Genomic DNA, 56,844 nt, shown 5'->3' with positions numbered 1-56,844 from the left:
GACTTCGGCGGGGTGTGGCTCAACACCACCACCGGCGGCTGGCGCAGGCACGGCTACCACGCGCTCAAGGCGGCGTACACCGGGCAGCCCTCGGCGAACACCCCTCCGGAGATCACCTCGATGACGGTCGGCTCGCAGACCGCCGTCCAGGCCGGGAAGACCTTCACCGTCGAGGTCGCCGCGACCGACCCGAACAGCGACCTGATCCGCTACAACCTGATGTTCAGCAACAAGCACGTCAACGGCAACCGCGGTTTCGACAACGTCAGGTTCGTCCAGACCGGCCCCGGCAGGTTCACGGTGACCGCACCGGAGCAGATGGGCGTGTGGAAGGTGTACGTGTACGCCTTCGACGGGCACGGCAACGCGGGCATCGAGCAGCGGTCGTTCCGCGTCGTCCCGCCGACGGTCGCCGGGACCAACGTGGCACTCGGCAAGCCGACCACCGCCTCCTCCTACCAGCCGACCGGCGACGGCGGCCCGTTCACCGCGAACCGGGCCACCGACGGCAGCTTCACCTCCCGGTGGGCGAGCGAGTGGGCCGACCCGCAGTGGATCCAGGTCGACCTCGGCGCGACCACCACGATCAGGCACGTCCAGCTCGGCTGGGAGGGCGCCTACGGCAAGGCGTACCAGATCCAGACCTCCGCCAACGGCTCGACCTGGACCACCGTCCACTCGACCACGACCGGCGACGGCGGGTTCGACTCCGTCGACCTAAACGCGTCGGCCAGGTACGTCCGGGTGAACCTCACCCAGCGCGGCACGGCGTACGGCTACTCGCTCTGGGAGTTCGGCGTCTACAGCTAGTTCCTCGTACGAATTCGATCGGCGGTTCCGCTCTCACCGCGTCCGGCCCGCGATGGAGCCGCACACGCGGGTGACGGCCCGTTCCGATGACACGCCGCCCAGGTCACTGACCGGGCGGCGTGTCATCGGCCTCCTCCCGGAAGCCCTTCGGAAGTTCCGCGGAGGCCCCGTGAGGCCTGGAGTCCCGGCCGTCAGGCAACGCGCGAGGAGGGCACCGTCCAGGTCTTGCAGGAGCCGGGGTCGCCGCTCCTGAAACCGCGGTCGAGCCAGTAGACGATGTTCTTGCCCTTGGCGAACCGGCGGTCCTTCTCGTAGTTGTAGTCGCCGTTCCCCTTCACGAGTTCCAGCAGCGCGGGGGTCTGAACATGAGAGAACACGTTAGGGCAGGACACCGACGGCGATGAGGTCCGGAGCCGTCATGGAGATCGTTCCGATGCCGGAGAGGTCGGGAAACGATCCGTCCGTTTCAGGACGGGCTCCGGGAATCCACGGCCACCAGCAGCCGCGCGGCGACGTCCGCGCCGTCGGTGCGTACCGCGCCGGCGAGGGATCGGGCGCGGGCCGCCACCTCCGGCCGGAGGGTGCGGCCGAGAGCCTCGGTCAGTGAGCCGGTGGTCGGCGCGCCGGGCGCGTGCGCGGTCCCGGCCCCGAGGTCGTCGACCCGCCGTGCCCAGTAGTGCTGGTCGAAGTGCTGGGGGATGACGACCTGGGGCGCCCCGGCCCGCGCGGCCGCGGTGGTGGTGCCCGCGCCGCCGTGGTGCACGACGGCGGCGACCCGCCGGAAGAGCGCCTGCTGGTTCACCTCCCCGATGGACAGGCAGTCGGGTTCGTCGTCCAGCGGTGCCAGGCCGGCCCAGCCCCGCAGCACGACCGCGCGGCGGCCGAGCGCGCGGGCCGTCTCGACCATCGTCCTGCCGAGGTCGTGCGGGGCGCGGATGCTGCCGAAGCCGAAATAGACGGGCGGTTCACCGGCGTCGAGGAAAGCCTCCAGCTCCGCGGACAGCGGACGCTCGTCCGGCAGGATCCAGGCGCCCGTCTGGACCACGTCCGGGTCCCCGGGCTCGGGCCAGGGCCCCAGCACCGGGTCGGCGGCGAGCCAGGGCCGGTCGGTGAACATGTGACCTCGCACGTCGCCGACCGGGGCCAGGCCGATCGAGGCCCGGTGGGAGTCGAGAGCGGCGCCGAAGGTGTCGTTCCAGCGTCGCGCGTCCTGCTCCCAGAGCGCGCGGTTGCCGGCCGTGCCGTCCACCGGCGCGTCCCCCCGCATCGGCAGGGGCGGCGGCGCGTGGTGCGGGGAGGGCAGGGCCACCGGGCAGTAGGCGGTGAAGACGTAGCGGATCCCCGTCCGCTCGGCCACCGAGCGGGCGGCCACCACCAGGTACCCGCCCGCCACGATGACGTCGCAGCCCTCGGCAGCCGCCGACAGCGTCTCGAACTGGTCGGCGATCGAGGTCTCCACCATCCGGCGCCGCCGCTCGGGCGAGGGCGGGGCCGCCGCCGGGTCGGCCTTCCCGGTCGAGCGCAGCTCGGGGCCGAGGGGCGTGAACGGGATCCCGAGACCACCGATCCAGTCGCGGAAGTCGGGGGGCGCGCACACCCGGACCTCCTCGCCGAGGTCCCTCAGCCGCACCGCCAGCGCCACCACCGGCTGGACGTCGCCACGCGACCCGATCGTCGACAGCAGAACACGCATCGAAACTCCCCTTCTCGCTCCTCGCGACAGCGACAACGACGGCCACGGTCGGCCGGGGCATGGCCGGCCGGGGCATGGTCGACGTGAGCCCGCACACGCGCCCGTCCCCGCTCGCCGGGTGCCGGTTCGGCTCACGGGCCCGAATTCTGGCCCGTCACCGGGGCCTTGCCGCAAGCCCCCCTGTCCGCTATACGTTGAAAGTGGCGAGGAGATCGGGGATTTCCAGGGGCCTGACGTGGAGATTCGCCTCACGAGCGCCGGGCGTGACCGCCGCGTCCATGACGTGGTGAACCGAGGTCCCCAGGACGCCGCGACGTACCGAACAGCGATTCCTAGAGCGCCTCGACATACACCCAGCCGCCCGCGTGCCGGGCGAAGCGGCTGTGCTCCTCCATGTGGCCCGGCTCGCCGCGCTCGACGTAGTGGGCGCGGAAGCGGACGGTGCCCTCGGTGTGGAAGGCGCTCCCGCCGGTCGTCTCCAGCACCTCCAGCCGCGTCCACCGGATCGAACCGTCGAGCTCGACGGCCGGTGGGCGCGTCGACGGATGCCAGGTGCGGAGAAGATACCCGGCGTCCCCGACGCTGAAGGCGCTGAACCTCGACCGCATCAGCGCCTCGGCCGTGGGCGCGGACGCCGTCCCGCGGTGCAGCCGTCCGCAGCAGTCCCCGTACGGCGCGGGCAGCCCGCACGGACACGAGGTGCCGGGCGCGGGCGCGGAACGGACTCGGGAGCGTGGATCACGTCGTGGCACGTCCCCAGTATGCCCGCGCGCTCCACCAGGCCCGTTCCCGGCGCCCGCCTCGGCCCGGCGGCACCCGCGACCCGCGGGACATGCCCCCGGCACTCGTTCCCGGTCTCGGTGGAGGCGTCGGCGCCTCCTCCCGTTCGGGACCGCCGCCCCGAAGGGCCTACGGCGTGCGGCGCCGGGCGGCGGGCGCCGACAGGCGGATCACCTCGACCGGGCCGTCCAGGCGGAGCGGACCCGCGGCGTACGGAACCAGCAGCGTGTCCCCCCGCCGGAGCGGCAGGTCGTCGTTCTCGCCGGTCAGCCTCCCCTCTCCGGCCACCACGACCAGGACGCCGAACCCCTGGTCCAGGCGGTCGCCGCCCCGCACGCGGCGGGCGGAGAAGAACTCGTCGGCGGCCTCGGGCAGCAGTCGCGCCGGAGTCCCCCGAAGCCCGTCGAGGCGCGCCGGCGTCCACCTGTCGCGGTCGACGCACCGCAGGGCCAGGTCGTAGCCGAGGCCGAGGTGGCCGCCGGGCAGGCCGAAGCCCTCGTACTCGAGCAGCACGGAGAAGTCGGTCGGCTCCTGGACCTCGACCAGCAGGATGCCGTCGCCGATCGCGTGCGGCAGTCCGGCCGGGCAGAGGATCGCGTCGCCGGCCGCGACCGGGACCTTGTTGGTGGCGGCGAGCATCTGCTCGATCCTCTGGCCGGCCACCCAGCCGGCCAGCTCGCCCGCCTCCACGTCACGGGCGAAACCCAGGTGGACGTACGCGCCGGGCCGCGCGGAGACGATCACCCAGGCCTCGGTCTTCCCGTACGGCGAGGCCAGGTGCGCGTTCGCGAAGCGGCGGTCCGGATGCACGTGCAACGGCAGCCGCTGCCCGGCGTCGAGCAGCTTCACCAGCACCCCGGTGTCAGCGCGCCCGGGACCGAGCCACCACTCCGGGTCGGCGGCGATCGCCTCGGCCAGCACGCGGCCGTCCCGCAGGGTGGTCAGCCCGGAAGGGGCGTGCCCGAACCGGCTGGTCACCGAGCCCACCCAGTCCTCGGGGCGATCGGGCAGCGCCGGTGCGCCGCGGAACCCCGCGATCCGGCCGGCGCCGCGGTAGAACGTCTCGGGCTGGTTGGCGGGCAACGCCTCGATGGTCATCGGTCTTCCTCAGGAGCTTCCTTGCGAGCTTCCCCACGGGCCAGCGCGGCGAGAAAGCCGCCGACGAACGTGTCGCCCAGCCCGACGGTCGTGGGGTTGCGGACGTCGAGCGAGAATCCGGGGACGCAGTGGACGGTGTCGCCCATCCGCTCGTGCAGCGCCCTCGCGAAGGCGACGGACTCAGGCCGTCGCGGGCGCCGGCGCAGCCGGTCGACGTCCTCGTCGGTGAAATCGTCGCCGTGGCAATAGCGGGTCGCGGCCATCACGGTTCCGGTGTCGAGGGCGTCGGCGTACTCCCCCGCGCGCGTCCCGGACGCCACCGCCCAGTACTTCGTGTGCAGCACCAGCGTCGGCACCGGGATGAGCTCGCGCAGCGCCGTGAGCGCGGCGGCGACGTCCTCCGCCGAGAGCAGGTCGACCTGGCGTCCGAGGTACGACTGCATCTCGTCCTCGTTCAGCCCGTACACGTCGATCTCGTCGAGCAGCGCGTCCCGGACCCGGTGGCTGAAGGCGGGCTCGTGGTAGGCCGCGTCCTCGAAGTAGGTCACCGCCCCGCGCGGCAGCCGCCGCATGTGCGAGCGCAGCTCGGCGAGCCGCCGGTCGAGTTCCTCCTCGTCCTGCATGGCGTTGAGGCCCGAGACGAGGAACACGTCCGCCGTGGCGAGCCGGTCGCCCAGGTCGCCGGTGAGCAGCATGTCGCCGTTGGCCGGGTCGTTGACGTAGATCAGCCGGTTCGGGAACGGCGCGGTGATGTCAAGGTCACCGGCCCGGACCCGCAGGCCCTGGTCGTACTGGACGATCAGGTGGGGGTAGAAGGTGTCCTCGACGCCGCTGGAGACGTGGTCGCCGTCCGGCGGCAGCAGCCGCCGGAAGGTGTCGTTCACGCTGACCAGGTGGAGCGTCGACGGCACGCCCAGCCGGCTCATCAGGATCCCGGCCCGCACCGAGGTGCCGCCCAGGGTCACCCGGTGCGGGAACCGGCCGGCGAAGGACTCCAGCGCCGGGGCGGAGGCGACGAAGTGCTCGCCACCACGGCCCCGGGCCACGTATCCGAGAATGGACACCACGAGGTCCCGCTCACCGGTCACGGTGGCCGGCGGCGAGGCCAGTTCCGCGGCGACGATGCCGTGGTCGGCGACCAAGCGCTCCAGGACACCTGCGGTGAGCGTCAGCTCGTAGTCGACGCAACCGCCGAGGCCGAGGACTACACGGGACGCGTCGGCCATGTCAGTAGAGCGAGCCCTTGCCCTCGGCGCCGAACAGGTCGATCTTGTGTGCGGCGACCACCTTCATGGCCTCGACGCACGCGGGCTGGATGCTGTTCGGCTCGCGCAGCTTCCCGTCGGCCAGCATCTCGCGCATCTTGTCGTGGTAGGCGACCTTGATGTCACTGGAGATGTTGATCTTGTTGATGCCGATCCGCGCGGCCTCGGCGATCTCCTCGTCCGGGTTGTTGGAGCCGCCGTGCAGCACGAGCGGAATCGTCACCCGGCTCTTGATCTCCTTGAGCAGGTCGAGCTTCAGCTCGGGCATCAGGTGCGCCGGGTAGATGCCGTGGTAGGTGCCGATCGCGATGGCGAGGCTGTCCACGCCGGTGACCTCGACGAACGTGACCGCGTCGTCCGGGTCGGTGTAGATGATCGTGTCGGCGCCCTCCTCGGCCTCGCCGTCGGTCGCGCCGATCGTGCCGAGCTCGCCCTCCACCGACACACCGAGAGCGTGCGCGGAGTCGGTGACCCTCTTCGAGATGGCGAGGTTCTCCTCGAACGGCTTCAGCGAACCGTCGATCATCACGGATGTGAAGCCGTACTGGATCGCCCGCAGGATCTGCTCGTAGGTGGCGCCGTGGTCCCAGTGGATCGCGATCGGGACGCTTGAGTTGTGCGAGCGCTCGATGATGCCGGTGATCATCTCGCGGCCGATGTGCCGTACCTCGTCGGGGTGGATCCCGACGATCAGGGGCGCGTTCTTCTCCTCGCTGATCTCCACGATGCCCTTGAACATCGCCCAGTCGCTGATGTTGAACGCGGGCACGGCGAAACTGTGCTCGTTGGCGACGTCCAGGATCGTCTTGCCGGTCGTCAGCATTTCGGTGTTTCTCCTTCTGATGGGGGTGTCTGGTCGCTGGGGTGTTCGAAGTGCCCGGGTGTGTCAGGCCTTGACGGCGCCGGCGGTGAGCCCGCCGATGAACCGCCGCTGGAAGAGGAGGAAGAGGACGAGGACGGGGATGGAGCCGAGGATGCTCATCGCCATCATCTGGTTCCACTCGTAGGAGTGCTGGCCCATGAGCAGCTGGATGCCGATCGGCACCGTGCGCATGTCGTTGGTGCGGGTCAGCGTGAGCGCGAACAGGTACTCGTTCCACGAGATCATGAACGTGTAGATCCCGACCGCGATCAGACCGGGCACCGAGATCGGCACCAGGATCCGCCACAGCGCGGTCCAGCCGGTGCCGCCGTCGACCTTGACCGACTCGTCCAGCTCCCGCGGCAGCGTGTTCAGGTACGCGGTGATCATGATGATCGCGTACGGGAGGGTGAACACCATGTGCGTGAGGATCAGGCCGGGATAGGTGTTGTACAGGCCGAGCCCGACGACGAGCCCGAAGTACGGGATGACGAGCGTGATCGGCGGCACCGCCTGGACGCTGACGATCACGGCGTTGATGGTCCGCTGGAACGGGAACCTGAAGCGGCTGAACGCGTACCCGGCCAGGATGGCCACCAGGAGCGTCAGGACGGTCACCGCGAAGGCGACGATGTAGCTGTTGAGGAAGAACCTCAGCTGCTCGCCGTTGCCCAGGATCGCGCGGTAGGCGTCCAGCGAGAAACCCTCGGTGATCAGCTGCGGCGGGCTCTGGAAGACCTCCCCGTTCTCCTTGAACGAGGTGGAGAGCATCCACAGGACCGGCAGGACGGCGAACAGCGCGCCGAGGACGAGTCCCGTGATCACCCCGGCCTTCGCGAGGGTGTGCCGCGTTTTGACGGTGGCCATCTCACCGCTCCCTTTGCTGGCGTACGTAGAAGAAGGCCAGAACCATCGTCAGCAGCAGCACGATCACGGCGGCGGCGGACGCGGTCGCGAACTCGTACTCGCTGAAGCCCAGCTTGTAGGTGTAGGTGCTGAGCATCTCGGTGGCGTTCAGCGGCCCGCCGCCGGTCATCATCCAGATCAGCGCGAACTGCTGGGAGGTCCAGATCAGGTCGAGCACCGCCATGCCGATGATCACCGGCCGCAGCTGCGGGAGCGTCACGTTCAGGAACCGCCGGAGCGGGCTCGCCCCGTCCACGGCGGCCGCTTCGTACAGGTCGCCGGGGATGCCCTGCAGCCCGGCGAGCAGGCTGATCATGAAGAACGGGTAGCCGGACCAGATGTTGACGAAGGTGATCGCCCAGAGCGCCGTGGCCGGGTCGCCGAGCCAGTTCACGCCCTCCTGGACGAGGCCGAGCGTCTGAAGTATGTAGTTGACCACTCCGGACGGGTCGAGCAGCAGCCGCCAGATGACGGCGATCACCGCGATCGTGAACAACCAGGGCAGGATGTAGACGATCCGGAAGACGGCCTTCGCGACCCCGCCCAGCAGCCGCGTGTTGAGCATCATCGCGAAGGCGAGACCGAGGACCAGGTGGGCCACGGTGCTGACCGAGATGAAGATGGCGGTGTTCTTCAGCGCGGCCAGGAAGTCCAGGTCGGTGAGCACCTCGGCGTAGTTGGCGAACCCGGCGAACACCGAGTTCTCCTGGATGATCACGTTGTCCCGGAACGAGTAGCCGACGACCATGACGATGGGAACCACCATCAGGACCACGACCAGCAGGATCGTGGGGGACAGATAGCCGTACGGGACCAGGCGCCGGGCCGGGGTGGAGCGGTTCCGGCCGGGGGCGGCCCGCCCTGGCGGCGGCGCGCTCTCCGGCGCGGTCATGGGTTCGACTTGCGCCGATGTCATCGCTGTCTCCTTGATCAGGCGCCGCGCCGGCGGAGCGGCGCGGCGCCCGGGCGGACTACTCGATCACCGAGGACCAGGACTCCTGCGACTTCTGGAGGGCCTCGTCGACGCTCGTCTTGCCGGTCAGCACGAGCTGGAGCTGATCGTCGAAGTCGCGCATCAGCTCCTCCGCCTTGGGCAGGCCGACGAACTCGTTGGCCGGGTAGCCCTGCTGGTAGATGTCGAAGGCGGTCTTGAACATCGGGTCACTGTCGCTGAAGTCGGGCTCCGCGTTCTTGTTGCCGGGGAAGCCGTTCGCGATCGTGCTGAGCTTCGCGTTCGCCTCCTGGCTCATCAGGTAGGACACGAACTTGAACGCCTCGGCCTTGTGCTCGGTGGAGTCGGAGATGCCGATGCCCCACGACGCGTACGGGATGCCGCGCTTGCCGGTGTAGCCGTCCTCGGCGGGCAGGGCCGCGATCTCGACCTTCAGGTCCGGCTTGTTCTTCTTGATCAGGTTGATGTGCGCGAGCGAGTCGATCATCATGCCGACCTGGCCGTTGGTGAACTTCTCGACCTTGTCCTGCTCTTTCATGGTGAGCGAGCCGGGCGCGATGACATCGGCGTCGTTCAGGCTCTTCACGTACTCGACCGTGCTCTTGACCTGAGGACTGGTCAGGTTCGGCTTGCCGTCCTTCAGCATGCTGCCGCCCGAGGCCCACAGCCAGGACATGACGTCGTTCTGGATGCCGTTGGGGACGGCGGTGTCGAGCGGGAGCGCCCAGCCCTTGACGTTGTCGCCGGTCGCGCTGATCTTCTTGGCCGCGTCCAGGAACTCGGAGCGCGTGCCGGGCACGTCCGCGACGCCCGCCTTGGTGAGCAGGTCCTTGTTGACGAAGAGCGGGTAGACGAAGTTGACCACCGGGATCATGTACGTCTTGCCGTCGAGCTGCACCTGACTGGCGAGCTGGCCGGCGTCGTAGCCCGCCTCGGTCATCAGCTTGGACATGTCGGTGATCGCGCCCTGCTTGGCGAAGTCGTTCACCCAGGCGCCGTCGAGACCGACCACGTCGGGCAGGGTCTTGGACGCCGCGCCGGTGAGCAGTTGCTGCTTGGTCGAGGCGTACGGCGCGCTCAGCAGCTTGATCTTGATGTTCGGGTTCTTGGCCGTGAAGTCATCGATGATCTTGTTGAAATCCTCGGCCGGGAGCTCGGCCCCCCACCACTGGGCGAACTCCAGCGTCACGGCGCCGTCCGCGCCGGCGTCAGCCGAGTCGCTCGCACCGCCCGAACCGCACGCCGCGACGAACGCGACCATCGCGGCCGCTGTCACCGCCCCTGTAAGTCGCTTCAGCCGGGCTGCGCGAATCGTCATGGCCAGCTCCTTCCGCATCTAGATCTTTCTGTTTTCTGCTGTGTGGCGGTCACGTTAGCAGCGCGTTACGAACGAAAACAAGAGAAGAACAGCAGAAAGCTGCGAAGTATGGCAAAGTGGCGCGTCAGGAGGTTGAGCCCGCGACCTGGGCCCCTCCCCTGACCTGGAGGTACACGGACAGAGGCACGCTTCAAGGTACCCGCCCGCTGTTGCCGTTCTGCCTTGTTCTATGCTGCAATGCGCGCGAGCGGGCTGCATTTGTGGCATACTGCCGCACTGTTGAAGGGAGATCAGTGAGCGGTGACAGAGACGATCGGCAGCGCCACCTGCCTGCGGGCCGCAAGGCTCAGCTGGCCGCGTACGTCTCCGACGCCGGTCAGGTCACGGTGGGCGAGCTGGCCGAGCGCTTCGGCGTCTCCATCGACACCGTGCGACGCGACCTGGACCAGCTGAGCGCCGAGGGCATCCTCGTGCGGACATACGGCGGTGCCGTCAGCCTGTCCACGATCTCCCGCACCGACCGCGCCGTCGACCAGCGACTCAACGAGCAGGAGAAGGAGAAGGAGAAGATCGCGGCGCTGGCCGCGGCACTTGTCCAGGACGGCTCGACCATCATGATCAACGGCGGGACGACCACCCTCGCGTTCGCCCGCAGCCTGCGCCAGCACCGCGACCTCACGGTGGCGACGAACAACCTGCTGGTGCCGGGCGCGCTGCCGCCGACGGCGATCCGCGACATCTACATCTTCGGCGGCGCGGTGCGCTCGCTCACGCTGGCCACGATCGGCCCGGTCAGCTTCCGCGCCAACACCGGCACGGAGCTGGACGTCAGCTGCGACCTGGCGCTGATCGGCGTCGGCGCGATCTCCGCCGACGCCGGCTACACGACGAGCAACCTCGCCGAGGCCGCGATGATGCAGGAGATGCTCTCGCGCGCGGCCCGCGTGGCGATCCTCGCCGACTCCTCCAAGTTCGGCCGCCGGCTGTTCGCCCAGGTGTCGGAGCTCGGCGCCGCCGACTACCTGATCACCGACACCATGCCGCCGCCCGACCTGCGGGACGCCCTCGCCGCGAGCGAGGTGGAGCTGATCACCCCGGCGGCCCCGCCCCGGCCGCGAGAGGCCAGGAGCTAGCCCCGGCGCGGTCGTGACCGGTCGTTCCATCACCGGACGCCGGGCACATGGCCGCCGGCGAGCGCCCGCTCCGGCCCCGTGACCTCGCCCACGGGCCGGGCACGGAACAGCGATCTTTCATCGCCGGGATCGGAAGACGGCGAACCCCGCCCCCAGAAGGCAGAGGCGGGGTTCATGTGCTTCGAGGGTTACTTCAGGAGCTGACGGGCCATCACCATGCGCTGGATCTGGTTGGTGCCCTCGTAGATCTGGGTGATCTTCGCGTCGCGCATCATGCGCTCGACCGGGTAGTCGCTGGTGTAGCCGTACCCGCCCAGGAGCTGGACGGCGTCGGTGGTGATCTCCATGGCGGCGTCGGAGGCGGCGCACTTGGCGGCACTGGAGAGGAAGGTGAGGTCCTTCTGCGGCTCGCCGTGCATGGCCAGCTCGGACCTCGCCGCGGCGGCGTAGGTGAGCTGGCGGGCGGCCTCCAGCTTCATGGCCATGTCGGCGACCATGAACTGGACGCCCTGGAAGTCGGCGACGGCCTTGCCGAACTGCCTGCGCTCCTTGACGTAGCCGATCGCGTAGTCCAGCGCGCCCTGGGCGATGCCGAGTGCCTGGGCGGCGATGGTGATGCGGGTGTGGTCCAGGGTGGCGAGGGCGGTCTTGAAGCCGGTGCCGGGCTCGCCGATCATCCGGGACGCGGGGATCCGCACGTTCTCCAGGATGACCTGCCGGGTCGGAGAGCCCTTGATGCCGAGCTTGCGCTCCTTGGCCCCGAAGCTGACGCCCTCGTCGCCCTTCTCCACGACGAACGCGGAGATGCCCCTCGCCCCGGCGCCCGGCTCGGTGACGGCCATCACCGTGTAGTACTCCGACACCCCGGCGTTGGTGATCCACATCTTGGCGCCGTTGAGCACGTAGTGGTCGCCGTCGAGGACCGCGCGGGTCTTCATCGCGGCGGCGTCGCTGCCCGCCTCGGCCTCCGAGAGGGCGTACGAGAACATCGCGTCGCCCCGCGCGACCGGCGTGAGATAGCTCCGCTTGAGCTCCTCGGAGGCCGAGAGCAGCAGCGGGACGGTGCCGAGCTTGTTGACGGCGGGGATCAGCGAGGACGAGGCGCAGGCGCGCGCCACCTCCTCGATGACGATCACCGTCGCGAGGGCGTCGGCACCGGCACCCCCGTACTCCTCGGGGACGTGCACGGCGTGCAGGTCCGCCGCGACGAGCGCCTTGTAGCTGTCCGCCGGGAACTCCGCGGTCTCGTCGGCCTCGGCGGCGCGGGGGGCGATCTTCTCGTCGGCGAGGGCGCGGACCGTCTCGCGGAGCATCTCGTGCTCCTCGGGCAGTGCGTAGAGAGGGTAGCTCATGGGCAAATAGTAGGACGTCCAACAAAACCTGGAGCGCTCCACCCCATCTGATATGTACTCCGGCGTTTGCGCAGGTGGCAAAGTAGAAGCGCCAGATGCCGGTACCCTGTCGGCAAAGAATTGGGCAGAACCGAAGGGAGCACCAGTGGCCTACCGCCTGACGATGGTGGGAACCGGATATCTCGGTGCGACGACGTCCGCATGCATGGCCGAGCTGGGCTTCGAGGTCCTCGGTGTCGACGTGGACGCGGAGAAGATCGACCGTCTGCGGGCCGGCGATCTGCCCATCTACGAACCGGGGCTGCAGGAGATCCTGCGCCGCAACCTGGCCAACGGCCGGTTGCGCTTCACCACCTCGTACGAGGAGGCCGCGGCCTTCGGTGACGTGCACTTCCTGTGCCTGGGCACCCCCCAGAAGCCGGGAGAGTACGCGGCCGACGTGTCCTACCTGGACTCCGCGATCGAGTCGCTCGCCCCCCACCTGGACCGCGAATGCCTCGTCGTCGGCAAGTCGACCGTGCCGGTCGGCACCGCGCAGCGCCTCGCCGGCAAGCTGGCCCGGCTCGCCCCCATCGGCGCGGGTGCCGAGCTGGCCTGGAACCCCGAGTTCCTCCGTGAGGGCTTCGCGGTGAAGGACACCCTGCACCCCGACCGGATCGTGCTCGGCGTCGCCTCCGACAGGGCCGAGAAGGTCATGCGGGAGGTGTACGCCTCCATGCTGGCGATGGGCACCCCGATGGTGATCACCGACTACCCCACGGCCGAGCTGGTCAAGGTGGCCGCCAACGCCTTCCTCGCCACGAAGATCTCCTTCATCAACGCGATGGCCGAGGTCTGCGAGGCCGCCCACGCCGACGTCAAGCAGCTGTCGCTGGCACTGTCCTTCGACGACCGCATCGGCGGCAAGTTCCTCAACCCCGGTCTCGGCTTCGGTGGCGGCTGCCTGCCCAAGGACATCCGCGCCTTCATGGCCCGGGCCGGGGAGCTCGGCGCCGACCAGGCGCTCACCTTCCTGCGGGAGGTCGACGCGATCAACATGCGCCGCCGCGCCCGCATGGTCGACCTCGCCCGCGAGCTGGCCGGGGGTTCCTTCCGGGGCTGCACGGTCGCGGTGCTCGGCGCCGCGTTCAAGCCCAACTCCGACGACATCCGCGACTCGCCCGCCCTCGACGTCGCCGTCAAGATCAGCGAGCAGGGGGGCCGGGTCACCGTCTACGACCCCGTCGCCCAGGAGAACGCCCGCAAGGCCCATCCCGGGCTCTCCTACGGAGCCTCCGCCCTCGACGCGGCCAGGAACGCCCATGTCGTGCTGCTGCTGACCGAGTGGCAGGAGTTCATCGCGATGGATCCCGAGGAGCTGGGTTCCGTGGTGGCCTCCCGCAAGATCGTCGATGGCCGCAACGCCCTCGACGCCGAGACCTGGCGGGCCTCCGGCTGGCACTACCGCGCCCTGGGCCGCCCCTGAGCCCGTTGCGCCCGTTGAGTTCGGTTGAGTCCGTTAGCCCGTTGAAGCCCGGCCCGTCCCCGCGGCGCCGCGTCTCTCACGTACGCCTCCTGACATGACGACGGGTTCCCGGTCGAGACCGGGAACCCGTCAGGTAAGCATCGACTTCTCAGAGACCACATCGGTCACCCTGACCTTCTCGCGTCACCGGTCCCGGACCTCACCAGTAGTACCAGCGACGCCAGTGGCGACGACGATGACGACGACGACGGTGGCGCCAGTAGGGATCGTGGGCAGGCCAGCCCCCTCCCGGGAACATCGTGTTACCCATGAGGAAGCCCCCTTTCGCAGTAATCTCTCGGACATGACAATTACTACGATATAGGACATATCGCCGCAAAACAGGCCAAACCGCTTCCAGATTGGCTATAGAACGTTTTTGATGGTTATTACGGTGAGAGCATTGCCATTTCGGTGAATGCGAGCCCCTCGCGAAACCAGCTCTTCCTGCGCGTTCGACAAAAGGACTTTTACCCTGGCGAGAAACCGGCGGCCGGGCGGGTGAGCCCCGCCGGCGCCGCGTCTTTCACCGGTCCGACCAGGTACGAGGCCCGGCCGCGCCCATCGGGGAAAGCCCCGGGAGACGCGCGGCGAGAAGGCCGCCGTCCCCGACGGGGGCCTTCCGTCCGTCCTGGTGCCGCCCGGTCAGTTGTCGAACTCGCCGAGCTTCACGCCCCCGACGAAGGCGTCCCACTCCGAGCGGGTGAAGAACAGCTTCGGCCCGTCAGGATTCCTGGAATCGCGCAATACGTAAAGAGGACCCGAACCGGCCTTGTGCCCCTCCGCGGGGGCGTCGACCACGGCCACCTCGACGCAGTTGCCGCCGTCGTCCCCCTCCGGAGCCGCCCTGCGCCAGACGGCCTTGCTGAGGTCTGCTTCCACGTCGTCTCACCTTCGCTGTGTCGGCGGCCCGCCCAACGGGCGGAGTCTTCGAGCGGATCATCCCGCGAGACCGGCACGCCTCCGCCACGTCCGGGAGTGACCCGTGACGTGCCCTCCGGCGACGGCTCACGAAAGCGCCTGGTCCCATGGACGGCAGCGGTTCCAAGGACGGCGGCGGGCTCCACGAAGACAGTATCCGGACCGCCCGCGGCGTCCGCAACGACAACCGCCCGCGACGCCCGCGAGGACAACCGTCCACGGTGTCCGCGACCACGACCGCTCACGACGTCCGCGACGACGAAGGCGCCGGGCGGGCGACCTGTCCGGACCAGGCCACGCGGCGCTTGCCGCGCTACCACGACGGCCGTACGAGACCGGGAGGCACGCCCTCCGACCGGCCCTTACGCGCCTGAGGATCGGTGACGCCTCCCCGGGGACTCCGGGGCTCCGGGGCGAGGCCGGCGGGGGCTAGCGCGCCGACACGGAACTCCCGGCGGAGTCGACGGGCTTCTGGCTCTCGCCGGCACCCAGGCTTCCGAACACCGCCAGCACGGCCATCGTGAGTCCGAGGATGGCGCGGATAGCGTTCCTCATGGTTCTCGACCTCCAAGATATTCGAAGATCCTCCCCTTCCCTCCGCGCCCTCATCTATCCGCGATGCTGTCAAGCTATCGGTCAAAAGTGGTGATATCAGGCGCCGAGCTGGGCGGCTTCGGCCCGGAGTTTCTCGCCCTTGGCGTGAGCCTGATCCTTGAGAGCGAGCTGGAACGCCTCCATCCTCGCCCGCAGCCTCTCGTCGGCGGCGGCGAGGATCCGCACGGCCAGCAGGCCCGCGTTGCGGGCACCGCCGACGGCGACGGTCGCGACGGGGACCCCCGCGGGCATCTGGACGATCGAGAGGAGGGAGTCGAGGCCGTCGAGATACTTCAGCGGGACGGGAACCCCGATCACCGGCAGCGGGGTCACCGACGCGAGCATGCCCGGCAGGTGGGCGGCTCCCCCGGCCCCCGCGATGATCACCTTCAGTCCGCGCCCGGCCGCCTCCGCGCCGTACGCGATCATCTCCTCGGGCATGCGGTGCGCGGAGACCACGTCGGCCTCGAACGCCACCCCGAACTCGGCCAGCGCCTCGGCGGCGAGTCTCATCACCGGCCAGTCGGAGTCGCTGCCCATGACGATGCCGACGGTGGTCATTGCGTCTCCTTGCCTCGCGGCCCGCGGGCCGCGCGCGTTCGCGGTGGTGCCGTGGTCCACGCCGGTACGGCGCGTCCGGCGGTGCGGGGGTTCCGGACGTCCCGGCGCCCCTCCCGGGGCTCCGGACGGTCCCGGCGTCCTTCAGGTACTACCAGGTGCTGCCAGGTATTACGGGAACTCCCGGCGGCCCCGGGGGCCGGGGAGGTGGGCCGGAAGGGCGAACCGGCCGGCCCACCGGCTCAGGTGTATCTTCCCTCGGTGAGGTAGACGGCGGCGTGCCGCGCACGCCCGCGGACCTCGTCCAGGTCGGTGCCCATCGCGGTGACATGGCCGATCTTGCGCCCCGGCCGCACTTCCTTGCCGTAGAAGTGGACCTTGATTCCCGGGTCGTGGGCCATCACGTGCTCGTACCGGGAGAAGATGTCGGGGTCGTCGCCGCCCAGGAGGTTGGCCATCACCACGACGGGGGCGGTCGGCGCGGGCGACCCGAGAGGGAGGTCGAGGACCGCGCGCAGGTGCTGCTCGTACTGGGAGGTGCGGGCCCCGTCGATCGTCCAGTGGCCGCTGTTGTGCGGGCGCATGGCCAGCTCGTTCACCACCAGCCCCGATGGGGTGGCGAACATCTCCACGGCGAGCAGCCCGGTCACGCCCAGCTCCTTGGCGATGGTCAGGGCGATCCGCTGGGCCACCGCGGCCCACTCGGGGTCGAGGCCGGGGGCGGGGGCGATCACCTCGACGCAGATGCCGTCGCGCTGGACGGTCTCCACCACCGGGTAGCTGACCCCCTGCCCGTGCGGCGACCTGGCGACCAGCACGGCGAGCTCCCGCTCGAACGACACGAACCCCTCGGCCATCAGCGGCACGCCGGAGGCGAGGACCTCGGTCGCGTCGTCCGCGGAGCGGCAGACCCAGACGCCGCGCCCGTCGTAGCCGCCCCGGACCGCCTTGAGCACGACCGGCCAGCCGTTCGCCGCGGCGAACTCCTCGACGTCGGCGGCCGTCTCGACCCGCCGCCAGGGCGGGCAGGGAACGCCGATCGCGGTCAGCCGCTCACGCATCACCGCCTTGTCCTGGGCGTGGACGAGCGCGTCGGCCCCGGGGCGCACGGCGAAACCGTCCTCGATCAGGGCCCGGACGTGCTCGGTGGGCACGTGCTCGTGGTCGAAGGTGACCGCGTCGCATCCCTTGGCGAGGTCGCGCAGGTCGGCCAGGGACCGGTAGTCGCCCAGGCGCACGTCGGCGATCACGCGGGCCGCGCTCTCGTCTGGCGAGTTGGCCAGAACCCGCAGCTCGACGCCGAGGGCGATGGCCGCCTGCTGTGTCATCCGGGCCAGCTGGCCCGCTCCGATCACGCCGACGACGGGTCCGATGGGACTGGCCAAAGAAGGGCTGCTCACAGCGGTTAAGTTTACTGTCACGCGGTACCCGGCCAGGCGGCGGGCAGGTGACAGGCGGCCGGTGGGCGAGCGGAGGGGGCCGCCGGGGACCCGCCGGGAGAGGCCGGGGACCGGGAACGGCCGTACGGAGGCGTTCGGCCCGCCGGGTCAGCCCGCCGTGAGGGTGGCGAGGCCGCGGCGCATGCCGATCGTGGCGAGCTTGGAACCGTTGCCGACGATCTCGGTGGCGACGAGCACGACCTCGGTCCCGGTCAGTTTCGCGGTTCTGGTCCTGCCGGTGAAGCCGCGCAGGTCGGCCCTGCCGTAGATGGGGCGGGCCAGCGCGGAACGGCCCTGGCGGGCTCTCTGCCGGTATTCGATCTCCAGGGCGTGGATGACCAGGGCGCCGCCGGTGGGCAGCAGCAGCGCGCGCTGGGGGCCGACGAGCAGGCGGACGTCGGTGGTGAGGCGGTCGGGCCGCGCGCGCGGCGGGCGTCCGACCAGATCGTCGAAGAGATCCCGGATCGGGTCGCCCTTGGGGAAGGTCACCCCGCTCACCCCCGCCGGGTCGGTCAGGTAGGCCAGGTAGCGCTGCGGCACGAGACGGGCCTTGACCCCCGCGTCGGGGTCGTCGGCGGGGACCGCGCCCTCGGTCGGCTCGCGGACCTCGCCCTGGATCGGGATGGGGCCCGCGCCGAGCCGCCACTCGCCGTCCTCCTGGAGGAACAGGAAGTAGGCCGGGTCGGGCTCGCGGGCCAGGGCGACGAACCATCGGTCCTGGTCGTCAACGCCGGGCAGGTACAGCTCCACGTCGCTGTAGGACTTCCTGGCGGGGGCTGGGCGGCCGTTCCGGGTCGCCTCACAGGCACGACCGCCCAGCGCTCTCTCCGCCCAGGTGGTGAGTCTCTCGACGGTCGCGCAGTCCCGGTCGTGCCAGGCGTCGTCGAGCCTTTTCAGCTGCGCGAAGGCCTTGGACGCCTCGTCGAGCCGCACCCCGGCGGACGCCTCGCGCGACGGGCCGGTCTCGGGGGCGATCTCCGGCGTGCCGCTCCGCGCTCCGCAGCCTGCCGTCATCGACAGGCCGAGGATCAGGGCGAGGAGTCGGCGGCGCAAGGGTTGATCCCCGGGGTAGTAGCCGTCGCGTACGGCAGTCCGTCTGGACCGATCACGGGAGGTGAAAGTTTCAGGGACTTCCCGTGGTCAGAGGGATCAGCGTAACGCCAGTTTCCCTATTTATCCGGTGCTATGCGACATTCATGGAAAAAGTCCCTGCTGACGGCTATGGACATCAACGGGTCAACCTCGCGCGGATCATGCTCCCTCACCGGTAGCCTGGCCCGAAGAGTGTTCGAGGTCCTCCGACGCGGCGGATCAGCAGCCGACCCCGAAAGGACCGTGCAGGAAACGTGGAGTTTCTCCGACGCGCCTACCGGCGGCTCGCCGAGCTGGCGAGAGAGCTGGCGAAGTTCGGGACGATCGGCGCGGTCGCCTTCGTGATCGACACCGGTGGCACCAACCTGCTCAGGTTCGGCGTCGGCTGGGGGCCGCTCACCTCCAAGGTCATCGCCACGATCGTCGCGGCCACCTTCGCCTATCTCGGCAACCGCTACTGGACGTTCCGGCACCGCGAGCAGAGCGGCCTGGCCCGCGAATACTTCCTGTTCTTCGTCCTCAACGGCATCGGCCTGCTGATCTCGCTGCTGGTGATCGGTTTCGTGACCTACACCCTGGGCCTGCAGGACGCGCTGAGCTACAACATCGCCCTGTTGACCGGCACCGCCCTCGGGACCCTGTTCAGGTTCTGGTCGTACAAGAAGTGGGTCTTCCTGCCCGGCACGCCGCCGGTCGACGCCGTCCCCGGCACGCCACCCACCCGGCCGGCGACACCGAACAGCCAGGTCAACGGCCACATGTATCTGCTGAACAAGACCTCGGAAGAGAGCGCGCCGCCCCCCGGCCCACGCCAGTAACCGCGCCGGTACGCCCGCCGGCGGTCAGTCGGGGTCCAGCAGCCGGGCACCCGGAGCGCTCAGGCGGGCCCGCGTACGACGCGGTTCCTGCCCGGCTCGCCCACCTGGCGCAGGAAGAACGCGAACGCCGCCGGACGCGCCCGTACGAGCTCCAGGCGCCCCCCGTCGGCGGCGGCCAGCGCCCTGGCGAGGGGCAGGCCGAGACCCGTGCTGCCGCGCCCGCTCACGTTCCGTTCGAAGACCCTGGGGGCGAGCTCGTCGGGGATGCCGCTCCCCTGGTCCGCGACCTCGATCACGATGGACCTGTCCCTGGCACTGGTGGTCACCGTCACCGTGCCGCCGCCGTGTTCCAGCGAGTTCTCCAGCAGGGTGGAGATCACCTGACTGATGCCGCCGCCGGTGCCCAGCGCCTGGAGGCCGCGCGTGCCGACCAGGCTCAGCCGCCGCCCGGCCCTGCGGAACGCCGGGCCCCACTCGATGAACTGCTGATCGAGCAGCACGTCGAGCTCGACGATCTCGGACTGCGCCTGACGCTGCCGTCTGGCGGTGGCCAGCAGCTCGTCGATCACGGCGGTGAGCCGCTCGGCCTGCACGATGGCGGCCTCGCCCTCCTCCTTGACGATCCCCGGCTCGTCGGCGGCGGCGACGATCTCCTCAAGTCTCATGGTCAGGCCGGTGAGCGGGGTGCGAAGCTGATGGGAGGCGTCGGTCGCGAACTCCCGCTCCCTGGCCAGGAGGTCGGAGATGCGGGTCGCGCTGCGGTCGAGCACCTCGGCCACCCGATCGAGCTCCTGGATGCCGTAACGGTGCTTGCTCGGTCTGGCGTCACCGGAACCGAGCCGCTCAGCGATCATCGCAAGGTCGCTGAGCGGTAACGTCAGGCGGCGCGACTGCACTATGGCGAGCCCGACCGCGACCGCGAGGGCAGCGGCGGCGAGTCCCAGGATGAGGAACAACCACGCGCGAACCTCACGCTCCACTCCCGTCTTGTCCCGGCTGACCGCGACGTACACGCCGTTCTCCGACTGCGCGTCCTCGGTCATCTTCTGGCTCTCGGGGGGCTCGGTGCCCACCGTTATCACCTGGGGAGGCGTCCCCTTCGCGTAGATCTGGATGTAGAGATCGGAATACTTGCGTTCGAGCTGTTGCTCGTCAACGGGCTGATCCTGGATCCGGGCGTACTCGACCTCCCCGAGCAGGCTTTTGGCATGGGAGGACAGTTCCTGGGTCGCCTCCTCCTCGATGAGCCGGTTGACCGCCACACCGAGGGGAATGCCAAGCAGCAACACCCCGATGACCGCGACGAGGAGAGTTGAGGAGAGAAGACGGCGGCGCATCTCCTACTCGCGCTCGAACCTGAAGCCGACTCCTCGAACGGTTGTGATGTATCGGGGCTTGGCGGCGTCGTCACCGAGTTTCCGGCGTAGCCACGAGATGTGCATGTCCAGGGTCTTGGTCGAACCCCACCAGTTGGTGTCCCACACCTCGCGCATGATCTGCTCTCGGGTAACCACCTTTCCGGCGTCGCGGACCAGGACCCTCAGCAGGTCGAACTCCTTCGTGGTCAGATGCAGCTCCTTGTCTCCCATCCACGCGCGACGGGAGTCGGCGTCGATGCGCACACCCTGGACCACGGGCGTCTCGGACGTGCCGCGCCGCAGCAGCGCGCGGACGCGCGCCAGCAGCTCGGCGAGGCGGAACGGCTTGGTGACGTAGTCGTCGGCCCCGGCGTCGAGGCCGACCACCGTGTCGACCTCGTCGACACGGGCGGTGAGGATCAGCACGGGAGTTCCGTGACCCTCGGCACGGATGCGCCGGGCCACCTCCAGGCCGTCCATCTCGGGCAGGCCCAGGTCGAGAACGATCAGGTCGATGCCACCTGACAGCGCCCGCTCCAAAGCCTGCGGGCCGTCAGGGCTCACCTCCACTTGATAACCCTCGCGGCGCAGGGCTCGAGCCAGCGGCTCGGAAATCGAGGTGTCATCCTCGGCGAGTAGTACACAGGTCATGTTGCGATCGTAGGACCTTAGGGGATCGTTTCCCGGGTACAGCGCGCGGTTTGACTCGTCGTTGACCTATCCATTGACCTGGGCAAACACTGATAAATCCCGGATAGTCATCCCGCAACGGCCGGGGGCCACGGAGTAGGTCTCCCGCATTGGAAGTCCCTCGAAAGCACAGGCCCGCCAAAGAGGCGACCGACAAAGCAGAACACGCCCTACCAGAAGGGATCTGGCGGGCGTGTTCTGCTCGATTCACCTCAAGATGCCGACGGTCACCTCAAGACGCCGACGGCGGCTCGGCGTAGCGAGCGAGGTAGAGCTGCTCCCCGAGGCTTCCGATGAGACCCAGCTCGGTCTCCAGGTAGTCGATGTGGCGCTCCTCGTCCTCGAGGATCTCCTCGAACAGGCGGGCCGAGGTGGCGTCGCCCTTCTCGCGCATCAGGATGATCGCCGGCTTCAGGCGGGTGACCACCTCGAGCTCGACGTCCAGGTCGGCGCGGAGCTGCTCGGCCACGGTCTGGCCGATGTGCAGGGTGCCCAGCTTCTGGTAGTTGGGCAGGCCTTCAAGGAAGAGGATGCGGTCGGTCAGCTTCTCCGCGTGGCGCATCTCGTCGATGGACTCTTCGCGGGTGTATTTGGCCAGCCTGGTATATCCCCAGTTTTCCTGCATCTTGGCGTGCAGGAAGTACTGGTTGATCGCGGTCAGCTCCGCGGTCAGCTGCTCGTTGAGCAGTTCGATGATTTTCTTGTCGCCCTGCATGGCGGGCTCCTCGTGCTATGCGGTCGGCATCAAATCTTCGGACCGCTTTAGGATCGCACAGATTTTTCGCACGCAAGAAGCGCAGTCGCCACCGGCACCCGTGGCATCGCGGATCTGGCGCGCGCTCCTGGCACCTGCCGAGATGCAGTCGTGCACCTCGTTCTCGGTGACCGCGCGGCAGAGACATACGTACACGGGAGTGCGACCTCTCTGGAGACTACCATAGGTTAGGCACACCTAAGCTAACTCATTTGGTAAGGCTTGCCTATGTGAGGTGAGACACACGGCCTTAAACTCGCCGTCACGAGCACGAATTTCCCGCCGGAAACGCGAAACGCGCCCCGGCGAAAGCCGGGGCGCGTGATCGGGCCGAACGTCCGAAAGCCGAACGTGGTGCAAGCCGAACGTGCCGAAAGCCGAACGTGGTGAAAAGCGGCCCGGCGGTGAACGCCGGTCAGCCGCGGAACACGGTGTGGCGGCGAGAGGCGGGTCGGCGGCAGGACGTGGATCAGTGGCCTCTGGCCAGCCATTCCTCCAGGTGTCCCGCCTCCGCGCCGATGGAGGTGGAGGCGCCGTGACCGGTGTGCACGGCCGTCGCCGGCGGCAGGGTGAGCAGCCGCCCCTTGATCGACTCGATGATCGTGTCGAAGGAGGAGAAGGACCTCCCCGTCGCGCCGGGACCGCCGTTGAACAGGGTGTCGCCGGTGAAGACCGCGCCGATGTCGGCCCCGTACAGGCAGATCGCGCCCGGAGCGTGGCCCGGCGTGTGCAGCACGGTCAGCTCGATCCCTCCGGCCGAGAGCACCTGACCGTCCTCGACCGGGGTGTACGGCAGGTCGGTGTAGACCATCTCCCACAGCACCTGGTCGGCCGGGTGGAGCAGGACCGGCGCGCCCGTCCGCGCGGCGAGGTCGGCCGCCGCGTCGATGTGGTCGTTGTGCGCGTGGGTGCAGACGATGGCCTTGACCTCGCGGTCACCCACCCGCTCGGCGATCGCGGCGGCGTCGTGCGCGGCGTCGACGACGATGACCTCGCTGGCCGAGCCGACGATCCAGACGTTGTTGTCGACGTCCCACGTCCCGCCGTCCAGCGAGAACGTGCCGGAGGTGACGACCCTGTCGATCACAGGACCACCACCGAGCGCAGGACCTCGCCGCGGTGCATCTTGGCGAAGGCGTCCTCGACGTCGCCGATGCCGATCGTCTCGGAGACGAAGCGGTCGAGGTCGAGACGTCCCTGGCGGTAGAGGTCGATGAGCATGGGGAAGTCGCGGCTGGGCAGGCAGTCGCCGTACCAGGAGGACTTCAGCGCGCCGCCCCGGCCGAAGACGTCCAGCAGCGGCAGCTCCAGCGTCATGTCCGGGGTGGGCACCCCGACCAGGACCACGGTCCCGGCGAGGTCGCGGGCGTAGAAGGCCTGCTTGTAGGTCTCGGGGCGGCCGACCGCCTCGATGACCACGTCGGCGCCGTTGCCGCCGGTGAGCTCCCTGACCGTCTCGACCACGTCGGCGGTGCGGGAGTTGACCGTGTGGGTGGCGCCGAAGTCCTTGGCCCAGCCGAGCTTGCGGTCGTCCACGTCCACCGCGATGATCTTCGAGGCGCCCGCGAGCCGGGCCCCCAGGATGGCCGCGTCGCCGACGCCGCCGCACCCGATGACCGCCACGCTGTCGCCGCGGGTAACCCCTCCGGTGTTGATCGCGGCGCCGATGCCGGCCATCACGCCGCAGCCCAGCAGCCCGGCCACCCGCGCCGGTGCCAGCGGGTCGACCTTGGTGCACTGCCCGGCCGCGACCAGGGTCTTCTCGATGAAGGCGCCGATGCCCAGGGCCGGGCTGAGCGGTGTGCCGTCCTCCAGGGTCATCTTCTGGGTGGCGTTGTGGGTGTTGAAGCAGTACCAGGGACGGCCCCGCAGGCACGCCCGGCAGTCGCCGCACACGGCCCGCCAGTTCAGGATCACGAAGTCGCCGGGGGCCACCTCGGTGACGCCCTCGCCGACGGCCTCGACCACCCCGGCCGCCTCGTGGCCGAGCAGGAACGGGAACTCGTCGTTGATGCCGCCCTCGCGGTAGTGCAGGTCCGTGTGGCAGACGCCACAGGCCTGGACCGTCACCACGGCCTCGCCGGGGCCCGGATCGGGCACGATGACGGTCTCCAGCGAGACGGGCTCGCCCTTGCCACGCGCGACCACGCCTTGCACGGTGTACGGCATGTCCTGCACCTCATCTGTCATGGTTTCGGCCCTCGCGGGCCCGCTTACCGGTCGGACGACCCTGGGGCTCCGGCCTCAATGATTACCAGCCCTGCGTAACACGTACGGCTGCACCACCCCGAGGCCGCGGGCCGGCCGCTGGCGGATGCGGCCGACCTCGACGCCGGGCGCGTCCTTCAGCGCCTCGGCCAGCCTGTCGTCGGCGACGACGGTGCCGGGGCGGGCGATGGCGGTGAGCCTGGCCGCCAGGTTCACCGTCGTGCCGAAGACGTCGCCCATGATCGGCAGCACCGGGCCGTACGCCAGCCCGATCCGCACGTCGGGACCGTACTGGCGGATCGCGCCGACCAGGTCCAGGGCGATCGTCGCGGCCGTCCGCGGGTCGGCCGCGGTGAAGAACACCTCGTCGCCGAGTGTCTTGACCATCCGCCCCCCGTGCTCGGCGACGACGTCGGAGGCCCGCGACTCGAAACCCTCTACCAGCTCCGCCAGGCCCCGTTCGTCCAGCTCGCGGGAGACCCGGGTGAAGGAGACCAGGTCGGCGAAGCCCACCGCGAGGGTGAGCCGGGCCGGCGCGAGGTCGTCGTTGATGTCGGCGAGCGTCAGCAGGCGGGTCCCGGCGGCGGCGAGCTGGGCGCGCCAGACGTGGACCAGCACCTTCTCGAAGTCGGGCAGCAGCCGGCGCGAGGTCTCCATGACCGCCGCCAGGTCCTCGTCGGTGGGCCGTCGGCCGGGGTCGAGCATGGCGCCGATCATGATCTCGGCCTGCCACTGGGCGAGCCTCGCCGTCGTCTGGCCGAGTGCCCTCGACATCCGGATGACGGTCCGGTCGTCCAGCAGGCCGCTCTCCATCATCGTCCGGACCCGCTCCAGCACGGCCACGTCCGCGTCGGTGAAGGCCACCGTGTCGTCGGGGAGCGTGGCGAACCCCAGCGCGCGCCAGATCCGCTCGGTGAGCTCCTGCGGCACCCGGGCCAGGCTCGCCACCTGGATCCGGGTGTATCGAGGAGAGGCGCCGACGAAGAGGCGCTCGATCCGCTCGGCCGTCGGGCGACCCGCGGGAACCTCCGTCTCGTCCCCGTCCTCCCCCAGGCCCAGGAGGTCACGCCCCATGGGTCACCGCCCGCCGGGTTCCGAGGGCTCCCCGTCGGCCGCGTCGTCGATCGCGCGGAACAGCTCGGCCCGCACCTCCTGGATCCGGGGAATGTCCCGCAGCGTGATCCGGCCGTGGTCGCCCGCCGACTCGACGACCAGCGTGCCGCAGCCGAAGAACCTCTCCATGAGGGTCTGGTCGGCGCTGACCGTGTTCACCTTGGTCATCGGGATGTCGTCGACGGACGTGTTCAGCACCCCCGTGCCGATGGTGAACCGGTGCGAGGTGAGGACGTAGGAGGTGTTCTTCCAGCGCAGGTACGGGATGAACGACCACACGGTCAGCAGGCCGACGGCGACCACCGCCACCGCGATGAGCGCGTAGGACCGGTACTCGAAGTCGGGCATGAGGAAAAGAGCGGCGCCGGACCCCACGATGATGAGAATCAACGCGAGGAACGGGCCGATAAGTCGCTTCCAGTGAGGGTGGAACGACCTGATCCGTCGCTCCCCCTCCGTCATGTGGTGATCGGGTAGACCCATGGGGCAAATCGTGGCACGCCCGCATGCCCCACGTCATGAGCTGTGGGGTCGAACATGCACGACGTCGCCCGCGCTGAGCGTGTGCTCCTCTCCCCTGGAGCTGACGACCAGACGTCCGGCGCGGTCGACACCGGTGGCGGTGCCGGTGAGCACCCGCTCACCGGGCAGCTCCACCCTGACCTCCTGCCCGACCGTGGCGCTGACCGCGAGGTAGGCGGCCCGCAGGCCGCAGGCCTCGACGTCGCCGTTCGCCTCCGACCACTCGCGGTAGTGGGTCTCGATCTCCCGCAGCACCCCGCGCAGGATCGGATCGCGGTCGACGCAGACGGCCTCCTCGATGGCCAGGGAGGTGGCGGTCTCCACCGGCAGCTCCTCGGGGCGCACGCTCACGTTGAGCCCGACGCCCACGATCACCGCGCTGTCGATCCGCTCGGCGAGCACCCCGGCGAGCTTGCGCTCGCCGATCAGCAGGTCGTTCGGCCACTTGAGGCGTACGTCGACCTCGGCGACCTTCCGCACGGCCGACGCGACCGCCAGGCCGATGAGCAGGGGGAGCCACCCCTGCTCGGACAGGGGCGGGTCGGGACGCAGGAGGACCGAGAACGTCAGGCTCGAACGAGCTGGAGCGCTCCAGACGCGGCCGAGCCTGCCACGCCCGGCGAACTGGGACTCGGCGACGACGACGGCGCCCTGCCGCGCGCCGTCGCGGACGGCGTGCGCGAGATCGGCGTTGGTCGATCCGGTCCTGGTGACCACGGAGATGCCGGACCAGAGTCCACCGGGACGGACCAGCGCGCGGGTGAGCGCCGCCTGGGAGAGCGGCGGGCGGTCGAGATCAGTGAAGGGCGAGTCGAGCACTTAGCCATCTTGCCTCCACTAACGACCCCCTGTTACCGAATTAATCCAATGACCAGGGAATACTGTTATCGAAGTCTGGGTCGGCGGGCAAGGTTCGGCTTTCTGACGGGGCGGGAAACCGTTCAGACGGCGGCGAAAAGAGATGATGAACGCATGAGCAGACATCTCCCCGCACGGAACGGCACCGACGTGACCTACGTGACCGGCGTGACCGACGTGAAGGACACTCCGGGCCCCGAGGTGGGCACGAGCTCAGCGGCGGGTGCGGGTTCAGGAGCAGGTGCGGGCTCGGAAACGGGTGCGGGCTCGGGAACGGGTGCCGTCTCGGGAGCGGATCCGGGCTTCGAGGTGGTGGAGGTCGTGCGGAGGCCGGGGCCCACCACCCGGGCGCGGGTCGGGCAGATGCGGTCGGGGACGATCCGCGAGCGCCGGGACGACCTGGCCACCGAGGAGCCGCTGGAGATCCGCATCCAGGCGGGCGAGGAACGCCGCACGGTCGCGATCACCATGCGCACCCCCGGCCACGACTTCGAGCTGGCCGCCGGATTCCTGTACGGCGAGGGCGTCGCGGCACCGGCGGACATCGTGTCCATCGCCTACTGCACCGACGAGGACGTGCCGCCGGAGGCGCGCTACAACACGGTGACCGTACGGCTGCGCGGTGACGGGCTGCCCGATCTGCCCTCGCTCGACCGGCACTTCATGACGTCGAGCGCGTGCGGCGTCTGCGGTACCGCCAGCCTCGACGCCCTGCGCGGCCGCTGCTCGCCGCTGCCCGGCCAGGAGGACGTGCTGGTCTCCCCCGAGGTCCTGTACGACCTGCCCGGCAGGCTGAGAAACGCCCAGGGGATCTTCGGCAAGACCGGCGGGCTGCACGCGGCCGGCCTGTTCACCGCCGGGGGCGAGCCGCTCGCGGTCCGCGAGGACGTGGGGCGGCACAACGCGCTGGACAAGCTGGTCGGCTGGGCCATGATGACCGGGAGGCTGCCGCTGGGCGGCCACGTGCTCATGGTCAGCGGGCGGACCAGCTACGAGATCATGCAGAAGGCCCTCACCGCGGGCCTGCCGGTCGTCTGCGCGGTCTCCGCGCCGTCATCCCTCGCCGTCGACCTGGCCAGGGAGTTCGGGATGACGCTGGTCGGCTTCCTGCGCGAGGAGCGCTTCAACCTCTACGCGGGGGCGCACCGCATCGGCCCCTGAGCCACCCTCGCCCGCGCCACCCTCGCCGCTTCTCGGACCACGCCCGCGCCGGCCGGTCCGCCCAGGACACCCCGCGGCGGCCCCTGAGCCGCCCGCTCCGGCCCCCGGATGCCGTTATGTACCCTTCTAGTCCACTTACGTTAAGAATCGCTCATATTGGATTCTGTGGAGCCGCCCGCCCGCGCCGGGGAGCCGTCCCCGTCAGCCGGGAGCCGTTTGGCCATGAAGACGACGTCGCGCGGGCCGGACCGGCGGCTTTCGGTGATCTCGTACCCGAGGCGCCGGTAGAGGGCGATGTTCGACTCCATACGGGCGTTGGTGTAGAGGCGCAGGGCGCCGAGGCCCGCGGCGCGGGCCTGTTCCTCGGCGAAGGACAGCAGGCGCCTGCCGAGCCCCCGGCCGTGCAGGCCGGGAGCCACCGCCACGTTGTCCACCAGCAGCACGCCCTCTTCGGGGACCAGCACGATCAACCCGGCGATCCCGGCGTGCCCGTCCTCTCCCGGGAGATCTCCCTGAAGTTCTTCCCGAAGGTCCAGCACGTGGAGACGACCGGCCGCCGCGTGGGCGGCGTAGTCGTCGTCCATCGGCTTGGGGCGGACCCCGATGAGGTCCGCCCACGGCCGGTAGGCCGCCTCGACCAGTCTCTCCACGGCCGGGAGGTCCCCGGCCCTCGCCTCGCGGATCATCCGGTGTTCTGCAGGCCCGCCGCGACACCGTTGACCGACAGGAGCAGCAGCGTGGACAGGCGCTCGCGCTCCTCCTCAGACAGCCCGTCGTCGGCGCGGAGGGTGGACAGGGCCCGCAGCTGCAGGTGGGAGAGCGCGTCCACGTACGGGTCGCGGAGCTGCACCGCGCGGGACAGCACCTTGCGGTCCTCCAGCAGCCGGGTGTGGCCGGTGATCTCCAGGACCAGGCGGCGCGTCAGGTCGTACTCGGCCAGGACCTGCTCGACGAAGTCGTCCCTGGCGCCGAGCGCGAGGTAGCGGGCGGCGATGTCGCGGTCGGTCTTGGCGAGCGACATCTCCACGTTGTCCAGCAGCGAGGCGAACAGCGGCCACTCGCGGTAGGCGGCGCGCAGCTCGTCCAGGCCCGCCTCGGAGATCACCGCCTCCAGGCCGCTGCCCAGGCCGTACCAGCCCGGCAGGTTGACCCGGGTCTGGGCCCAGGCGAACACCCACGGGATGGCCCGCAGGTCGTCCAGGGACCGGGGCGCGCCGAGACCGCGCCGGGCGGGGCGGGAGCCCAGGCGGAGCGAGCCGATCTCCTCAAGCGGGCTGACCAGGGAGAACCACTCGGGGAAGCCGGGCGCCTCGGTCAGCCTCCGGTAGGCCTTCTCCGAGGCGGAGGCGACCTTCCCGGCCACGCCGCGGAAACGCCCCGCCGCCTCGGCCGTACGGGCCTCGATGGACGGGGTGGAGGCGAGCAGCACCGCCGAGGTGACCTGCTCCATGTGGCGGCGGGCGATGGCGTCGTGGCCGTAGCGGGCGAAGATGACCTCGCCCTGCTCGGTGACCTTGAACCTGCCGCCGACCGAGCCCGGGGCCTGCGCGAGCACGGCCCGGTTGGCCGGGCCGCCGCCCCGGCCCAGGGCGCCGCCCCGGCCGTGGAACAGCGTGAGCGGCACGTCGTGCTCGGCCGACCAGGCGGCCAGCGCCTCCTGGGCCTCGTACAGCTTCAGGGTCGCGGCGGCCGGGCCGAGCTCCTTGGCGGAGTCGGAGTAGCCGAGCATGACCTCCAGGCGCCGGTCGGCGTCGAGCCTGGCCCGCACGGCCGGGATCTCCAGCATCCCCGACAGCACGGTGGGGGCGGCGGCCAGGTCGGCGCCCGACTCGAACAGCGGGACCACGTCGAGCCGGGGCGCCCGGTCGCCCAGCGCGTGCGCGGCCAGCGCGTGGACCGCGGCGATGTCGTCGGCCGAGCGGGTGAAGGAGACGACGTAGCGGGAGCAGGCGGTCACCCCGAACCGCTCCTGGATCCAGGCGATCGTGCGGATCGTGGCCAGGACCTCCTCGGTCCGCTCGGAGGTGCGCCCGGCGGCGATGTCCTCCAGCGCGGCGGCGTGGACCTGCGAGTGCTGGCGGACCTCCAGCTCGGCCAGGTGGAAGCCGAACGTCTCCACCTGCCAGATGAGGTGCTGCAGCTCCCCGTACGCCTGCCGGTTCGCCCCGGCCTCGACCAGCGAGTCCTGGGTGGTGCGCAGGTCGGTCAGGAGCTCCTCCGGCGAGCGGTACGCCAGGTCGAGGCCGCGCTGACGGGTCGCCGCGATGCGGGCGGCGACGAACATCAGCCACTGCCGGTGCGGCTCCCTCGGGGAGCGGGTGGCCATCTCCGAGACCACGTCGGGGTGGTCGTTCACCGCGCTCGACAGCGCGGCCCGCAGCCCGGCGGAGGCGGGGGTGTACTCGGCGGTGAGGGTGAGGGAGCGGCCGATCCTGAGCGTGGCGTTCTCCAGGGCGATCAGCACGTGCTCGGCCTGGATGAGCACGGCGTCCCTGGTCACCTTGGAGGTGACGTTCGGGTTGCCGTCGCGGTCGCCACCGATCCAGCTGCCGTACCTGATGAAGGCGCGGGCCCTCGGCTTCCCGGTGCCGGCCCCGCCGCCGAGCGCGGCGTCCAGGGCGCGGTAGACCTGCGGGACCACCCGGAAGAGGGTCTCGTCGAAGGCCGCCATCGCGGTGCGGACCTCGTCCAGCGGGTCGAGCTTGGTGGACCGCAGCTGGGCGGTCCGCCACAGCAGGTCGATCTCCTCCAGCAGCCGCCGCCGGGTCTCCGCCCGCTCGGCCGCGCCCCTGTCGGAGCTGTTGTACGCGGCGAGCTGGCCGCTGATGCGCTGGATCGCGGTGACCACGGCGCGCCTGCGGGCCTCGGTGGGGTGCGCGGTCAGCACGGGGTGCAGGCGCAGCCCCTCGACCAGGTCGGCGACCTTGTCGTCGCCGAGTTCCTGGACGGCCTGGGCCAGGGACTCGGGCAACGGCTCCTCGCCGGTGTCGCGGACCCTGAGGGTGCGGATCCTGAAGTGCTCCTCGGCGAGGTTCGCCAGGTGGAAGTAGCAGGTGAACGCACGGGCGATCTGCACCGCGCGGTCGATCGGCCACTCGGCCACCATCGCGGTGATCTCGTCGACCGACACCTGCTTTCTGCGGGCCCCGATGACGGCCTTGCGCAGCCGTTCGACATCGGCGAGCAGGTCATCGCCGCCATGCTCGGCGATGACCTGCCCCAGGAGTTCACCGAGCAGTCGCACGTCCGCGCGCAGCTCGTCGGGCATCTCGGTGACAGCGGAGGAACGCTCTGCCTGATGGGACACGGTGGCGGGCATGCCCGCCAGCGTACCCAGTCCGTTTTGTCGAACGGAGACCGGTCTCACCCATTGGACTAGACCATTCGGGAGGCCGTCGACGGGCTGTTCAAGAGGTCGTCAACGGACCGTTCGGACGGCCGCGGGGCGAGCGTCAGGTGGCCATGGAACTCGCCTCCAGGAGTGCCGGATACCGGGCGAAGGCGATCTTCCCCGCGACCCTCCGGCCGCCCCAGGAGACCAGCAGCCCGTACGGCACCGCCAGCACGCCGACCCACGTGAGGCCCATCAGGACCGGCACGACGATCGGCAGCGCGAGCAGGCCGGTGCCGATCAGCGCGCCGAACGACGCCACGAAGGCGATGCCGCCCTGCCCGGGGGCCGCGCCGGTGAAGGCGTTCAGGCGCTCGGGCACGGTGTACGGCATCAGCACGCTGGTCAGCGCGCCCACCCCGAGCCCGGCCCCGAGGACGCCCCAGGCGGTGAGCGCGGCCGGAACCGCCCACAGGACGTCCCCGGCGAGCAGGGCCGCGACCGTGGCGAGCAGGAGCAGCAGCGGGACCGCGATCGTCGCCACGGCCAGGTGCCGCCCGGCGATGTCGGTGCGCCAGTCGCGGTCGGTGCCGTAGGCGACGGCGTTCATCCACAGGGAGCGGCCGTCGATGCCGAAGGCGTTGCACCACTGGATACTGATCATCACCGCGCCGATGCAGGCGGGGAGGATCGCCAGGACGCTCCCGGCCGCGCCGTCGCCGTTCCCGTACATCGAGAAGGCCATGATGCCAGTGACCGCGACGGCGGCGAACCAGCCGACCCTGCCCCGCGGGTCGCGCCGGGCGTACTTGAGCTCCTTGCCCGCGACCGCGGCGAGCGGGCCGTCGGGCAGGATCCTGGCCAGCAGGCCCTGGGAGTTTCGCACCGACGCGCCCTGGGTGGAGGCGTCGGAGGAGACCAGGGAGCGCCGCAGCGCCGCGATCCACAGCCACCCGGCCCCGGCGATCAGGACCGCGAGCAGGGCCGATCCCGCGACCGCCAGAAGGCCGCCGTCGGCGACGGCGCGGGCCGCGACACCCGAGGGGGTCCAGCTCAGCACCGAGGCGATGCCGTGCAGCACGGCCCCGGGGTCGGCCGACAGGCCGCCGTTGATCAGCAGGTTGGGCAGCTGGGCCGCCAGGATGAGGAAGACCACCGAGACGGCCAGCACGTCGCGTCCCCTGCGGGTGCGCAGGATTCCCGACAGTGACGTGGTGACCAGCCGGGAGAGCGTGACGCAGAGCGCGAAGTGGAGCAGCACCGCGACCGCGCCCAGGATCACCCCGCCGATCCCGGTGGCCAGGCCCGCCACGGCCCCGGCCATCACGGCCAGCGAGGCGAGCGGCCACACGCCGGTGACCGAGGCGGCGAACATGCCGGTGGCCAGCTGGCCGGTCCGCAGCGGGAACAGGGCCAGGCGCGACGGGTCGAGCGTGTCGTCCAGCCCGAACGCGAGCAGCGGCACGACCGCCCAGCCCACCAGGAAGACGGTGAACAGCACGGTCACGGTGTCCAGCGCGACGTCCGCGGGCGCGAGGCGCAGCGCGGCCATCATCAGGAAGCCGAAGGTGCCGAAGAGGAACGCGACGATCACCGTGAAGACGAACCCCAGCAGGCGCTGGGTGCTGCCGCTCAGATTCCCGGCGACGAGCCGCAGCTTGAGCCGTACGAACACCATCGGCCCGACCCGCACGGTCCCCGCACCTCCCGCGCCTCCCGTACCTCCCGCGACGGCGCCTCCCCGCATGCCCGCGCCCTCCGTACCTCCCGCGCCTCCCGCGCCTCCCGCGCCTCCCGCGCCTCCCGCGACGACATCTCCTCGCACGCCCGCGCTCACCCCGTCACCCCGCCCGTCACCCCTCCCGTCGTCCTCCTGCCGCCCGGTCCCGCCCGGCGCGCTCACGAGGGGGTCGCGCCCAGCCACGACAGGCCCCCCTGCCCACCCGGGCCGTCGTCGCCGCCCCGGGCCCCGACCAGGCCGAGGAAGGCCTCGTTGAGGCCGCGGCCCGCCCTGACCTCGTCCAGCGGCCCCTGGGCGACGATCCGCCCGCGGTCCATCACCGAGACCCAGTCGCACAGGCGCTCGACGAGCTCCATGACGTGGCTGGAGAAGACCACCGTCGACCCGGAGGCGGTGTAGCGCCTGAGCACCTCGACGAGCGTGTTGGCGCTGACCGGGTCGACGCCCTCGAACGGCTCGTCGAGGAAGAGCACCCCGGGGTTGTGCAGCAGCGCCGCCGCCAGGCCGATCTTCTTGCGCATGCCGGTGGAGTAGTCGACGACGAGCTTGTCGGCCGAGTCGGCCAGGTCCATGACCTTCAGCAGCTCCTCCGCCCGCCGCCCCACCTCGGCCCTGGGGATGCCGCGGAGCTGGCCGTTGTAGGAGAGCAGCTCCCTGCCCGACAGCCGCTCGAACAGGCGCAGCCCCTCGGGGAGCACGCCGATGCGGCCCTTGACCGTGACCTGGTCGTGCCAGACGTCGGCGCCGCCGATGTGGACGGAGCCGCCGTCGGGACGCAGGAGGCCGGTGACCATGCTGAGCGTGGTGGTCTTCCCCGCGCCGTTGGGGCCGACCAGCCCGGCGAAACTGCCCCGCGGCACCACCAGGTCGACACCCCCCACGGCCACCTGCTGCCCGAACCTCTTGAGCAGCCCCCGCGTCCTTACCGCCTCCGTGACCTCCGGCATGGCACCTCCCCTTCCGCGGCCCGCGGATCGGCCGCCCCGCACGGGAAACGAACGATCGCCCCCGATAGTTCGCGATGTGAGACGACGGTTACCCTGCTGGGATGAGCGAGTCCCTGAGTGCCGAGCCGTCGGATTCCGGACCCGACATCCACACCACGGCCGGGAAGCTGGCCGACCTGGAGCGCCGCCTGGGCGAGGCGGCCCACGCGGGTTCGGCGCGCGCCGTCGAGAAGCAGCACGCCGCGGGGAAGATGACCGCCAGGGAGCGGGTGCTCGCCCTCCTCGACGAGGGCAGCTTCGTGGAGTTCGACAAGCTCGCCAGGCACCGGTCCACGAGCTTCGGCCTGGAGCGCGAGCGGCCGTACGGCGACGGGGTCGTGACCGGGTACGGCACGGTCGACGACCGCCCGGTGGCGGTCTTCGCCCAGGACTTCACCGTCTTCGGCGGCTCCCTGGGCGAGGTCTTCGGCGAGAAGATCGTCAAGGTCATGGACCACGCGCTGAAGACCGGCTGCCCGGTGATCGGGATCAACGACTCCGGAGGGGCGCGCATCCAGGAGGGCGTCGTCTCGCTGGGCCTTTACGCCGAGATCTTCAAGCGGAACGTCCACGCCTCCGGGGTGATCCCGCAGATCTCGCTGGTCATGGGCCCCTGCGCGGGCGGCGCCGTCTACTCCCCCGCGCTCACCGACTTCGTGCTGATGGTGTCGGAGAAGTCGCACATGTTCATCACCGGCCCCGACGTGATCAGGACGGTCACCGGCGAGGAGGTGACGTTCGAGGAACTCGGCGGGGCGCACACGCACAACTCCCGCTCGGGCGTGGCCCACTACGAGGCGTCCGACGAGGCCGACTGCCTGGAGTTCGCCAGGGCGCTGCTGTCCTACCTGCCGTCCAACAACATGGACGACGCCCCGGCGTTCGACGCCGATCCGCCGCTGGAGACCACCGACTCCGACCGCGAGCTCGACACGCTGATCCCCGACTCGGCGAACCAGCCCTACGACATGCACGCGGTCCTCGAACACGTCCTCGACGACGGCGAATTCCTGGAGGTGCACGCGCAATTCGCGCCCAACATCCTCGTGGGTTTCGGGCGGGTCGAGGGACGCTCGGTGGGGATCGTCGCCAACCAGCCGATGAGTTTCGCCGGCACGCTGGACATCTCGGCCTCCGAGAAAGCCGCGAGATTCGTCCGTACGTGCGACGCCTTTAACATTCCCGTACTGACATTCGTCGACGTCCCGGGATTCCTGCCGGGCACCGACCAGGAATGGAACGGGATCATCCGGCGCGGCGCCAAACTGCTCTACGCCTACGCGGAGGCGACCGTGCCCCTCGTCACGGTCATCACCCGCAAGGCGTACGGCGGGGCGTACGACGTCATGGGGTCCAAGCACCTTGGCGCCGACGTCAACCTGGCCTGGCCGACCGCGCAGATCGCGGTGATGGGCGCGCAGGGCGCGGTCAACATCCTCTACCGGCGCGAGCTCGCCGCGGCCGAGGATCCGGACTCCCAGCGGGCCAGGTTCGTCGCCGAGTACGAGGACACGCTCGCCAACCCGTATCTCGCGGCCGAACGTGGGTATGTGGACGCCGTGATCCGCCCTTCCGACACCCGGGTCCAGATCGTCAAGGCGCTGCGGACCCTGCGCGACAAGCGCGCGACCCTGCCCCCGAAGAAGCACGGGAACATCCCGCTGTGAGACATCTGAAGATCATTAAAGGGGACGCCTCCCCCGAGGAGATCGCCGCGGTGGTGATCGCCCTCTCGACACGTGCCGTACCGGCGAGTTCGGCGTCGAAAGCCCCGCAGACGTCGAAATCCTGGAGCAATCACTCACATCGCATGCGAAAAGCACTTCCTACCGGACAAGGCGCGTGGCGATCCAGTGCGCTGCCGAGATAGATCCCGGGAACAGGGTGTCAAGTTGCACGAGAGTTGGGACCATCTAAGAAATGGGCGCATATAGTCAGCCGATCAGCTAGTTCCGAGGCCTGGAGGACGACATGACCATCCTGGACCTCACGTCGCATCCCATCGCCGCGAAGTACGCCGTCCTGGTCGACGTCGGCTATCTCTACGCGGCGGCCGGCGAGGTGCTCCTGAGTGCCAAGGAGCGCAAGGAGTACCGGGTGGCGGCGGACGAGCTGATCCAGGCGTTGCAGAAGCACGCGGAGGAGCGCATCCACGGGGAGCTGCTCCGGATCTACTGGTACGACGCCGCCCGCGACCGGGTGCCGACCGTGGACCAGCGGGTCATCGCCCAGCTGCCCTGGGTCAAGGTGCGCCTGGGCAACCTGAACGCGCGGGGCCAGCAGAAGGGCGTGGACGCGCAGATAAGGAGCGACCTGGAGGCGCTGGCCAGGCACCACGCGGTGAGCGACACGATCCTGCTCGCCGGGGACGAGGACATGGTCCCCGCCGTCGAGGCCGCCCAGGCGTACGGGGTGCGGATCCACCTGTGGGGGGTGGAGCCCCCCTACGGCACCAACCAGGCCGAGCGCCTGGTCTGGGAGTCCGACACCGTCGAGATCATCAGCGCCGACTTCCTGCGGTCCTTCTTCAGCCGCGCCCCCGCGCCGGTGCCGGTGCCGGTCCCGCCGATCGCCCCCTCTCCCGCCCAGGTCTTCGCCGGGCGCACCGCCGCCAAGCCCAAGGCGCCGGTGGGCCAGGTCACCAAGCTGGGCCCGAGCCGCCCGCGCGTCGAGGAGGTCGGCGAGCACGTGGCCCAGAAGTGGATCCTCACCCGTGGCCGCGACAACATCCGCGACCTGCTGCCGGGGCCGATCCTGCCCACGGTGATCGACACCGAGCTGCTCATCGAGGCGGAGAAGGAGCTGGGCCACTCCCTGCGCCCGTATCCCGAGGCACGCGTCTGGCTCCGCGACGGATTCTGGGCCCGCGTCTACCGGGAGTTCGAGATCGGGGTCGGCGTCTCCTCAAAGTGACGCCACCGATCCTCCGGGGACGCCTTACCGGGGGTTCCGGGGACGCCTTACCGGGGGTTCCGGGGACGCCTTACCGGGGGTTCCGGGGACGCCTTACCGGGGGTGACGTCTCCCCCGTGCGGGCCCTCCTCGGGGGCCGGTCACCCCGGCCGCACGACCGCCACGGCCACGTCCGATTCCCGCCAGCCGTACCCCGTGCGCCGCGGGTAGCGTCGTCGGCGTGTCCGTGAAAGAGCTCGACTTCGACTCCTGTTACCGCGCGGTGGCCGCGAGGGACGCCCGGTTCGACGGGCGGTTCTACACGGCGGTCACCTCCACCCGCATCTACTGCCGGCCGATCTGCCCGGCACGCACCCCGTCCACCCGCAACGTGCGGTTCTACCGCCACGCGGCCTCCGCCGAGGCGGCCGGGTTCCGGCCGTGCAAGCGCTGCCGGCCGGAGCTGAGCCCCGGCGACCCCGGCTGGGACCACCGGGGCGACCTGGTCGGCCGGGCACTGCGGCTGATCGACGAGGGCGTGGCGGACGACGGCGGGATGACCCGGCTCGCCGAGCGGCTGCACATCACCGGACGGCACCTGCACCGGCTGTTCACCACGGAGATCGGCGTGGGTCCGCTCGCCGTGGCCAGGACCAAGCGCCTGCTGCTGGCCAAGCAGTTGCTCACCGAGACCGGGCTGCCGATCGTCGACGTGGCGTTCGCGTCGGGCTTCGGCAGCGTCCGGCAGTTCAACGCGACCATGAAGGACACCTACGGCTTCACCCCCGGCGAGCTGCGGGCGACGACGGGCGGCAAGCCCGGGATGTGCGGCGACGCCCTCACCCTGCGGCTGCACCGCAGGGAGCCGTACGACGCCGCGATCCTGATGCGGTTCCTGGGGGCGCGCGCGATCCCCGGGCTGGAGAGGGCGGACGACACCTCCTACAGCCGGGCCGTCCCCGGCGGCACGATCACCCTCACCCCCGGGCCCGGCCACGTGAGGCTGGACGTGAGCGTCGACGACACCCGCCACCTGGCCAGGATCGTCGCCCGCTGCCGCCGCCTCCTCGACCTCGACGCGGACCCCGAGGCCATCTCCTCCGCCCTCGGCGCGACCTCGCTGGCGCCGCTCGTCGCCGCCCGCCCGGGACTGCGCGTGCCCGGCGCCTGGGACGGTTTCGAGGTGGCCGTCCGCGCGGTGGTCGGCCAGCAGATCTCCGTCGCGGGCGCCCGCACCATCCTCGGCCGCGTCGCGGCCAGGGCCGGGCGCCCCACCGGCGGGCAGGAGCTGACCCACCTGTTCCCGTCCGCGGAGGAGCTCGCCGAGGCCGATCTCGACGGGCTCGGCCTGACCGGGCGGCGGGTGGCGACGCTGAGGGCGCTCGCCGTAAGCGTGGCGGGTGGCCAGATCGACCTGGACGGCGCGCAGGAGCCCGCGGAGGCGGTCGCCGGGCTGCTGGAGGTCCCCGGGATCGGGCCGTGGACCTCCGGCTACATCGCGCTGCGGGCGCTGCGCGACCCGGACGCCTGGCCCGGTGGAGACCTCGGCCTGCGGCGGGCCATGGCCTGCCTGGGCATCCCCGAAGATCACATCGAGCGGTGGCGCCCGTGGCGGGCGTACGCCGCGCTGCACCTTTGGAGCTCGGAATGATAGAGGCACAGGTTCTCGACACCCCGGCCGGCCCGCTGGCCATGCTCGCCCGCGAGGGCGTGCTGCTGGCGGCGGGCTTCACCACCACGGGTCCGGAGGAGATGTTCGCCCGGCTCTCCCCCGAGCTGCGCGCCGAGGGGCTCACCCTCACCGGCGACCTGGGCCGGCCGGCGCGGGCGGTACGCGACTATCTGGACGGCGACCTGACCGCCCTCGACGCGGTGCCGGTGGAGCAGCCGGGCACGCCCACGCGGCAGCGGCTGCTCACCGCCCTGCGCCAGGTGCCCGCGGGCGTCACGATCAGCTACGCCGAGCTCGCCGAGCGGGCCGGGCTGCCCAGGACCGCGGCGAGGGCCGCCGGTTCCGCCTGCGCGCGGAACCTGATCGCGCCGTTCGTCCCCTGTCACCGCATTTTGCCGTCCACCGGCGGGTTCGGCGGCTACTACTACGGCACCCCGGTCAAGCGGTGGCTGCTCACCCACGAGGGCGCACCGGCCGCCGAACGGCTCAGGACCGGGGAGGAGAGCCGCTGACCGATCCTCCCGGCCGTCCCCCGCGCCTCACCGCGGCCGGTCACGGGCGCGTGACCGGCCCGGACGGCTAGCCGGTCTTCCTGACCGTGCTCTGCACCTCGCCCACCGGGACGTCGCGGGTGGCCCCGACCTCGACCGGGTCGTAGGCGAAGGGCACTACATCGTCCTCGATGTCGATCTCCCAGACCGAGGTGACCTCCAGCACGTAGACGCCGCGCGGCTGGTCGATCGAGGCCCGTTTGTAGCTCACACCGCAGGTGAAGTCGGCACCCTTCCTGTACGGGGTGCCCTTCAGGCCGCACCCCTTGGTCTCGACCGTCGCCCGGTCGTCGGTGGTGCCCGAGTCGATCTCGAGGTTCGTGAGGTTGGCGGTCACGGTGGCGCTCATCACCCCGGGCAGCGTCGCGGTCACGGACCTGGTGGTCTCGCCGGCACCGTCCAGCCAGACCCAGGTCGGCAGGTTGACGTAGCTCTTGGCGTCCGGGTTGAGCTCGATCTTCGGCTCGGGCACGGTCAGCGCGGCGCGGGCGATCTCGACGAGCTCGGCGATGGTGATCCCGTTGGGCGGCGTGGTGTTCGGGGGCGCGAAGACGTAGGGCTCGGCGAGCCCCGCCGCGCACGCCATCCCCGCCGGGTCCGCGGAGTTGTAGGCGCGCTGCCACCAGGTGCCCTCCTGGCCGATCCGCGCCTCGAACGGCTCCAGCGCCTCCTTGCGCCTCTCCCACTCCTGGCCGGGAAGGGCGTCGGGGAGCGCCTCGATCTGCGAGTCCAGCATGTCGGCGGCGTTGCCCCGAGGTTCGTACCAGCAGGGACGCTTGATCCGGTAGCCGTCGCTCTTGCCGCTGAGCCCGGTCCCCGTGACGACGATCTGGGAGTCCTTCAGCGTGACCCCGGCCTCCCGGCCGCGCTGGTGGCCTTCACCGATCGGTCCTCCGGTGTCAGGGGGGGCGAACATCAGCAGCCCCGCGACGATCACGTTTCCGATCATCAAACACCTCCGGGGTGGGGACCGGGCCTCGGCCTCGGGGAGACAGTCATCTGAGACAGCCCTTCGCGCGCTCGTCTGGGAGCTTCGCGTGGCGGAAGAGCCGGATGCGCCAGCCCCCGTCGTCGCCCCGCCCCATCGCGGCGGCCTGCAGGAAGGGCTTCCTGGTCCACTCGGGCTGCCTGGCGACCGGCTTGCCGGTGGCGGCGTCGAGGAGCCGCATCTTCGACTCGTCGACGCAGACGTCCAGCTGCGCCCCCCGGTCGTCGCCCGAGCCGCTGACCGCGCTGACGTTCGGCGCGTACAGCCGGGCGGTCCCCCGCACCGACCTGCGCCGGTCGAGGAAGGCCCGCACCCAGGAGGACGCGTCGCCGGCCGCGTCGTGCTCGACCACGTCGAGGTAGCCGGTGTCGCGGCCCTCACTCGTGACCGCCCTGAAGGCCCCGGCGAAGTAGTCGCGGAGAACCTCGATCATCGCGGTCGTGTCCGCGTCGGGGGCGGCGGGCCACTCGACCACCACCCGCACCCCCGGCGCGACCTTGACCGTCTCCACCCACGGCGCCGCCGCCCGCGCCGGATCCGCCGGGGAGGGGGGCGCGGAGGCACCGGCCTCCTGCGGGGAGGTGTCGGCGGGCAGATCCGCGGGAGTGAACGGCTGAGCCTCCGACGGGGCACAGCCCGCCGACGCGACAAGGGCCAGGACCAGCGCGATCACGACACGCACACCGATCACGCTAGGAGCGACCATCCGCCGGGACCACCGATATGCACGATTCGGCATGACTCCCCTCTCACCCCCCTCGACCTTCTCGCCCCCCTCGGCCTCCGCGTGCCTCCTCGCCGCGCGCCCGCTCACGCCGCGGCCCCTTGGCGTTCGGGCGCACCGGCCTGGGCCGTCATGCCGTCGGGGCCGAGCGCATCCGCCACGAGGGCAGCAGCTCGTCGATGAGGGCCTCGGTCTCGGGGGCCATCCCGCCGCCGTAGGGGTGGGAGGCGGCCCGCCGGTGCAGGGCGTCGACCACGGCGCGCAGGCGGACGGGGTCGGCGGTGAGGTGGGTGGCCCGCAGCAGGTCGCGCCAGAGCCCCTCGTCGTCCGCGGCCAGCAGCAGCCCGGCGCGCACCGCCGCCACGGCCTGGTCGGTCTCGCCGCGGGCCAGCCGCACCTCGCAGAGCCGGTGCGCGGCGTCCGCGACGCTCGCGGTCACGTTGTACTCCAGGTCGTCGGCGGCGAGCCAGGCGTAGCGGCCACGCGGGCGGCCGTTCAGCAGCGGGCCCCGTACCAGGCTCAGTGCCCTGTCGAGGAGCGCGGGACGTCCGGCGGGTTCGGCGTGCGACCGGCGGACGAGGTCGCGGAAGAGCATCCAGTCGCTGCGCACCTCGGGACCGAACCGGAGCCGCCCGGACTCGTCGGCGTAGAGGTTGGGCCGTCCCTGGCTGTCGGTGCCCATCCAGGCGACGACCCTGGCGATCGTGGCGTCCCTGACCACCGGCTGCACGCCCCTCGGCCAGAGGATGCCGCCGAGCACCACGGGGTGGACGCCGCCGGGGTGCGTCGCCAGGTAGACGGCCATCTCGACGGCGATCACGGCCCGCCCCTCCTCCATGGGCGGCGGGCCGACGACCTCGGCGGGACCGAGGACGCGCACCTCGACCGAGGGCGTGTCCGTGACGGGCTCCGGCTCGTCGGAGAGCGGCTCGCCCTCCAGCCGCTCGGTCGCCAGGAACAGGTCGATCAGCGCCCGGTACTGGCGGCGGGGCAGCAGCTGCGCGGCCACGTCGAAGCCGAGCGCGTCCACCTCGGCGCGGCCCTCCTGGGTGATCGTCCAGTTCCAGGTGGCGTGCGGCACCTCGCCCGCGATGACGTATCCGGCGGCCGTCCTCACACCCTTCCTGGCGAGCAGCGCCAGCCGCCGGCCCTCCTCGGGGGTGGGGGCGATCGCGGACAGCAGGTAGTGCGGCGCGCAGACCGGGTCGGCCGCGCGCCCGTGGATCCGGCCGGTGAGCACCTCACCGCCGTGGGCGCCGCGCCCCCCGGCCCCGGCCTCCAGCTCGGGCAGGATCTCCGCCAGGGAGCCCACGTACCTGATCCGGTCGGAGGCGATCACGGTCAGCTCCTCGCCGAAGCCGACGAGGGTGACGCGCATCCGGTCCGACCAGCGGTTGGTGGCCAGCTCCACGGCGAGCGCGGCGAGGGCGGCGGTGGCCTGCGGGCCGCTGATGCTGATCGGCCCGTGGGCGGCCTCCAGGTCGACGAGCACCCGGCCCTCGCCGTTGGAACCGAGCGAGACCAGCCCCGGGTACGGGGCGGGCGCGTCGGCGAGCGCCCGCTCGTCGATCATCCGGCCCTCGTGCGCGGGAAGCCGCCAGACCTGGCCGCCGTCGTGGGCGGTCCAGGGCGCGGGCGCGTCGGGGTCGGGCGGGTGGATCCACAGGTCGAGGGTCTGCGGCGACAGGTGGGCGGCGTAGATCGTGGGCGGGACGCGGTTCTCGGCGGCGAGGGACCTGCCGAGGAGCCGGAGCCCGATGTCGAGCATCCGGCTGCCGGGGGCGTCGGCGCCGAGCCTGAGCGCGAGCTCGGCCTGGGCGGCGTCGTCCCTGGGCCGGGTGATCCGGCGCCCGAACGCCCGGTGCCAGAGCTGCCGCCTGCGCCTGCGCCCGAGCGCCGCCAGCAGCCCCGCCGCCGCGAGCGAGGCCCCCGCCAGGTAGTCGAGCGTCCCCAGCCCGGCGTCCTGCCCGCTGTCCGCGCTGTCGGTGGGGTCCACCGCCACCGGGTCCCGCCGCTCCACCTGGCCGGGGTCCTGCCGCCCGCTGTCGGGCACGGTGTCGGGTACGGCCCGCGGGGGGCGCTCGGCGGGTGCCGGGTCGCGGGAGGTGTCCTGGCGCGACCGGTCCGGGCCGCTCTCCCTCGTCCCTTCGGCACCGGCCCTCTCGCCCGCCCTCTCGCCGGACCGGTCACCGGCCCTGTCCCGGGAGCCGGAGACCTCGGGCGCGGGCTCCGCCGGAAGGTCCGCGCGGCCGGGGGTGAAGGTCTGGGTGCGGCCGTCCAGCTCCACCGGCTTGTCCGGGTGGTCCTTGAGGGTGTCGTCGCGCGGCTGGGAGGCCGGGACGAGGTGGATGTTGCGCGCGTCGTCTGGCATGTCCAGGACCCAGCCCGGCCTGATCAGGTCGGCCATGTGGAGGCGGCTGCCGTCGGGCTGCTCCTTGTGCTGGTTGAGGCGGTAGATCTCCGGATACCGGCGCCCGTCGCCGAGGCACTTCTCCGCGATCTCCCACAGGCTCTCGTGGTGGCGCCCGTGCGGCGGTTGCACCACGTACACCTTCTTGGCCTTCCGCACCGGCTCCAGTTCGGCCCGCTCACCGGCGGCCGGGCCGGAGGTCGAGGAGAGCCCGGTGGAGACGACGCTGGGACCGGAGGGCGGCAGGCTGGTCAGCTTCGCGATCGGCAGGGCCACCGCCGAGACGGTGAACAGCAGCATGGCCGCCGAGACCAGCCGGTTGGCGAACATCTGCGTGCCGCCGGAGAACGGCACCCTGGCCGGCATGCCGACCCGGCGCAGCCCGGCGTAGATCTCGACCAGCACGCAGACGACCAGCTGCAGCCACGCGAGCCAGACCAGCAGCACGAGGATCGCGACGATCGTGCTCGTGCCCACCTGGCTGGTCAGCAGGTCGAGGTTGAGCAGCTCGGGCGGGAGCGGCGGCCCGGCCAGCCGGAACAGGGCGTAGGGGACCCCCGCGATGAGCGCGACCAGGACGATCAGCGCGCCGAGGCCCGCCAGCAGGTCTCCCGGTGTGCGCCTGGCCTTGATGCGCGTGGGCTGTCGCGTGGGCATTCGTCTCCCTCCCCGTCCAGATTCGTCCTCGGTCAACCGGTGGGCCAGCGATTCACGGCAATTGGTCTTCCCCGATGTCCGGCCCGGCCGTGGCCTCGGCCTCCATCTCCGAGCCGGGGAAGCCGAAGGCGGCCAGGAAGAACGCCTTCCAGGTGACGGAGACGCTCACGGTGACCTCGGCCTGACCGCCGCCGAGCGCGCATTCCGTGAGCTGTACGTCGCCGCCGCCGTGGGCGGAGACGATCTCCTCGGCCGGGGCGCAGGTCTCCCCCTCCCCCAGCAGCCTGGCCTGGCCGGTGGCGCGCAGGTGCTCGACGTCGATCTGGTCGGCGGCGGCCCTGGCGGCCTGCTCCGCGACGTCGGCCGCGCGCAGCCGGGCGTTGATCGCCGCCCCTCCGTCGACGAGCAGCCCGGCCAGCAGGAACACCACCACCGAGAAGATCACCGTGAAGATCGACATCGATCCCCGCTCCCGCTGCCGCCCCTCCCCCCCGGCCGGGCGCGCGGGACGTCCGGACGCCCGGCACACCACCGGTGGACGTACGAGCCTCCGCCACGCCATGGGCACCCGCACGGATCTCCGCCACGTGGCCTGCGGGCGCACGGACCTCCTCCTCGACGGGGAGCGCACAGGTCTTCTCCATCTCGCGGGCGGGCGTACGAGGCTCCGGTGCGCCCGATGCGCCCGGGTCTCCGGAGAGGGCGGATCCACGGGCTTCACTCCTCGACCCTCCGGAACTGCTCCAGCGGGACCACCGAGTCGCCCTTCATCTCCTTGGCCGCGCCGAAGCCCAGAAACTCCAGGTCCAGGGAGCAGGTCACCTCGGCGTGGACCCGGCCGCCCTCCTCCCAGGTCGTACCGGACAGGCTGACCTCAGGCTCGCACTCGCCCGACAGGGCGCCGCGGGCCGCCTCGTCCGCCGCGGTCTCGGCGTCGGACAGGGTGCGCTCGACGGAGGCGGCCCTGGCGGCGTCCCTGGCGGCGCCGTTGACCTCCCCCTGGGCCTCCACCACCCTTCCCGCGCCCACCAGGAACAGCAGGAACAGCAGGAAGACCGGGGCGAGCAGCACCGTCTCGGCGCTGAGCGACCCGCGGTCGCCGCCGGTCTCGGAGATCAAGGGGATCACTCGCACCCTTCGCTCCCGTCGTCGGGCCGGAAGCACTCGATGGGACCGCCGAAGCGCGCGGTGACGGTGAACGTGGTGGACGGCAGCAGCGGGACGACCTGGACCGCCGAGGCGGTCACCTCGACACCCCGCAGGTCGCCCTCCTCCCAGGCCGTGACCGTGGCGCCTTCGAGGAGCTTCGGCCCCACGGTCCGGATCAGCTCCTGGGCGCGGGACTCGGCGTCCTGCCGCCAGGACTCGGTGTCGACCCGGGCGAGCCGGGCCCCCTCCCTCGCCGCGGCGTCGGCGATCTGGCGTCCGTGGAACCAGAGGGCGGTCTGCACGATGAGCAGGATGACGACCAGCACCACCGGCATGATGATCGCCAGTTCGACGACCGTGGCACCGCGCTCGCCGCCACGGCCTCCGGCGCCGGGGCGCCCGCCGCGCCTCGGTCTCCCCGCCCGGTCGCGTCCGCCGTCCCTCCGCCGGTCCTCCCGGTCCTCCCGGTCCTCCCGGTTCTTTCGGTGCTCCCGGCACTCCCGGTGCTCCCGGTGCTCCCGGTCGCGGTACCGCGAGCGATCACGGGTCGCCAAGTTCGCCGCCCCCGCCCCCGCCGCCCCCGCCTCCGCCGAACTGGTTGGAGATCTCGGCCTGCTTCCCCTCGACGAGGGTCTTGATGAGGGTGGCGAGTCCGAGCGCCACCCCGGCGATGATGGCCGTGATGATGACCCATTCGACGGCGGAGGCTCCCCGGGTGGGGGCGCTGCGCGCCTTCTCGATCCGGACGCTCAGAACGGCGGCCGCGTAGACGATCCACGGATGGCTCAGCATGGTCAGGACCCCAACATCTTCATAGCGGCCGGGAAACTTAGAAAGATCACGAAGCCCGCGCAGAGCAGGAGCTGGGCGACGAGCATCGACTGGGAGCGCTCGCCCGCCTGCCCCTCGATCTCGGCGAGCTCCCGGCGCCGCATGGTCGCGGCGCGGGCGGTGAGGGAGGAGCGGACCTTGGCTCCGTCATCGGCGACGAGCCCGAGCGCGGCGGACAGGTCGCGCAGCTCGTCGACGTTGATCTCGTCACCGAGCTGGCCGAGGGCCTGCCAGGGGGTGATGCCGACGATCCTGGCGTTGCCGAGCGCCTCGCGGATGCGGGACATCGCCCAGTTGGCCCCCTCCTCGTCGGGACCCGGGGTGCCCACGGAGACCGCCATCATCAGTGCCTCGGGCACCCCACGCCCGCCCGCCAGGTTCATCGCGACGAGGTCGAGGAAGGAGCCGACGACGTGCCGGAAGTCGCGGCGCATCCGCGCGGCGTCCCGCTTGACCTGCAGGTCGGGCAGGACGAAGAAGACCCCGGCGACCACGAGCGCCGCCCACAGCGGGACGGTGAGGGAGAGGCCCCACCCCATCAGCACCAGCCAGCCGACCAGCAGCGGGAACGCCAGCAGGCCGGAGACCGCCAACAGAACCTTGGTGGCGAGGAAACCCTCGAACGACCTGCCGAGCAGGGCGAGGTCGGCCCTGGCCGAGCGTGCCTCCCAGCCCCTGGCGGCGTAGAAGCGGGCCATCCGCTCGCCCAGGCCGCGCCGGAACGCGCTGACCTCCTCGTCGGGCAGGATGAGCCGGGCCCGGGGCGCGTCGGTGCCCTCCCTGGCGGCGTCGAGGGCGAGCAGTCGCGTCACCAGCCCGGGGCGCGCCGGGAACAACGCCCGCAGCAGCAGGAACAGACCTATCCCGAGCACCGATCCGGCGAGCAGCGCCTCAGTCATCGCGTACCTCACCTCCGGAGGGCAGGCCGAGCAGGCGGGCGGGCTTGTCGAAGCGGGCCAGGCGGCGCATCCAGGCGAACCCGGCGCCGAAGAGCCCGGCGACCACCACGAGCACGGCCTGGCCGAGCGCGTTGTCGTACTCCTCGACGTAGGAGGGGTTGAACACGACGAGCATCACGGCGAAGGCGACGGCCGTGCCGACCACGATCTGCACGCTGCGGCGGGTGGAGCGGCGCTCGGCCTCGACCCGGCGGCGCATGTCGAGCTCCTCGCGCGCCGACACGGCCAGCGCGCCGAGGACGTCGCGCAGACCGGGGCCGCGCAGCTTGGAGTTGAGGATGAGGGCGGCCACGACCAGGTCGGCGGAGGGGTCGTCGAGCTCGTCGGCGAACAGCCTGAGCGCGTCGGGCAGCGCCATCCTGGTGTGCAGGCGGTCGACCATGGACCGCAGGTGCGGGCGGAGCGTGGGGGCGGCCGCCCGGATCGAGGACGGGATCGCCTGCTCCAGCCCGGCCGCTCCGGCGATGGTGTCGCGGAGCGACTCGGTCCAGGCGGCCAGGGCCTCCAGCCGCCGCATCGCGGTCCGTTCCTCCGCGGCGCCGCCGGACAGGCCCCGCCAGGCCACGGCGAGGAGCACGGCTCCCACCGCCATGACCGGCCACCCGGTCACCACGAGCACGACCACCCCGACGATCGCCCCCACCGCGGTCCGGGTGGACAGGGCGCGCAGGAACTCGCGCCTGCCCGCCGTCCTGCCGGGGGCTGACGGCTTGACGGGCACCCCGTACAGGGAGAGGAAGAGCAGGAAGAGCCCGGCGCCGAGCGCGAGGCCGGAGAGCAGCACGAGCGGGTCGAACAGGCCCGGCGGGAAGGTCATGCCCAGCCTCCCGGGTCGTAGCCGAAGTGGGCCAGCTCCTCCAGGCACGACAGCGGCGCGTGCGGCACCACCCGGCCGTCGGGCGCCATCGCGAACACCTCGGAGGAGAGCACCCGGCCGTCCACCCCGGCCACCTCGCGCACGCTCGACACGAAGCGGCGCAGCCTGCCGCCCACCGCGTAGTCGTTGCGCTTCTCGATGAACACCACGAAGTCGATCGCGCCCGCGATGAGCATGTGGGTGGCCTCGATCGGCAGGCGCTCGGTGGCCTGGAGCGCGTAGGTGGCGATGCGGTTGAAGACCTCCATCGAGGAGTTGGCGTGGATGGTCGACAGCGAGCCGTCGTTGCCCTGGGTCATCGCGTTGAGCATGGTGACGATCTCGTCGCCGAGGACCTCGCCGACGATCACCCGGGACGGGTTCATCCGCAGGGAGCGGCGGACCAGCTCCGCCATGGTGATCTCGCCCTGGCCCTCGGAGTTGGGGAGCCGCTGCTCGAAGGCGACCACGTTGGGATGGAGCTCGGGAAACTGGTCGAGGCCGAGTTCCAGGGCGCGCTCGACGGTGATGAGCCGCTCGGACGGCGGAATCTCGTTGGCGAGGGCGCGCAACAGGGTCGTTTTCCCGGCGTTCGTCGAACCGGAAATCATGATGTTCTTCCTCGCCGCCACCGCGGCCGAGAGAAAACGCCCCAATTCCGGAGTCAGGCTGCCGTTTCCCACGAGATCGGTGAGAAACACCTTGCCCAGCCGGGAACGGCGGATGGAGATGGACGGGCGCACCGTCACGTCCATCACGGCCGAGAGACGGGAGCCGTCGGGAAGGCGCAGGTCGAGCTGGGGGTTGGCGGTGTCGAACGGCCTGCTGGACAGGCCGCTGTAGGCGGCGAGGATCTGGATCAGCTCGACCAGCTCCTCGTCGGACTCGGCCACCGGTTCGCGCATGAGCTCCTGGCCGTCGGCGTAGCCGACGAACACCCGGTCGCAGCCGTTGATGTCGATGTTCTCGACCTCGGGGTCGTCGAGCAGCGGCTGGAGGCGGCCGACACCGAACAGGGCCGCGTGGATCCCCGCGGCCAGCGCCTCCTCCTCCTCGGCGGTGGGCGGCGTCCTGCCGACGCCGATCTCGCCGCGGGCGAACTCCTCCAGGATCTGGGCGATCAGGGCGCGGGCGAACTGGCGCTCGTCCTCGCCGGTCATCGGCGGCAGGCCGCTGGCCTGGTCGAGGCGACGCTGGTGGGCGAGCCGGTCGCCGACGTCCTGCCGGAAGCGCTTGACCAGCGTGTGGTCGATGGTCACGGCCTCGCCCCGCCCGACGGCTCGGCGGGCAGGCGGGCGGCCTGCTCCCGGGCGCGGAAGGCCGACTCCGCCGACTCCTGGGCACGGAGCTGGGCGTCGAGACGGCCGCCCAGCTCCCTGGCGGTGCGGATCAGCAGGGAGCGGTCCAGGCGCCCGCCCCACTGGCCGCGCAGCAGCTCCGCGCCCTTGGGGTCGTGCGCGAGCCCGCTCACGAAGGCGACGTGCCTGCCGGTGCCCGCGACGATCCGGCGCACCTCGTCGATGGTCGTGCGGTACTGGCGGGGGTCGGCGATCACGACCACGCCCACCTGGGGCTCGCGCGGCATGACCTGCAGGCGCTCGCGCAGGTGGGCGACGTGGTCGAGGCTCGCCCTGGTGAACAGCACGACCAGCGAGGCCTCGGTGGTCAGCTCGGCGAGCTGGGGGTGCCCGCCGAGGCGCCCGCAGTCGGCCAGCACGTCGGCGTCGGGCAGCGTGGCCAGCGCCCGGCCGAGCGGGCCCCAGAGCCAGGTGAGCCCGGACGCCTGCTCGCCGTGGGTGAGCCCGGCCAGCACGTCCAGGCCGCCGATGATCTTCTGGGTGTGCTCGTGGATCTGGTCGGGGTGCAGGCCCCGGCGGGCCATGGCGCCCAGGGTGAGCAGGCCCCTGGCGGGGTTGAGCACGCCGCCGTCGGCTGCGGGCAGGCGGTAGGCGAGGTCGCCGCCCGCCGGGTCGCACTCGGCGAGCAGCACCGGGCGCGGCCAGATCGCGCCGAGCGCGGTCGCCGCCGTGGTCACGCCGGGTGCGCCCTTGTCGGCGGCCAGCACGATGAGCGCCACGTCAGCGCGCTCCCGGCAGCTCGGCGAGGGCGATCTCGCCACTGGAGGCGTACGCGACGATCTCCGGCGAGATGGAACTGTCCACGATGATGGTGACCAGGCCGTTCGCCCCGGTCCTGCCCGGCGTGCCGATCTGGTGGACCAGGGCGCTCTGCGCCAGCACCCGGCTCTCCCGGTCGGCGCCGGTCCCCCTGCTCGGCACGTGGACGACCTGGACCCGGTCCCCGCGCTCCAGGGTGCCCGGTGTCTGGCCCGGTTTGAGCGACAGGCCGACCTGCGCCTTGCCGGGACCGAGCTCCCTGCTGGCGGAGACCACCATGTCGCGGGTGAGGAGCGTGCCGGGGATGAGGGTGACGCGGGCGAAGTTCTCGGTGACGCGGGCGCGCTGGGACCAGGCGACGTAGCCGATGCCGGTGTCGGCGATCTGGACCTCCCTCAGCATCGCCTCGGTGAAGGGCTGCCCGGCGCCGACCTGCTGGGCGATGGCGATCGCCGAGACGCGGTCGCCGCTGCGCAGGACGAGCAGCGTGGTGGCGAGGGCGCCGCCCAGGATGAGGAGGACGGCGAGGGCGGCGAGGGCTGGTTTGCGCTCGCGTGGGGGCACGGGAAGTTTGCGCGACGCCGGGCCCGACAGGGTGCCCGCCGACGTCGGGCGCTCGGCGTTGACCGGGACACGGCCCGTTGGCTTCTCACTGGTCCTCATGGGTAGGGGGACTCCCAGAGTGATCAAAAATATGGGGAACTACTGGTCGAATTTACGCCATTATGCGCACCATGCCGACGGGCTGTCGGACAAAAGCCAGGACCCATGCTCGTTTGATAGGAACACGTCTGTCAACGCCACTTCAGAAGAAAATGGCCGTTTGGCTAGATGACGGGAGACTTATCTGGGTGATAAGGACGGTAATTAACTCTCGTACCAATCACCCCACCTTTTTCACCCCTCATTCACGTGTCCGGCTCCAGCCGCCTCCACCCGCCCCTCGCCTGTCCTCTCATCTCCTTCGCTCGCCCTTCGCCCGTCGTCTTCGCGCGCGGCTCCCGCCCTGTCGCCGAAGGAGCGGGCCGCCACCGAAGGAGCGGGCCGGCGACGTCCGGGATGCCGATCGCACTCGCACCGGTCCCGGACCGACCCTGGGCCGGCCCGGATCGGAACCCGCCGTTCCGCCTCGTTCTCCGAACAGGTTTTCCACAGCCTTGTGTCACGAACAGGTCACCGCCCACAAGCCCTCGCATCGCCGAATGCCCACCTGGGGCGGCATAACCGGTCAACACCCCCGGATAGTTATCCACAGGTTTTGCTGTTTTCCACATACCGGTCGCGATCCGTGACATTGCCGCGAACACTCTCTCGGGGACGGTTTTCACTCTGTACGGTGGATCCGGGGCCTGACCCGAGGAGAGCGGCGATGCGGATCATGCTCACCGTGCTCAACGAGCACGCCGACCGCGATGTCGTGGTCGAGGGCGACGAGACGACCACGGTGGCGAGACTCGCGGAGTCCCTGGCGGGCCAGGGAGGCGAGCGGCCGAGCAACGTGGTGCGGCTGACGCGCAGCAAGGCCCCGTACGGGCTGGACCGCGACTCCGCCGGGGCCGAGCCCCCGACGCTCTGGATGGACGGCCGCCCCCTCGACCCCGACGCCCCCGCGCTCGGCCTGCTCCGCGACGGCGACCTCGTCACCCTCGACCGCTCCCTCGCGGTGGCCACGCTCGCCGAGGAGCCCGGCGGGATCGTGGAGATCCGGGTGGTCGGCGGGCCCGCGGCCGGATCGGTGCACCGCCTCAGCCTGGGGGTGCACACCATCGGCTCCGACCCCGCCTGCTCGGTGCCCGTGGCCGACCCCCGGCTGCCCGCGCGGGCCGCGGTGGTGCGGCTCACCCCGGACGCCATCACCGTGGAGCCCGGGGAGGGCACGCCCCCCCTGCTGGACCGCGACCCCCTGGAGGGTCCGCTGCCCTGGCCCGAGCACGCCCTGCTGAGCTGCGGCGGGACCGTGCTCACCCTCAAGGCGGTGGAGCCGCCCGACGCCCACCTGGACGCGCAGCCCGACGGGGGACTGGCCTACAACCGGCCGCCCAGGTTCCGGCCGCCGGGCGGCGCGCGGCGCTTCGAGGTCCCGGCCGAGCCCAAGCGGGCCGAGACCATGCGGCTGCAACTGCTCACCGCGTTCCTGCCCGCCGCGCTGGGGGTGGGCATGTGCATCGCCCTCAAGTCGTGGTACTTCCTGCTGTTCGCGTTCATGACGCCACTGATCATGATCGGCCAGTGGTGGAGCGACAGGCGGCACGGCCGCAAGCAGTACCGCCAGCAGGTCAAGGAGTACAAGCAGCGGCTGAAGGTCTTCGAGGCGGCCGTGGAGCGCGCCCGCGCCGACGACGAGACCGCCCGCCGCGCCGCCGCGCCCGACCCCGCCGAGGTGCTGCTCACCGTGACCGGCCCCCGGCGGCGGCTCTGGGAACGGCGCGACCACGACCCCGACGCGCTGCGGCTGCGGGTCGGTCTGGCCGACCTCCCCGCCGACCTGGAGTTCGCCGCCGAGCGCTCCGCGCCGATCGACGCCCCGCTGCCCGCCCCGCCCACCTGCCAGGCGGTGCCGGTGGCGCTCGCCATGCGCCGCCTGGGCGTCGCCGGCCTGACCGGGCCCAGGAACACGGCGGCCGGGGTGGCGCGCTGGCTGGTCGGCCAGGCCGCCGCCCTGCACAGCCCGCGCGACCTCGCGATCGTCGTCCTGTCCGCGCACGGCGACGGCGAGGAGCGCTGGAACTGGGTCCGCTGGCTGCCGCACTGCGCCCCGCGCGGCGGCGAGGACTGCGTGGCCCTGGTCGGCGCCGACCCGGAGGCCGCGGCCCGCCGGGTGAGCGAGCTCGCCGCGCTGATCGACGAGCGCCTCGGCGACGACGCCGCCGCGGGCCCCGCGGCCAAGCTGGGCCGCGTCCCGGCGGGCTGGGGCGACCTGGGCGGAGCCACGGGCACGGGCGCCGAGCAGCCGTACGCCGCCCCCGTCTACGACGAGCGCCCCTACGACGTGCTGGTCGTGCTCGACGGCGCGCAGGTGCTGCGCGCCCTGCCGGGCATGCCCCAGGTGCTGCGCCAGGGCCCCAGGGCGGGCGTCTACACCCTGGCGATCGACGGCGACCAGCGGCTGCTGCCCGAGGAGTGCGCGACCGTCGCCGCCGTGGAGGCCGACGGCACGGTACGGCTGCGCGGTGGCGGCCTGGACGACCTCGGGGAGATCCTGGCCGACCAGGTGACGTCCGCCTGGTGCGACCGGCTGGCCCGCTCGATGGCGCCGATCCGCGACGTCAGCCGCGACGACGCCGGGCTCGCCCTGCCGGACTCCGCGCGGCTGCTGGACCTGCTGGAGCTGCCGTCGGTCTCCGGCGCGGCTCTGGCCAAGCGCTGGGGCCGGGCCACCGAGGCCGTGGTGGGAGCGGGCCCCGAGGGGCCGTTCTCCGTCGACCTGCGCACGGACGGGCCGCACGCGCTCATCGCGGGCACCACGGGCGCGGGCAAGTCGGAGCTGCTGCAGACCCTGATCTGCTCGCTCGCGGTGGCCAACCGGCCGGACGAGATGACGTTCGTGCTGATCGACTACAAGGGCGGCGCCGCGTTCAAGGAGTGCGTGCGGCTGCCGCACACGGTGGGCATGGTCAGCGACCTCGACGGCCACCTGACCCAGCGGGCGCTGGCCTCGCTCGCCGCGGAGATCCGCCGCCGCGAGCGCCTGCTGCTCGCCGTGGGGGCGAAGGACATCGAGGACTACCACGAGCTGCGCGACGCCCGCACGGCCCGCGCCTCCCGCGACCTGCTCGTCGCCGGGAGCGGCCGGCAGGTCAAGCCGCTGCGCGGGCGTGCCGCATCGGCGAGCGCGTCCCTGGAGCCCCCGGCCCCGCTGCCCCGGCTGGTGCTGGTCATCGACGAGTTCGCGGCCATGGTCAGCGAGCTGCCCGACTTCATGACCGGGCTGGTCGACATCGCGAGGCGGGGACGCTCGCTCGGCATCCACCTCATCCTCGCCACCCAGCGGCCCGGCGGCGTGGTGACCGCCGACATCCAGGCCAACACCTCCCTGCGGATCGCCCTGCGGGTCACCGAGGCGTCGGAGTCGGCCGACGTCATCGGCCGCCCCGACGCCTCGTACATCCCCAAGTCCGCTCCCGGCCGGTGCTATGTGAAGTCGGGCGCGGGGGCGGCGACGGCGGTGCAGACCGCGCGGATCGGCGGCCGTAGCCCCGGCGCCTCGGGCGGCGAGGTGAGGGTACGGGTGACGGAGGTCGGCTGGCAGGCCCTGGGGCACCCCCGGCCGGTCCACGCCGGAGCCGAGAGCGGCCACGTCACCGACCTGTCCATACTCGCCGACGCCCTGGTCGAGGCGGCCCGCCTCGCCGGGATCGCCGAGCAGCCGAGTCCCTGGCTCGAACCGCTTCCCGACCTCGTGACCGTCCCCGTCCTCCCGGCGACGCCCGTGCTGCCCGGTGACGCGCCCGGCGGGCTGCCGTACCGGGCGGGGGCCGAGGAGGTGCCGCCGCTCGCCTTCGGGATCACCGACCTGCCCTGGGCGCAGGACCGGCGGGCGCTCGCGCTCGACCTCGCCCACGGGGGGCACCTGCTCGTCGCGGGCGCCTCGCGCAGCGGGCGGTCCACCGCGCTGCGCACGCTGGCGGGGGCGATCGCCGCCGGAGCCTCCCCCGACGACGTGCACGTGCACGCGATCGACTGCGGCTCGGGCTCGCTGCTGCCGCTGGTGGCGATGCCGCACTGCGGGGCGGTGGTGACCCGCGACCAGCTCGACCGGGTGGAGCGGCTGCTGACCCGGCTGCGCGCGGAGGTGGGGCGGCGCCAGCAGCTCCTCGCCGAGGCCGGGTACGCCTCGCTGGCCGAGCTGCGCGCCGCCACGGACGGTCCGCGGCTGCCGTGGCTGGTCCTGATGCTCGACCGGTGGGAGGGGTTCGTCGCCGCGTTCGAGGCGTACGACTACGGGCGGCTGATCGAGTCGCTGATGCAGCTGCTGCGCGAGGGACCCGCGGTCGGGCTGCGGGCCGTGGTGACCGGCGACAGGTCCGCGCTGATCGGGCAGATCTCCACGGTCTTCGACGACCGGCTGATCCTGCGGCTGGCCGACCCCTCCGACTACGGCCTGGCCGGGCTGCCCGTCAAGGACCTGCCGGCGACCCTCGCGCCGGGCCGCGCGCTGTCGACCGGCGAGCACGGCACGACCGAGAGCCAGATCGCGCTGCTCTGCGACGACCCGTCGGGACCGGCTCAGGTCGCCGCGCTCCAGGCGCTGGCCCGCTCGGCTCCGGAGATCACCGCCGACCCGCCGCTGCGGGTGGACGCGCTGCCGATGCGCGTCACCGCGGCGCAGGTCCTGGACCTGGTGCCCTCCTTCCGGCCCCCGTCCCCGCTGTGGGCGCTGCTCGGCGCCGGGGGCGACTCGCTGGCGCCGCTCGGCGTCGACCTGCTCGCCCACGGCCCCGCCGCGGTCGTCGCGGGCCCGCCCAGGTCGGGCAGGTCCACGGCGCTGCTCACCGCAACCCACTCGCTGCTCTCCCACGGCACCCCGACGGTCCTCGTCACCCCCCGGCGCAGCCCGCTGTGCACGCTGGTGGACACCCCGGGCGTGCTGGCCGTGCTGGACGCGGGCGGCGACCTGCACGAGGCCGTCGCGGGCCAGGACCGCTACGTCGTGATCGTCGACGACGCGGAGCTGATCTCCGCGGACTCCCCCCTGGGCACCGCGCTGGAGCAGGTGCTGCGGAGCGGCAGGGACGGCGAGCACGGCATGATCGTCGGTGGCACCACCGGGGACCTGACCACCGCCTACCGGGGGTTCGCGGCCGAGGCCCGCAAGGGCCGCACGGGCCTGCTGCTGTCGGTCCAGAGCCCCGCCGACGGAGACCTGTTCACCGTCCGCCTGCCGCGCGGCGCGGTCGGCGGTCCTCCCGGCCGCGGCCTGCTGGTGACCCTGGGCTCGGTGGTCCCCGTCCAGGCCGCCGTCACATGAGGGCCACATGAGCACATGAGGGCCACATGAGACCCATCACCCACCACATGAGGGACGACGTCATGTAAGGCCACCGTCACGTGAGGGCCGCTTCCCCTGCCCACGCGAGCCGCCCACGCCCGTCCTGTGCGCGCCGTCCTGTGCGCCCCGTCTGTGCGCGCCGTCTGTGCGCGCCGTCTGTGCGCGCCGTACGCCTTGTGCGTCCGCGCCTTGTACACGTGCGCTCCGTACCGCCCGCCCCGCCCGTGCCGTCAATGGGAAAACGCCCCGGCCCTTAAGGGGCGGGGCGTTTCGGCGGACCGTTTCCTATCGGGTGGCGGACTCGATATTGCCGCGATAGGTGTTGATGACCCGGGAGGCCTCGGCGAGCTCCTCGGACATGCGCTGGAAAGCGGCCCGGTAGTTCTGCCAGGCCTCGCTGAAACGCTGGGCACCGGGCCCCGTCCAGGCGGTGCCGACCTTCGCGGCCTCCCGGTCGAGGGCGGCCACGGTGGCCCTGACCTGGTCGGCCTGCTGGGTGAACTGGGTGGCCATCTGCTGCATTTCCGCGGGATTGCCGCCGAGCAAGTTCTGGCTCATGCCAGTCTCCTTTGGATCGGTGTCGAGAGGGAGTCGCCAAACGAAATCACGATAGGCGTAAGGATCACATAGGTATCCGGGTTATGCCGAGCGGCTATGGACGTTCCCTGAGTCGCCGAGAGGCTAAACGTTCTCCATTGTCTTGATTTTTGGTAATTCAGGGGCTGGAGACGGACGGGTGACAGGTCTCCCGCGTTCCTCGCGATCGGTCAGAGGGCGGGCCCCTCCCTCACGATCGGAGGCGAGGAACCCGCTCCCCCTCCACGATCAAAGGACGCCTACACTCCGTTGAAGGCCCGCCAGTCCTCCGTCCGCACGTACTGGCCACGTACTGAAGGGAACGACGTCGGTGCACAAGGTCCTGATCGCCAACCGTGGTGAGATCGCGGTGCGGATCGCCCGCGCCTGCAAGGACGCCGGGCTGGCCAGCGTCGCCGTCTACGCCGACCAGGACCTGGACGCGCTCCATGTCCGGGTCGCGGACGAGGCCCGCGCGCTCGGTGGCCAGACCCCCGCGGAGACCTACCTCGACGTCGACAAGCTGCTGGCCGTCGCCGCCGAGGCCGGGGCCGACGCCGTGCACCCCGGCTACGGCTTCCTGGCGGAGAACGCCGGGTTCGCCCAGGCCGTGATCGACGCGGGGCTCACCTGGATCGGGCCTCCCCCGGCCGCGA

53 protein-coding genes (1 of these 53 only partly in view) are annotated in these 56,844 nt (G+C 71.5%); 12 read left to right on the top strand and 41 right to left on the bottom strand.

The window, feature by feature from the left end; genetic code table 11:
• A protein-coding gene (locus ACFFRH_RS07185) for a galactose-binding domain-containing protein (RefSeq protein ID WP_344747414.1) crosses the window boundary here: on the top strand, positions 1 to 810 show its end. Its footprint begins 2,190 nt before the window's first position; 810 of the gene's 3,000 nt are visible here — the last part of the coding sequence; the start codon falls outside the window, past its left edge; its stop codon occupies positions 808 to 810.
• Between the two features lie 191 nt (positions 811 to 1,001).
• Here the strand turns inward: ACFFRH_RS07185 and ACFFRH_RS07180 are convergent, their stop codons facing one another.
• From ACFFRH_RS07180 to ACFFRH_RS07140, 9 genes are all read right to left on the bottom strand, one after another.
• A complete protein-coding gene (locus tag ACFFRH_RS07180) occupies positions 1,002 to 1,187 on the bottom strand; it encodes a hypothetical protein (RefSeq protein WP_344747415.1) in 186 nt (61 codons plus the stop codon).
• Positions 1,188 to 1,276: 89 nt separating this feature from the next.
• Positions 1,277 to 2,503, bottom strand: a complete 1,227-nt coding sequence (locus tag ACFFRH_RS07175; RefSeq protein ID WP_344747416.1) for a glycosyltransferase — start codon at positions 2,501 to 2,503, stop codon at positions 1,277 to 1,279.
• 332 nt (positions 2,504 to 2,835) lie between these two features.
• Positions 2,836 to 3,255 carry a YchJ family protein gene (locus tag ACFFRH_RS07170; RefSeq protein ID WP_386155163.1) on the bottom strand — a complete coding sequence of 140 codons (420 nt, stop codon included), beginning with the start codon at positions 3,253 to 3,255 and terminating at the stop codon, positions 2,836 to 2,838.
• 157 nt (positions 3,256 to 3,412) lie between these two features.
• Positions 3,413 to 4,381 (bottom strand): class I mannose-6-phosphate isomerase, encoded by a 969-nt coding sequence (locus tag ACFFRH_RS07165; protein ID WP_344747417.1) that lies wholly within the window; start codon positions 4,379 to 4,381, stop codon positions 3,413 to 3,415.
• The gene (locus ACFFRH_RS07160) at positions 4,378 to 5,607 is read right to left on the bottom strand and encodes an ADP-dependent glucokinase/phosphofructokinase (RefSeq protein WP_344747418.1); all 1,230 of its coding nucleotides are present in this window, start codon (positions 5,605 to 5,607) and stop codon (positions 4,378 to 4,380) included. The genes ACFFRH_RS07165 and ACFFRH_RS07160 overlap by 4 nt, the downstream gene beginning before the upstream one ends.
• A 1-nt stretch (position 5,608) precedes the next feature.
• A complete protein-coding gene (locus tag ACFFRH_RS07155) occupies positions 5,609 to 6,469 on the bottom strand; it encodes a ketose-bisphosphate aldolase (RefSeq protein ID WP_344747419.1) in 861 nt (286 codons plus the stop codon).
• Between the two features lie 63 nt (positions 6,470 to 6,532).
• Entirely contained in the window at positions 6,533 to 7,375 is an 843-nt protein-coding gene (locus ACFFRH_RS07150) for a carbohydrate ABC transporter permease (protein WP_344747420.1), read from the bottom strand.
• 1 nt (position 7,376) lies between these two features.
• Positions 7,377 to 8,330 carry a carbohydrate ABC transporter permease gene (locus ACFFRH_RS07145; RefSeq protein WP_344747421.1) on the bottom strand — a complete coding sequence of 318 codons (954 nt, stop codon included), beginning with the start codon at positions 8,328 to 8,330 and terminating at the stop codon, positions 7,377 to 7,379.
• A 55-nt stretch (positions 8,331 to 8,385) separates the two neighbouring features.
• Positions 8,386 to 9,684: an ABC transporter substrate-binding protein gene (locus ACFFRH_RS07140; RefSeq protein WP_344747422.1), complete on the bottom strand. Its 1,299-nt coding sequence runs from the start codon at positions 9,682 to 9,684 to the stop codon at positions 8,386 to 8,388.
• A gap of 293 nt (positions 9,685 to 9,977) precedes the next feature.
• On the opposite strand from ACFFRH_RS07140, the gene ACFFRH_RS07135 reads away from it, so the two are divergent.
• On the top strand, positions 9,978 to 10,817 hold the full coding sequence (locus tag ACFFRH_RS07135; RefSeq protein WP_344747423.1) for a DeoR/GlpR family DNA-binding transcription regulator: 840 nt from the start codon (positions 9,978 to 9,980) through the stop codon (positions 10,815 to 10,817).
• A gap of 188 nt (positions 10,818 to 11,005) precedes the next feature.
• Here ACFFRH_RS07135 and ACFFRH_RS07130 read toward each other — a convergent pair whose 3' ends face one another.
• A complete protein-coding gene (locus ACFFRH_RS07130; protein ID WP_344747424.1) occupies positions 11,006 to 12,169 on the bottom strand; it encodes an acyl-CoA dehydrogenase family protein in 1,164 nt (387 codons plus the stop codon).
• 163 nt (positions 12,170 to 12,332) lie between these two features.
• Here ACFFRH_RS07130 and ACFFRH_RS07125 point away from each other — a divergent pair, with 163 nt between their 5' ends.
• Positions 12,333 to 13,634: a UDP-glucose dehydrogenase family protein gene (locus ACFFRH_RS07125; protein ID WP_344747453.1), complete on the top strand. Its 1,302-nt coding sequence runs from the start codon at positions 12,333 to 12,335 to the stop codon at positions 13,632 to 13,634.
• 684 nt (positions 13,635 to 14,318) lie between these two features.
• Here the strand turns inward: ACFFRH_RS07125 and ACFFRH_RS07120 are convergent.
• The 5 genes from ACFFRH_RS07120 to ACFFRH_RS07100 all read right to left on the bottom strand — a co-directional run bounded on the left by ACFFRH_RS07120 (position 14,319) and on the right by ACFFRH_RS07100 (position 18,238).
• Entirely contained in the window at positions 14,319 to 14,555 is a 237-nt protein-coding gene (locus tag ACFFRH_RS07120) for a DUF397 domain-containing protein (protein WP_344747425.1), read from the bottom strand.
• 468 nt (positions 14,556 to 15,023) lie between these two features.
• Positions 15,024 to 15,149, bottom strand: coding sequence for a hypothetical protein (locus ACFFRH_RS07115; RefSeq protein ID WP_344747426.1), 126 nt, complete (start codon positions 15,147 to 15,149; stop codon positions 15,024 to 15,026).
• 96 nt (positions 15,150 to 15,245) lie between these two features.
• The gene (gene purE / locus ACFFRH_RS07110; RefSeq protein WP_344747427.1) at positions 15,246 to 15,749 is read right to left on the bottom strand and encodes a 5-(carboxyamino)imidazole ribonucleotide mutase; all 504 of its coding nucleotides are present in this window, start codon (positions 15,747 to 15,749) and stop codon (positions 15,246 to 15,248) included.
• A 239-nt stretch (positions 15,750 to 15,988) separates the two neighbouring features.
• Positions 15,989 to 17,074, bottom strand: coding sequence for a 5-(carboxyamino)imidazole ribonucleotide synthase (locus ACFFRH_RS07105; protein ID WP_386155705.1), 1,086 nt, complete (start codon positions 17,072 to 17,074; stop codon positions 15,989 to 15,991).
• A gap of 219 nt (positions 17,075 to 17,293) precedes the next feature.
• Positions 17,294 to 18,238, bottom strand: a complete 945-nt coding sequence (locus ACFFRH_RS07100; protein WP_344747429.1) for a hypothetical protein — start codon at positions 18,236 to 18,238, stop codon at positions 17,294 to 17,296.
• Between the two features lie 293 nt (positions 18,239 to 18,531).
• On the opposite strand from ACFFRH_RS07100, the gene ACFFRH_RS07095 reads away from it, so the two are divergent.
• Complete coding sequence (locus ACFFRH_RS07095; protein ID WP_344747430.1) at positions 18,532 to 19,095, top strand: GtrA family protein; 564 nt, start codon at positions 18,532 to 18,534, stop codon at positions 19,093 to 19,095.
• A gap of 59 nt (positions 19,096 to 19,154) precedes the next feature.
• Here the strand turns inward: ACFFRH_RS07095 and ACFFRH_RS07090 are convergent, their stop codons facing one another.
• The 9 genes from ACFFRH_RS07090 to ACFFRH_RS07050 form a co-directional block, all read right to left on the bottom strand.
• Positions 19,155 to 20,432 carry an ATP-binding protein gene (locus ACFFRH_RS07090; protein WP_344747431.1) on the bottom strand — a complete coding sequence of 426 codons (1,278 nt, stop codon included), beginning with the start codon at positions 20,430 to 20,432 and terminating at the stop codon, positions 19,155 to 19,157.
• A 3-nt stretch (positions 20,433 to 20,435) separates the two neighbouring features.
• Positions 20,436 to 21,104: a response regulator transcription factor gene (locus tag ACFFRH_RS07085; protein ID WP_012888073.1), complete on the bottom strand. Its 669-nt coding sequence runs from the start codon at positions 21,102 to 21,104 to the stop codon at positions 20,436 to 20,438.
• Positions 21,105 to 21,375: 271 nt separating this feature from the next.
• Entirely contained in the window at positions 21,376 to 21,858 is a 483-nt protein-coding gene (gene bfr / locus ACFFRH_RS07080) for a bacterioferritin (RefSeq protein ID WP_344747432.1), read from the bottom strand.
• 15 nt (positions 21,859 to 21,873) lie between these two features.
• Positions 21,874 to 22,053, bottom strand: a complete 180-nt coding sequence (locus tag ACFFRH_RS07075) for a (2Fe-2S)-binding protein (RefSeq protein WP_350946419.1) — start codon at positions 22,051 to 22,053, stop codon at positions 21,874 to 21,876.
• 313 nt (positions 22,054 to 22,366) lie between these two features.
• Complete coding sequence (locus tag ACFFRH_RS07070) at positions 22,367 to 22,984, bottom strand: MBL fold metallo-hydrolase (RefSeq protein ID WP_344747434.1); 618 nt, start codon at positions 22,982 to 22,984, stop codon at positions 22,367 to 22,369.
• Complete coding sequence (locus tag ACFFRH_RS07065) at positions 22,981 to 24,066, bottom strand: S-(hydroxymethyl)mycothiol dehydrogenase (RefSeq protein ID WP_344747454.1); 1,086 nt, start codon at positions 24,064 to 24,066, stop codon at positions 22,981 to 22,983. Before ACFFRH_RS07065 ends, ACFFRH_RS07070 begins: the two co-directional genes overlap by 4 nt.
• Positions 24,067 to 24,141: 75 nt before the next feature.
• A complete protein-coding gene (locus ACFFRH_RS07060; RefSeq protein ID WP_386155153.1) occupies positions 24,142 to 25,179 on the bottom strand; it encodes an adenylate/guanylate cyclase domain-containing protein in 1,038 nt (345 codons plus the stop codon).
• Between the two features lie 3 nt (positions 25,180 to 25,182).
• Entirely contained in the window at positions 25,183 to 25,701 is a 519-nt protein-coding gene (locus tag ACFFRH_RS07055; RefSeq protein ID WP_386155150.1) for a PH domain-containing protein, read from the bottom strand.
• 33 nt (positions 25,702 to 25,734) lie between these two features.
• Positions 25,735 to 26,559, bottom strand: coding sequence for a biotin--[acetyl-CoA-carboxylase] ligase (locus ACFFRH_RS07050; RefSeq protein ID WP_344747439.1), 825 nt, complete (start codon positions 26,557 to 26,559; stop codon positions 25,735 to 25,737).
• 153 nt (positions 26,560 to 26,712) lie between these two features.
• Between ACFFRH_RS07050 and fdhD the strand changes: the two genes are divergently transcribed.
• Positions 26,713 to 27,759 (top strand): formate dehydrogenase accessory sulfurtransferase FdhD, encoded by a 1,047-nt coding sequence (fdhD, locus tag ACFFRH_RS07045; RefSeq protein WP_344747440.1) that lies wholly within the window; start codon positions 26,713 to 26,715, stop codon positions 27,757 to 27,759.
• Positions 27,760 to 27,899: 140 nt separating this feature from the next.
• On the opposite strand, the gene ACFFRH_RS07040 is transcribed toward fdhD, so the two are convergent.
• The 4 genes from ACFFRH_RS07040 to ACFFRH_RS07025 form a co-directional block, all read right to left on the bottom strand.
• Positions 27,900 to 28,445, bottom strand: a complete 546-nt coding sequence (locus ACFFRH_RS07040) for a GNAT family N-acetyltransferase (protein WP_386155145.1) — start codon at positions 28,443 to 28,445, stop codon at positions 27,900 to 27,902.
• Positions 28,442 to 31,078 carry a phosphoenolpyruvate carboxylase gene (locus ACFFRH_RS07035; RefSeq protein WP_386155141.1) on the bottom strand — a complete coding sequence of 879 codons (2,637 nt, stop codon included), beginning with the start codon at positions 31,076 to 31,078 and terminating at the stop codon, positions 28,442 to 28,444. Before ACFFRH_RS07035 ends, ACFFRH_RS07040 begins: the two co-directional genes overlap by 4 nt.
• A 133-nt stretch (positions 31,079 to 31,211) precedes the next feature.
• Entirely contained in the window at positions 31,212 to 33,014 is a 1,803-nt protein-coding gene (locus ACFFRH_RS07030; protein ID WP_386155139.1) for a hypothetical protein, read from the bottom strand.
• Entirely contained in the window at positions 32,990 to 33,778 is a 789-nt protein-coding gene (locus tag ACFFRH_RS07025) for an ABC transporter ATP-binding protein (RefSeq protein WP_344747444.1), read from the bottom strand. The genes ACFFRH_RS07030 and ACFFRH_RS07025 overlap by 25 nt, the downstream gene beginning before the upstream one ends.
• 101 nt (positions 33,779 to 33,879) lie before the next feature.
• Here ACFFRH_RS07025 and ACFFRH_RS07020 point away from each other — a divergent pair, with 101 nt between their 5' ends.
• The 5 genes from ACFFRH_RS07020 (at position 33,880) to ACFFRH_RS07000 (ending at position 38,893) form a co-directional block, all read left to right on the top strand.
• Positions 33,880 to 35,484, top strand: coding sequence for an acyl-CoA carboxylase subunit beta (locus ACFFRH_RS07020; RefSeq protein ID WP_344747445.1), 1,605 nt, complete (start codon positions 33,880 to 33,882; stop codon positions 35,482 to 35,484).
• A complete protein-coding gene (locus tag ACFFRH_RS07015; RefSeq protein ID WP_344747446.1) occupies positions 35,481 to 35,687 on the top strand; it encodes an acyl-CoA carboxylase subunit epsilon in 207 nt (68 codons plus the stop codon). The genes ACFFRH_RS07020 and ACFFRH_RS07015 overlap by 4 nt, the downstream gene beginning before the upstream one ends.
• Before the next feature lie 101 nt (positions 35,688 to 35,788).
• Entirely contained in the window at positions 35,789 to 36,730 is a 942-nt protein-coding gene (locus ACFFRH_RS07010; RefSeq protein ID WP_344747447.1) for an NYN domain-containing protein, read from the top strand.
• 220 nt (positions 36,731 to 36,950) lie between these two features.
• On the top strand, positions 36,951 to 38,360 hold the full coding sequence (locus ACFFRH_RS07005) for an AlkA N-terminal domain-containing protein (RefSeq protein WP_344747448.1): 1,410 nt from the start codon (positions 36,951 to 36,953) through the stop codon (positions 38,358 to 38,360).
• Positions 38,357 to 38,893, top strand: a complete 537-nt coding sequence (locus tag ACFFRH_RS07000; RefSeq protein WP_344747449.1) for a methylated-DNA--[protein]-cysteine S-methyltransferase — start codon at positions 38,357 to 38,359, stop codon at positions 38,891 to 38,893. Before ACFFRH_RS07005 ends, ACFFRH_RS07000 begins: the two co-directional genes overlap by 4 nt.
• Positions 38,894 to 38,960: 67 nt before the next feature.
• On the opposite strand, the gene ACFFRH_RS06995 is transcribed toward ACFFRH_RS07000, so the two are convergent.
• The 12 genes from ACFFRH_RS06995 to ACFFRH_RS06940 all read right to left on the bottom strand — a co-directional run bounded on the left by ACFFRH_RS06995 (position 38,961) and on the right by ACFFRH_RS06940 (position 50,286).
• Positions 38,961 to 39,881, bottom strand: a complete 921-nt coding sequence (locus ACFFRH_RS06995) for a hypothetical protein (RefSeq protein WP_344747450.1) — start codon at positions 39,879 to 39,881, stop codon at positions 38,961 to 38,963.
• 46 nt (positions 39,882 to 39,927) lie between these two features.
• Entirely contained in the window at positions 39,928 to 40,602 is a 675-nt protein-coding gene (locus ACFFRH_RS06990) for a hypothetical protein (protein WP_386155131.1), read from the bottom strand.
• Between the two features lie 172 nt (positions 40,603 to 40,774).
• On the bottom strand, positions 40,775 to 43,711 hold the full coding sequence (locus ACFFRH_RS06985) for a BTAD domain-containing putative transcriptional regulator (protein ID WP_386155128.1): 2,937 nt from the start codon (positions 43,709 to 43,711) through the stop codon (positions 40,775 to 40,777).
• 52 nt (positions 43,712 to 43,763) lie between these two features.
• Entirely contained in the window at positions 43,764 to 44,171 is a 408-nt protein-coding gene (locus tag ACFFRH_RS06980; RefSeq protein ID WP_386155125.1) for a pilus assembly protein TadG-related protein, read from the bottom strand.
• Positions 44,172 to 44,428: 257 nt separating this feature from the next.
• Positions 44,429 to 44,845, bottom strand: coding sequence for a TadE/TadG family type IV pilus assembly protein (locus ACFFRH_RS06975; protein WP_344750275.1), 417 nt, complete (start codon positions 44,843 to 44,845; stop codon positions 44,429 to 44,431).
• Entirely contained in the window at positions 44,836 to 45,414 is a 579-nt protein-coding gene (locus ACFFRH_RS06970) for a TadE/TadG family type IV pilus assembly protein (RefSeq protein ID WP_344750274.1), read from the bottom strand. Before ACFFRH_RS06970 ends, ACFFRH_RS06975 begins: the two co-directional genes overlap by 10 nt.
• Entirely contained in the window at positions 45,401 to 45,652 is a 252-nt protein-coding gene (locus ACFFRH_RS06965; protein WP_344750273.1) for a hypothetical protein, read from the bottom strand. The genes ACFFRH_RS06970 and ACFFRH_RS06965 overlap by 14 nt, the downstream gene beginning before the upstream one ends.
• A 2-nt stretch (positions 45,653 to 45,654) precedes the next feature.
• A complete protein-coding gene (locus ACFFRH_RS06960; RefSeq protein ID WP_344750272.1) occupies positions 45,655 to 46,590 on the bottom strand; it encodes a type II secretion system F family protein in 936 nt (311 codons plus the stop codon).
• Positions 46,583 to 47,467 (bottom strand): type II secretion system F family protein, encoded by an 885-nt coding sequence (locus tag ACFFRH_RS06955; RefSeq protein WP_344750271.1) that lies wholly within the window; start codon positions 47,465 to 47,467, stop codon positions 46,583 to 46,585. Before ACFFRH_RS06955 ends, ACFFRH_RS06960 begins: the two co-directional genes overlap by 8 nt.
• Entirely contained in the window at positions 47,464 to 48,765 is a 1,302-nt protein-coding gene (locus tag ACFFRH_RS06950) for a TadA family conjugal transfer-associated ATPase (protein WP_344750270.1), read from the bottom strand. Before ACFFRH_RS06950 ends, ACFFRH_RS06955 begins: the two co-directional genes overlap by 4 nt.
• Complete coding sequence (locus ACFFRH_RS06945) at positions 48,762 to 49,583, bottom strand: CpaE/TadZ family protein (protein ID WP_344750269.1); 822 nt, start codon at positions 49,581 to 49,583, stop codon at positions 48,762 to 48,764. The genes ACFFRH_RS06950 and ACFFRH_RS06945 overlap by 4 nt, the downstream gene beginning before the upstream one ends.
• Position 49,584: 1 nt before the next feature.
• On the bottom strand, positions 49,585 to 50,286 hold the full coding sequence (locus ACFFRH_RS06940; RefSeq protein ID WP_344750268.1) for a CpaB family protein: 702 nt from the start codon (positions 50,284 to 50,286) through the stop codon (positions 49,585 to 49,587).
• Between the two features lie 706 nt (positions 50,287 to 50,992).
• Here ACFFRH_RS06940 and ACFFRH_RS06935 point away from each other — a divergent pair.
• Positions 50,993 to 55,591, top strand: coding sequence for a type VII secretion EssC family protein (locus ACFFRH_RS06935; protein ID WP_386155116.1), 4,599 nt, complete (start codon positions 50,993 to 50,995; stop codon positions 55,589 to 55,591).
• Positions 55,592 to 55,897: 306 nt separating this feature from the next.
• Here the strand turns inward: ACFFRH_RS06935 and ACFFRH_RS06930 are convergent, their stop codons facing one another.
• The gene (locus ACFFRH_RS06930; RefSeq protein ID WP_329090315.1) at positions 55,898 to 56,170 is read right to left on the bottom strand and encodes a WXG100 family type VII secretion target; all 273 of its coding nucleotides are present in this window, start codon (positions 56,168 to 56,170) and stop codon (positions 55,898 to 55,900) included.
• Positions 56,171 to 56,519: 349 nt separating this feature from the next.
• Between ACFFRH_RS06930 and ACFFRH_RS06925 the strand changes: the two genes are divergently transcribed.
• The coding region (locus ACFFRH_RS06925; RefSeq protein ID WP_386155112.1) for a biotin carboxylase N-terminal domain-containing protein at positions 56,520 to 56,844 on the top strand (325 nt) is incomplete at its 3' end.

It is taken from the genome of Streptosporangium vulgare, assembly GCF_042428775.1.
In the GTDB taxonomy this organism is placed as follows: Bacteria; Actinomycetota; Actinomycetes; order Streptosporangiales; family Streptosporangiaceae; genus Streptosporangium; species Streptosporangium vulgare.
The sequence above is the reverse complement of the archived record's forward strand: the minus strand, read 5'-3'. Positions and strand labels throughout refer to the sequence as shown.

Coding starts and splice junctions, on each gene's coding strand:
- ACFFRH_RS07175 (WP_344747416.1), bottom strand. CDS start 2,503: ATGCGTGTTCTGCTGTCGACGATCGGGTCGCGTGGCGACGTCCAGCCG.
- ACFFRH_RS07165 (WP_344747417.1), bottom strand. CDS start 4,381: ATGACCATCGAGGCGTTGCCCGCCAACCAGCCCGAGACGTTCTACCGC.
- ACFFRH_RS07160 (WP_344747418.1), bottom strand. CDS start 5,607: ATGGCCGACGCGTCCCGTGTAGTCCTCGGCCTCGGCGGTTGCGTCGAC.
- ACFFRH_RS07155 (WP_344747419.1), bottom strand. CDS start 6,469: ATGCTGACGACCGGCAAGACGATCCTGGACGTCGCCAACGAGCACAGT.
- ACFFRH_RS07150 (WP_344747420.1), bottom strand. CDS start 7,375: ATGGCCACCGTCAAAACGCGGCACACCCTCGCGAAGGCCGGGGTGATC.
- ACFFRH_RS07145 (WP_344747421.1), bottom strand. CDS start 8,330: ATGACATCGGCGCAAGTCGAACCCATGACCGCGCCGGAGAGCGCGCCG.
- ACFFRH_RS07140 (WP_344747422.1), bottom strand. CDS start 9,684: ATGACGATTCGCGCAGCCCGGCTGAAGCGACTTACAGGGGCGGTGACA.
- ACFFRH_RS07130 (WP_344747424.1), bottom strand. CDS start 12,169: ATGAGCTACCCTCTCTACGCACTGCCCGAGGAGCACGAGATGCTCCGC.
- ACFFRH_RS07125 (WP_344747453.1), top strand. CDS start 12,333: ATGGTGGGAACCGGATATCTCGGTGCGACGACGTCCGCATGCATGGCC.
- ACFFRH_RS07115 (WP_344747426.1), bottom strand. CDS start 15,149: ATGAGGAACGCTATCCGCGCCATCCTCGGACTCACGATGGCCGTGCTG.
- purE (WP_344747427.1), bottom strand. CDS start 15,749: ATGACCACCGTCGGCATCGTCATGGGCAGCGACTCCGACTGGCCGGTG.
- ACFFRH_RS07105 (WP_386155705.1), bottom strand. CDS start 17,074: ATGACACAGCAGGCGGCCATCGCCCTCGGCGTCGAGCTGCGGGTTCTG.
- ACFFRH_RS07090 (WP_344747431.1), bottom strand. CDS start 20,432: ATGCGCCGCCGTCTTCTCTCCTCAACTCTCCTCGTCGCGGTCATCGGG.
- ACFFRH_RS07085 (WP_012888073.1), bottom strand. CDS start 21,104: ATGACCTGTGTACTACTCGCCGAGGATGACACCTCGATTTCCGAGCCG.
- bfr (WP_344747432.1), bottom strand. CDS start 21,858: ATGCAGGGCGACAAGAAAATCATCGAACTGCTCAACGAGCAGCTGACC.
- ACFFRH_RS07065 (WP_344747454.1), bottom strand. CDS start 24,066: ATGCCGTACACCGTGCAAGGCGTGGTCGCGCGTGGCAAGGGCGAGCCC.
- ACFFRH_RS07060 (WP_386155153.1), bottom strand. CDS start 25,179: ATGGGGCGTGACCTCCTGGGCCTGGGGGAGGACGGGGACGAGACGGAG.
- ACFFRH_RS07055 (WP_386155150.1), bottom strand. CDS start 25,701: ATGGGTCTACCCGATCACCACATGACGGAGGGGGAGCGACGGATCAGG.
- fdhD (WP_344747440.1), top strand. CDS start 26,713: ATGAGCAGACATCTCCCCGCACGGAACGGCACCGACGTGACCTACGTG.
- ACFFRH_RS07040 (WP_386155145.1), bottom strand. CDS start 28,445: ATGATCCGCGAGGCGAGGGCCGGGGACCTCCCGGCCGTGGAGAGACTG.
- ACFFRH_RS07035 (WP_386155141.1), bottom strand. CDS start 31,078: ATGCCCGCCACCGTGTCCCATCAGGCAGAGCGTTCCTCCGCTGTCACC.
- ACFFRH_RS07025 (WP_344747444.1), bottom strand. CDS start 33,778: ATGCCGGAGGTCACGGAGGCGGTAAGGACGCGGGGGCTGCTCAAGAGG.
- ACFFRH_RS07020 (WP_344747445.1), top strand. CDS start 33,880: ATGAGCGAGTCCCTGAGTGCCGAGCCGTCGGATTCCGGACCCGACATC.
- ACFFRH_RS07010 (WP_344747447.1), top strand. CDS start 35,789: ATGACCATCCTGGACCTCACGTCGCATCCCATCGCCGCGAAGTACGCC.
- ACFFRH_RS07000 (WP_344747449.1), top strand. CDS start 38,357: ATGATAGAGGCACAGGTTCTCGACACCCCGGCCGGCCCGCTGGCCATG.
- ACFFRH_RS06995 (WP_344747450.1), bottom strand. CDS start 39,881: ATGATCGGAAACGTGATCGTCGCGGGGCTGCTGATGTTCGCCCCCCCT.
- ACFFRH_RS06985 (WP_386155128.1), bottom strand. CDS start 43,711: ATGCCCACGCGACAGCCCACGCGCATCAAGGCCAGGCGCACACCGGGA.
- ACFFRH_RS06980 (WP_386155125.1), bottom strand. CDS start 44,171: ATGTCGATCTTCACGGTGATCTTCTCGGTGGTGGTGTTCCTGCTGGCC.
- ACFFRH_RS06965 (WP_344750273.1), bottom strand. CDS start 45,652: ATGCTGAGCCATCCGTGGATCGTCTACGCGGCCGCCGTTCTGAGCGTC.
- ACFFRH_RS06960 (WP_344750272.1), bottom strand. CDS start 46,590: ATGACTGAGGCGCTGCTCGCCGGATCGGTGCTCGGGATAGGTCTGTTC.
- ACFFRH_RS06955 (WP_344750271.1), bottom strand. CDS start 47,467: ATGACCTTCCCGCCGGGCCTGTTCGACCCGCTCGTGCTGCTCTCCGGC.
- ACFFRH_RS06940 (WP_344750268.1), bottom strand. CDS start 50,286: ATGAGGACCAGTGAGAAGCCAACGGGCCGTGTCCCGGTCAACGCCGAG.
- ACFFRH_RS06935 (WP_386155116.1), top strand. CDS start 50,993: ATGCGGATCATGCTCACCGTGCTCAACGAGCACGCCGACCGCGATGTC.
- ACFFRH_RS06930 (WP_329090315.1), bottom strand. CDS start 56,170: ATGAGCCAGAACTTGCTCGGCGGCAATCCCGCGGAAATGCAGCAGATG.